This window comes from Luteibacter sp. NPDC104163, assembly GCF_055584245.1.
The window spans coordinates 13781-66335 of the sequence record NZ_JBVJMK010000021.1 but is presented as its reverse complement, the minus strand read 5'-3'; the positions used below and the strand labels follow the sequence as shown (position 1 = coordinate 66335).

52 protein-coding genes and 1 tRNA gene are annotated in these 52555 nt (G+C 66.5%); 26 read left to right on the top strand and 27 right to left on the bottom strand.

The window, feature by feature from the left end; genetic code table 11:
* Nucleotides 1-101 precede the first annotated feature (101 nt).
* Together ACZ6YI_RS19615 and ACZ6YI_RS19610 are read right to left on the bottom strand one after the other, a co-directional pair.
* Nucleotides 102-1475 (bottom strand): FAD/NAD(P)-binding protein, encoded by a 1374-nt coding sequence (locus tag ACZ6YI_RS19615; RefSeq protein WP_465780104.1) that lies wholly within the window; start codon nucleotides 1473-1475, stop codon nucleotides 102-104.
* A 47-nt stretch (nucleotides 1476-1522) separates the two neighbouring features.
* Nucleotides 1523-2101 carry a cysteine dioxygenase gene (locus ACZ6YI_RS19610; RefSeq protein ID WP_440329719.1) on the bottom strand — a complete coding sequence of 193 codons (579 nt, stop codon included), beginning with the start codon at nucleotides 2099-2101 and terminating at the stop codon, nucleotides 1523-1525.
* 159 nt (nucleotides 2102-2260) lie between these two features.
* Here ACZ6YI_RS19610 and ACZ6YI_RS19605 point away from each other — a divergent pair, with 159 nt between their 5' ends.
* A complete protein-coding gene (locus ACZ6YI_RS19605; protein ID WP_440329721.1) occupies nucleotides 2261-2551 on the top strand; it encodes a hypothetical protein in 291 nt (96 codons plus the stop codon).
* Nucleotides 2552-2620: 69 nt separating this feature from the next.
* On the opposite strand, the gene ACZ6YI_RS19600 is transcribed toward ACZ6YI_RS19605, so the two are convergent.
* Together ACZ6YI_RS19600 and ACZ6YI_RS19595 are read right to left on the bottom strand one after the other, a co-directional pair.
* Entirely contained in the window at nucleotides 2621-3280 is a 660-nt protein-coding gene (locus ACZ6YI_RS19600) for an energy transducer TonB (protein ID WP_465780103.1), read from the bottom strand.
* 265 nt (nucleotides 3281-3545) lie between these two features.
* On the bottom strand, nucleotides 3546-4445 hold the full coding sequence (locus tag ACZ6YI_RS19595) for a universal stress protein (RefSeq protein ID WP_465780102.1): 900 nt from the start codon (nucleotides 4443-4445) through the stop codon (nucleotides 3546-3548).
* 41 nt (nucleotides 4446-4486) lie between these two features.
* On the opposite strand from ACZ6YI_RS19595, the gene trhA reads away from it, so the two are divergent.
* The gene (gene trhA, locus ACZ6YI_RS19590) at nucleotides 4487-5152 is read left to right on the top strand and encodes a PAQR family membrane homeostasis protein TrhA (RefSeq protein WP_465780101.1); all 666 of its coding nucleotides are present in this window, start codon (nucleotides 4487-4489) and stop codon (nucleotides 5150-5152) included.
* A gap of 6 nt (nucleotides 5153-5158) precedes the next feature.
* Here the strand turns inward: trhA and ACZ6YI_RS19585 are convergent, their stop codons facing one another.
* The 3 genes from ACZ6YI_RS19585 to ACZ6YI_RS19575 all read right to left on the bottom strand — a co-directional run bounded on the left by ACZ6YI_RS19585 (nucleotide 5159) and on the right by ACZ6YI_RS19575 (nucleotide 8249).
* On the bottom strand, nucleotides 5159-6925 hold the full coding sequence (locus ACZ6YI_RS19585; protein ID WP_465780100.1) for a DUF885 domain-containing protein: 1767 nt from the start codon (nucleotides 6923-6925) through the stop codon (nucleotides 5159-5161).
* Nucleotides 6926-6996: 71 nt separating this feature from the next.
* Nucleotides 6997-7479 (bottom strand): DUF456 domain-containing protein, encoded by a 483-nt coding sequence (locus ACZ6YI_RS19580; protein ID WP_440329728.1) that lies wholly within the window; start codon nucleotides 7477-7479, stop codon nucleotides 6997-6999.
* A complete protein-coding gene (locus ACZ6YI_RS19575; RefSeq protein WP_465780099.1) occupies nucleotides 7479-8249 on the bottom strand; it encodes a DUF3298 and DUF4163 domain-containing protein in 771 nt (256 codons plus the stop codon). The genes ACZ6YI_RS19580 and ACZ6YI_RS19575 overlap by 1 nt, the downstream gene beginning before the upstream one ends.
* A gap of 95 nt (nucleotides 8250-8344) precedes the next feature.
* On the opposite strand from ACZ6YI_RS19575, the gene ACZ6YI_RS19570 reads away from it, so the two are divergent.
* Nucleotides 8345-8995, top strand: coding sequence for an RIO1 family regulatory kinase/ATPase domain-containing protein (locus tag ACZ6YI_RS19570; protein WP_465780106.1), 651 nt, complete (start codon nucleotides 8345-8347; stop codon nucleotides 8993-8995).
* Between the two features lie 66 nt (nucleotides 8996-9061).
* On the opposite strand, the gene ACZ6YI_RS19565 is transcribed toward ACZ6YI_RS19570, so the two are convergent.
* A complete protein-coding gene (locus ACZ6YI_RS19565; RefSeq protein ID WP_465780098.1) occupies nucleotides 9062-9838 on the bottom strand; it encodes a ferredoxin--NADP reductase in 777 nt (258 codons plus the stop codon).
* A gap of 323 nt (nucleotides 9839-10161) precedes the next feature.
* Here ACZ6YI_RS19565 and ACZ6YI_RS19560 point away from each other — a divergent pair, with 323 nt between their 5' ends.
* Nucleotides 10162-10551, top strand: coding sequence for a hypothetical protein (locus ACZ6YI_RS19560; protein WP_465780097.1), 390 nt, complete (start codon nucleotides 10162-10164; stop codon nucleotides 10549-10551).
* Between the two features lie 96 nt (nucleotides 10552-10647).
* On the opposite strand, the gene ACZ6YI_RS19555 is transcribed toward ACZ6YI_RS19560, so the two are convergent.
* On the bottom strand, nucleotides 10648-13674 hold the full coding sequence (locus ACZ6YI_RS19555; RefSeq protein ID WP_465780096.1) for a TonB-dependent receptor: 3027 nt from the start codon (nucleotides 13672-13674) through the stop codon (nucleotides 10648-10650).
* 688 nt (nucleotides 13675-14362) lie between these two features.
* On the opposite strand from ACZ6YI_RS19555, the gene ACZ6YI_RS19550 reads away from it, so the two are divergent.
* Genes ACZ6YI_RS19550 through ACZ6YI_RS19540 form a run of 3 tightly spaced genes read left to right on the top strand, consistent with a single transcriptional unit; the run spans nucleotide 14363 to nucleotide 20506 of the window.
* A complete protein-coding gene (locus tag ACZ6YI_RS19550) occupies nucleotides 14363-16534 on the top strand; it encodes a hybrid sensor histidine kinase/response regulator (RefSeq protein ID WP_465780095.1) in 2172 nt (723 codons plus the stop codon).
* A complete protein-coding gene (locus ACZ6YI_RS19545) occupies nucleotides 16531-17427 on the top strand; it encodes an alpha/beta hydrolase (protein ID WP_465780094.1) in 897 nt (298 codons plus the stop codon). Before ACZ6YI_RS19550 ends, ACZ6YI_RS19545 begins: the two co-directional genes overlap by 4 nt.
* Before the next feature lie 37 nt (nucleotides 17428-17464).
* Nucleotides 17465-20506: a two-component regulator propeller domain-containing protein gene (locus ACZ6YI_RS19540; RefSeq protein WP_465780093.1), complete on the top strand. Its 3042-nt coding sequence runs from the start codon at nucleotides 17465-17467 to the stop codon at nucleotides 20504-20506.
* Here the strand turns inward: ACZ6YI_RS19540 and ACZ6YI_RS19535 are convergent.
* Nucleotides 20484-22268 carry a glycoside hydrolase family 97 protein gene (locus tag ACZ6YI_RS19535; RefSeq protein WP_465780092.1) on the bottom strand — a complete coding sequence of 595 codons (1785 nt, stop codon included), beginning with the start codon at nucleotides 22266-22268 and terminating at the stop codon, nucleotides 20484-20486. The genes ACZ6YI_RS19540 and ACZ6YI_RS19535 overlap by 23 nt on opposite strands.
* 93 nt (nucleotides 22269-22361) lie before the next feature.
* Between ACZ6YI_RS19535 and ACZ6YI_RS19530 the strand changes: the two genes are divergently transcribed.
* On the top strand, nucleotides 22362-23222 hold the full coding sequence (locus ACZ6YI_RS19530; protein ID WP_465780091.1) for a methyltransferase domain-containing protein: 861 nt from the start codon (nucleotides 22362-22364) through the stop codon (nucleotides 23220-23222).
* An 8-nt stretch (nucleotides 23223-23230) separates the two neighbouring features.
* Here ACZ6YI_RS19530 and ACZ6YI_RS19525 read toward each other — a convergent pair whose 3' ends face one another.
* The 3 genes from ACZ6YI_RS19525 to ACZ6YI_RS19515 form a co-directional block, all read right to left on the bottom strand.
* Nucleotides 23231-24145, bottom strand: coding sequence for a hypothetical protein (locus tag ACZ6YI_RS19525; RefSeq protein WP_465780090.1), 915 nt, complete (start codon nucleotides 24143-24145; stop codon nucleotides 23231-23233).
* A gap of 130 nt (nucleotides 24146-24275) precedes the next feature.
* Nucleotides 24276-24845, bottom strand: a complete 570-nt coding sequence (locus tag ACZ6YI_RS19520) for a hypothetical protein (RefSeq protein ID WP_465780089.1) — start codon at nucleotides 24843-24845, stop codon at nucleotides 24276-24278.
* A gap of 164 nt (nucleotides 24846-25009) precedes the next feature.
* Entirely contained in the window at nucleotides 25010-25819 is an 810-nt protein-coding gene (locus ACZ6YI_RS19515) for a ParB N-terminal domain-containing protein (RefSeq protein ID WP_465780088.1), read from the bottom strand.
* A 178-nt stretch (nucleotides 25820-25997) separates the two neighbouring features.
* On the opposite strand from ACZ6YI_RS19515, the gene ACZ6YI_RS19510 reads away from it, so the two are divergent.
* A complete protein-coding gene (locus ACZ6YI_RS19510) occupies nucleotides 25998-26390 on the top strand; it encodes a VOC family protein (protein WP_465780087.1) in 393 nt (130 codons plus the stop codon).
* Nucleotides 26387-26809: a DUF1801 domain-containing protein gene (locus tag ACZ6YI_RS19505; protein WP_465780086.1), complete on the top strand. Its 423-nt coding sequence runs from the start codon at nucleotides 26387-26389 to the stop codon at nucleotides 26807-26809. The genes ACZ6YI_RS19510 and ACZ6YI_RS19505 overlap by 4 nt, the downstream gene beginning before the upstream one ends.
* 15 nt (nucleotides 26810-26824) lie before the next feature.
* On the opposite strand, the gene ACZ6YI_RS19500 is transcribed toward ACZ6YI_RS19505, so the two are convergent.
* Both ACZ6YI_RS19500 and ACZ6YI_RS19495 read right to left on the bottom strand, forming a co-directional pair.
* Nucleotides 26825-27463 (bottom strand): FMN-binding negative transcriptional regulator, encoded by a 639-nt coding sequence (locus ACZ6YI_RS19500; RefSeq protein WP_465780085.1) that lies wholly within the window; start codon nucleotides 27461-27463, stop codon nucleotides 26825-26827.
* Nucleotides 27464-27496: 33 nt separating this feature from the next.
* Entirely contained in the window at nucleotides 27497-28114 is a 618-nt protein-coding gene (locus ACZ6YI_RS19495) for a LysE/ArgO family amino acid transporter (RefSeq protein ID WP_465780084.1), read from the bottom strand.
* A 98-nt stretch (nucleotides 28115-28212) separates the two neighbouring features.
* Here ACZ6YI_RS19495 and ACZ6YI_RS19490 point away from each other — a divergent pair, with 98 nt between their 5' ends.
* Nucleotides 28213-29118 carry a LysR family transcriptional regulator ArgP gene (locus ACZ6YI_RS19490; protein WP_465780083.1) on the top strand — a complete coding sequence of 302 codons (906 nt, stop codon included), beginning with the start codon at nucleotides 28213-28215 and terminating at the stop codon, nucleotides 29116-29118.
* Nucleotides 29119-29148: 30 nt separating this feature from the next.
* On the opposite strand, the gene ACZ6YI_RS19485 is transcribed toward ACZ6YI_RS19490, so the two are convergent.
* Nucleotides 29149-30225, bottom strand: a complete 1077-nt coding sequence (locus tag ACZ6YI_RS19485; protein ID WP_465780082.1) for an alpha/beta fold hydrolase — start codon at nucleotides 30223-30225, stop codon at nucleotides 29149-29151.
* Nucleotides 30226-30314: 89 nt separating this feature from the next.
* The gene (locus ACZ6YI_RS19480) at nucleotides 30315-31343 is read right to left on the bottom strand and encodes a thioredoxin family protein (RefSeq protein WP_465780081.1); all 1029 of its coding nucleotides are present in this window, start codon (nucleotides 31341-31343) and stop codon (nucleotides 30315-30317) included.
* Nucleotides 31344-31493: 150 nt separating this feature from the next.
* On the opposite strand from ACZ6YI_RS19480, the gene ACZ6YI_RS19475 reads away from it, so the two are divergent.
* Nucleotides 31494-31877: a VOC family protein gene (locus ACZ6YI_RS19475; RefSeq protein WP_465780080.1), complete on the top strand. Its 384-nt coding sequence runs from the start codon at nucleotides 31494-31496 to the stop codon at nucleotides 31875-31877.
* A 52-nt stretch (nucleotides 31878-31929) separates the two neighbouring features.
* Here the strand turns inward: ACZ6YI_RS19475 and ACZ6YI_RS19470 are convergent, their stop codons facing one another.
* Together ACZ6YI_RS19470 and ACZ6YI_RS19465 are read right to left on the bottom strand one after the other, a co-directional pair.
* Entirely contained in the window at nucleotides 31930-32916 is a 987-nt protein-coding gene (locus ACZ6YI_RS19470) for a cytochrome D1 domain-containing protein (RefSeq protein WP_465780079.1), read from the bottom strand.
* A gap of 208 nt (nucleotides 32917-33124) precedes the next feature.
* Nucleotides 33125-33820 (bottom strand): class I SAM-dependent methyltransferase, encoded by a 696-nt coding sequence (locus tag ACZ6YI_RS19465; protein WP_465780078.1) that lies wholly within the window; start codon nucleotides 33818-33820, stop codon nucleotides 33125-33127.
* Between the two features lie 156 nt (nucleotides 33821-33976).
* On the opposite strand from ACZ6YI_RS19465, the gene dusA reads away from it, so the two are divergent.
* From dusA to ACZ6YI_RS19445, 4 genes are all read left to right on the top strand, one after another.
* Nucleotides 33977-34957, top strand: a complete 981-nt coding sequence (dusA, locus tag ACZ6YI_RS19460) for a tRNA dihydrouridine(20/20a) synthase DusA (protein WP_465780077.1) — start codon at nucleotides 33977-33979, stop codon at nucleotides 34955-34957.
* Between the two features lie 67 nt (nucleotides 34958-35024).
* Nucleotides 35025-35312 (top strand): PepSY domain-containing protein, encoded by a 288-nt coding sequence (locus ACZ6YI_RS19455; RefSeq protein WP_440325385.1) that lies wholly within the window; start codon nucleotides 35025-35027, stop codon nucleotides 35310-35312.
* Entirely contained in the window at nucleotides 35312-36004 is a 693-nt protein-coding gene (locus tag ACZ6YI_RS19450; protein WP_331644717.1) for a response regulator transcription factor, read from the top strand. Before ACZ6YI_RS19455 ends, ACZ6YI_RS19450 begins: the two co-directional genes overlap by 1 nt.
* A gap of 55 nt (nucleotides 36005-36059) precedes the next feature.
* Entirely contained in the window at nucleotides 36060-37448 is a 1389-nt protein-coding gene (locus ACZ6YI_RS19445; protein WP_465780076.1) for an ATP-binding protein, read from the top strand.
* A gap of 1 nt (nucleotide 37449) precedes the next feature.
* Here ACZ6YI_RS19445 and ACZ6YI_RS19440 read toward each other — a convergent pair whose 3' ends face one another.
* Complete coding sequence (locus ACZ6YI_RS19440; RefSeq protein WP_465780105.1) at nucleotides 37450-38160, bottom strand: M90 family metallopeptidase; 711 nt, start codon at nucleotides 38158-38160, stop codon at nucleotides 37450-37452.
* Between the two features lie 53 nt (nucleotides 38161-38213).
* Complete coding sequence (locus ACZ6YI_RS19435) at nucleotides 38214-38558, bottom strand: hypothetical protein (protein WP_465780075.1); 345 nt, start codon at nucleotides 38556-38558, stop codon at nucleotides 38214-38216.
* A gap of 198 nt (nucleotides 38559-38756) precedes the next feature.
* Here ACZ6YI_RS19435 and ACZ6YI_RS19430 point away from each other — a divergent pair, with 198 nt between their 5' ends.
* The 5 genes from ACZ6YI_RS19430 to ACZ6YI_RS19410 all read left to right on the top strand — a co-directional run bounded on the left by ACZ6YI_RS19430 (nucleotide 38757) and on the right by ACZ6YI_RS19410 (nucleotide 42290).
* On the top strand, nucleotides 38757-39737 hold the full coding sequence (locus tag ACZ6YI_RS19430; protein ID WP_465780074.1) for a biotin--[acetyl-CoA-carboxylase] ligase: 981 nt from the start codon (nucleotides 38757-38759) through the stop codon (nucleotides 39735-39737).
* Nucleotides 39734-40492, top strand: coding sequence for a type III pantothenate kinase (locus ACZ6YI_RS19425; protein WP_465780073.1), 759 nt, complete (start codon nucleotides 39734-39736; stop codon nucleotides 40490-40492). The genes ACZ6YI_RS19430 and ACZ6YI_RS19425 overlap by 4 nt, the downstream gene beginning before the upstream one ends.
* Before the next feature lie 65 nt (nucleotides 40493-40557).
* Nucleotides 40558-41388: an SPOR domain-containing protein gene (locus ACZ6YI_RS19420; protein ID WP_465780072.1), complete on the top strand. Its 831-nt coding sequence runs from the start codon at nucleotides 40558-40560 to the stop codon at nucleotides 41386-41388.
* A 16-nt stretch (nucleotides 41389-41404) separates the two neighbouring features.
* Nucleotides 41405-41480: transfer RNA gene (locus tag ACZ6YI_RS19415), tRNA-Thr, on the top strand.
* Between the two features lie 51 nt (nucleotides 41481-41531).
* The gene (locus tag ACZ6YI_RS19410; protein ID WP_465780071.1) at nucleotides 41532-42290 is read left to right on the top strand and encodes an alpha/beta hydrolase; all 759 of its coding nucleotides are present in this window, start codon (nucleotides 41532-41534) and stop codon (nucleotides 42288-42290) included.
* 160 nt (nucleotides 42291-42450) lie between these two features.
* Here the strand turns inward: ACZ6YI_RS19410 and ACZ6YI_RS19405 are convergent, their stop codons facing one another.
* Both ACZ6YI_RS19405 and ACZ6YI_RS19400 read right to left on the bottom strand, forming a co-directional pair.
* A complete protein-coding gene (locus ACZ6YI_RS19405) occupies nucleotides 42451-43341 on the bottom strand; it encodes a DUF3800 domain-containing protein (protein WP_465780070.1) in 891 nt (296 codons plus the stop codon).
* Nucleotides 43244-43825 (bottom strand): hypothetical protein, encoded by a 582-nt coding sequence (locus ACZ6YI_RS19400; RefSeq protein ID WP_465780107.1) that lies wholly within the window; start codon nucleotides 43823-43825, stop codon nucleotides 43244-43246. The genes ACZ6YI_RS19405 and ACZ6YI_RS19400 overlap by 98 nt, the downstream gene beginning before the upstream one ends.
* Before the next feature lie 181 nt (nucleotides 43826-44006).
* Between ACZ6YI_RS19400 and ACZ6YI_RS19395 the strand changes: the two genes are divergently transcribed.
* From ACZ6YI_RS19395 to ACZ6YI_RS19380, 4 genes are all read left to right on the top strand, one after another.
* The gene (locus ACZ6YI_RS19395) at nucleotides 44007-44399 is read left to right on the top strand and encodes a rhodanese-like domain-containing protein (protein WP_440325343.1); all 393 of its coding nucleotides are present in this window, start codon (nucleotides 44007-44009) and stop codon (nucleotides 44397-44399) included.
* A 10-nt stretch (nucleotides 44400-44409) separates the two neighbouring features.
* Nucleotides 44410-45330 carry an arginase gene (gene rocF, locus ACZ6YI_RS19390; RefSeq protein ID WP_465780069.1) on the top strand — a complete coding sequence of 307 codons (921 nt, stop codon included), beginning with the start codon at nucleotides 44410-44412 and terminating at the stop codon, nucleotides 45328-45330.
* Between the two features lie 69 nt (nucleotides 45331-45399).
* Entirely contained in the window at nucleotides 45400-46767 is a 1368-nt protein-coding gene (locus tag ACZ6YI_RS19385) for a tryptophan--tRNA ligase (RefSeq protein ID WP_465780068.1), read from the top strand.
* Between the two features lie 6 nt (nucleotides 46768-46773).
* Nucleotides 46774-47100 (top strand): hypothetical protein, encoded by a 327-nt coding sequence (locus tag ACZ6YI_RS19380; protein ID WP_440329367.1) that lies wholly within the window; start codon nucleotides 46774-46776, stop codon nucleotides 47098-47100.
* A gap of 136 nt (nucleotides 47101-47236) precedes the next feature.
* Here ACZ6YI_RS19380 and ACZ6YI_RS19375 read toward each other — a convergent pair whose 3' ends face one another.
* From ACZ6YI_RS19375 to pdhA, 4 genes are all read right to left on the bottom strand, one after another.
* Nucleotides 47237-47707 carry a YehS family protein gene (locus ACZ6YI_RS19375; RefSeq protein WP_440329370.1) on the bottom strand — a complete coding sequence of 157 codons (471 nt, stop codon included), beginning with the start codon at nucleotides 47705-47707 and terminating at the stop codon, nucleotides 47237-47239.
* 187 nt (nucleotides 47708-47894) lie between these two features.
* A complete protein-coding gene (locus ACZ6YI_RS19370; protein WP_465780067.1) occupies nucleotides 47895-49280 on the bottom strand; it encodes a dihydrolipoamide acetyltransferase family protein in 1386 nt (461 codons plus the stop codon).
* A gap of 13 nt (nucleotides 49281-49293) precedes the next feature.
* Nucleotides 49294-50274, bottom strand: a complete 981-nt coding sequence (locus tag ACZ6YI_RS19365) for an alpha-ketoacid dehydrogenase subunit beta (RefSeq protein WP_045828010.1) — start codon at nucleotides 50272-50274, stop codon at nucleotides 49294-49296.
* A gap of 12 nt (nucleotides 50275-50286) precedes the next feature.
* Nucleotides 50287-51366 carry a pyruvate dehydrogenase (acetyl-transferring) E1 component subunit alpha gene (pdhA, locus tag ACZ6YI_RS19360; RefSeq protein ID WP_440329374.1) on the bottom strand — a complete coding sequence of 360 codons (1080 nt, stop codon included), beginning with the start codon at nucleotides 51364-51366 and terminating at the stop codon, nucleotides 50287-50289.
* 224 nt (nucleotides 51367-51590) lie between these two features.
* On the opposite strand from pdhA, the gene ACZ6YI_RS19355 reads away from it, so the two are divergent.
* On the top strand, nucleotides 51591-52439 hold the full coding sequence (locus tag ACZ6YI_RS19355) for a tryptophan 2,3-dioxygenase (RefSeq protein WP_465780066.1): 849 nt from the start codon (nucleotides 51591-51593) through the stop codon (nucleotides 52437-52439).
* Nucleotides 52440-52555: the final 116 nt, after the last annotated feature.

Genomic DNA, 52555 nt, shown 5'->3' with positions numbered 1-52555 from the left:
GCCTGCCCCTCTGGGGGGGGGGGGGGTGGGGCGGGGGGGGGGGCGGGGGGGGGCCCCCCCCCCCCCCCCGCGCCCCCCCCCCCGCTCCCACCGGTGGTGCGCTATTTCGCGACCAGCAGGTTCGCGAGTGACTGCGCCTGCTTGCGGATCTCCGGGATCGCCGTGGATTCCCACAGGGTTCCACGCAGCAGGCTGCCGATGGCGAACAGGTTGCCGCGGGGCTTGCCGTTTCCGTCGAGCAGGTGGCCATCGGGTTGGGCGGCGAGGCCCAGACCCAGGCGATCCGGCGTCACCAGGTCGTCGATGACCAGCTGGCGCATGAGCGTGTGGTCCGTGCGCAGCGTGTCGGTATTCAGGCCGACCGTCTGGATAACGATGTCGTAGGTCTCTGTGACCGTTTCATCCGACCCGGTGAGGCGGCGGACGACGTCGAGGTCGCCATCCATGCGCAGTGAGACCGACTGCATGCGGCCGCGCAGGCGCTGGAGTTTGCCGGCGGCTTCCAGTGCGTGCACCTTCTTGTCGACCTGCGGCGGCATGCGGTGGCGCGCACGTTCCCAGGCCCAGCGGGCGTGGCGCAGGAAACGCCCGCGCTCACTGTCCGGCAGTGCCTGCCACAGGCCCTGCGTATGCGGACGCATGCCGTCGACCACGGTGCGCCAGTCATCGGCGTTGGTAGCCGCGTCCCGCAACTGGTGCAGCCAGCCGCGGATGTTCGGGTCGTCAAGCATCTGCTCGGCGAGTTCGTTGCCATCGTCGCCCGGAGCGGAAGCCGCGGCGAGGTGCGGTTCCGGCATATGCCCATGGCGCGACAACGCGGTGAACCGTGCCTGCGGCCAGCGCGCCGAAAGCTCGAGCACGACATCGACGGCGGTCAGGCCGAGGCCGATGACGAGTACCCGCAGCGGGCGGTCGTCGGCTTCCGCGGCGGCAAGGTACGGCCACGGGTCGGTGACGTAACGGCCGCTCGCCAGTGCCGCGTCGTCGACGCCGGCCAGCGGCCGCGGCGGAAGCGAGCCAATCGCAAGCACGGCGGCTTGCGCGTGGGCTTCCTCGTCGCCGTAACCGACGGTGACACCTTCGCTGGAGGGAACGAGCGACTCGGCGGAAAACGGAATGAGGTTGATATCGTGGCCGAGCGCCTTTGCGTTCTTCATGGCAGCGTCGACACGCGACTGCAGGAAGTCGCCGTACAGGCGACGGGGCAGGAAATCGGAACCCTTGACCTCCGGCTTGGAGGCCTGCGCGTATTCGAGGAAGCCACCGGGCTTGCTGACGAACATGCCCATGGACGCGGCGCGCACGTTGAGCAGGTGGCGGTCGGAAGGCGTGCCATAGGCGACGCCGCGACCCGGCTGCGCGCTACCCGCGAACCAGGTCAGGTGCAGTGGCTTGGGCGTCCTGCGTTCGAGGAGCTCGCTAACCAGCGTCGCCGCTGCCGCGCCACCGCCGATGATGGCGACTTTTTGAAACATGTGTTCTGGTCCTTCGCCCGTGGGTTGGGGTGAGGGCCGTGAGACCGTCAGGCCGTCAGGCGTCCCGCGATGATCGATTGCCTCGGTCGTGCGATCCAGTGTCCGGAGGGACCGGGCTGCTCATACGCGAGGTACTGTGCCAGATCACCACCGTACACGTGAAGCGTGAGCGCCGTGTCATGCCGCGACAAATTGCGGCAGCGATGGGCGTGCTCTTCGACGCCTTCGAACCAGGTGGCATCGCCGGGGCCCAGCCAGGTGCGGCCGACGCTACGCAGGGTTTCATCGGTGCCGTCCTTGAGGAACGACTCAACCTCGAGCGCGCCAGCGATCGTGGCTTCCAGGCCCCAGAGGCCACCGTGGTCGTGCACCGGGGTGGCATAGCCGGGCGGCCACGCCATGACCAGCACGCTCACGGCCGGCTTCGTCCGCTCGGCCAGCATCCAGCGCTCGAAGCCGCGCCGGCGCTCGCGCAGGGGGCCAAGGGCGGCCGTGACTTCGTCATGGCGCGCATGCAGGGCGCTGCCCAGCTCCCGGCCCATGGAGGCCAGGTCAGGCACCGCCACGTCCGAATGATCGAACGCGATGTCCCGCAAGGTTTTGATGATGGAAGAACGCTTACCCATGGAACGGGCCGCCCCCGTAAATCGACTGGCGCCAGTGGAGCATGCGACCTGTTAAACATGCGTAACCCCGGTCTTTCACCCCCGCTTTAAACCCTTTGCCGGGAGGCCGCATCGAACCTGTGCACCGCCCACCTGGCGGCCGATGCACGGAGACACACCATGCTTGTCCTGACCTCGCTCGTCGTCCTCTTCGCCGGTTTCTGGCTTGCCTTCGCCCTGGTGGGCGCTATGCTCAAGCTGGTCTTCGGCATCATCGGTGGCGTGTTCCATATCGTCGCCAGCCTGGTGGGTGCCGTGGTCGGCGGCGTGCTCATGCTGGCGATCGCCCCCGTCGTCGTGCTGGCACTGTTGCCGGTGCTGCTGCCGGTAGCGCTCCTTGTCGGCCTCGTCTGGCTGATCGCCCGCGCCAGCCGCAAGCCCGATGTCGTGGTCATGCCCGCCTCGCGTTGATCATCGCCCCTGTGGGAGCGCGCTTGCGCGCGATCGCGCGCAAGCGCGCTCCCACAACAAGGTCCGTCGCTATAACGAATGCAGGTCGAAGGTCACCGGGATTCGCGCCCACGCCTTCACGTGCTGCCCGTTCTGCACCGCCGGCTGGAACCGCCAGCTGCCCAGGACCTGGTTGCGCGCCGCGTCGTCCAGCACCTTGTGGCCACTGCTGCTTTCGACGACCACGTCGAGCGGCTTCCCGGCTTCGTCCACCAACACCCGCAACGTGACGGTCCCCTGCATGCGGCCGCGGATCGCCTGCTGCGGGTATTTCGGCGCGGGCGCCGAGACGTAGGCGAGGTTGGTTTCCACCGGCGCGGCTTCCGCTACGGGAGCGGCTGTCACGGGTGCCTCGACGACCGGCGGTGCCTGGATCGTTCCTTCATCGGACGTGGTGGTGACCGCTTGCGGTGGCGGCGTGACCTCGCGCACCTTGACCGGCGTCCTCGGCACGGCCTTTGGTACGGGCTTCAGCTCGATGTCGGGAACTGGCAGCGGTTTGGGCGGCGTGGGATGGCTGATCAGCGTGATGCTGGGCGGGGTGGGCGTGAACGTGGCGATCTGGGCGGCCATCGGCCGCATGACGGCGATGAGCGCGGCGGCGTTGAGGGCAATCGCCGCGCTCATGGCGGCGATGCGGACGGTATCCGGGTGAATGCCGGACAGGGCCTGCGGACGAGCGAACGACATGAGCGACCTCCTTCGATGTGGGTGAAGGTGCTGCGTAGTAGTTGCGTGTTGTGTGGGCGGGAACACGGCCAGTGGGGACTGGCGGGGATCGTGTTCAGGTCCGGGTCCAGATTAGGCAGGGTCCGAAGGAACTTGCAATAGTTTCATTTGGACGGCTATTTCCGTCAGCGCTGACCGAATGCCGCCGTCTATCGCGGGCAAGCCCGCTCCCACAAGAGCAGGCCAGCGTCTTTTTGTGGGAGCGCGCTTGCGCGCGATCAGCGCCTCAATGCGCGACAAGCATCGGAATATCGGACTGCATGAACAGGTACCGGGTGGTACCACCCAGCACCAGTTCCGAGAGCCGCGAACGCCCCCACGCACCCATCACGATGAGATCCGCGCCGGCGTCATGGGCGGTCTTCAGCAGTTCGGGGCCCGGGGCCGACAAGGCGCCCTCGTCGAGCTTGCGCACGTCGGCCTTCACCCCGTGTGTTTCCAGCCAGCCGCAGATATCCGTGTCGGGCAGGGCGCAGGTACCGATCTCCTCGTCACGGCTGCCGTCAATCACAGTCACCGTGCCGGCCTTGCGCAGCAGCGGCAACGCCGAACGCACAGCGAGTGCCGATTCCCGGCTGCCGCTCCATGCCACGAGCACGTTCTCACCGAGGCTTTCCACGGGCGCGGTATCTGGTACGACCAGCACGCCACGGCTGGCGCCGAACACGGTCCGCGAGACCACGCCGAAGCCGATGGGTGCATCGCCACGCATGGTCGAGGAGCGTTCCATCACCACGAGGTCATAGCCCGCCGACGCGTGCGTAAGGAGGGTGACGGTATCGCCGTTGCCGACGCGCCATTTGCCTTTCAGCCCCTGGGACGCGAGCAGGTCGGCCCAATCGGCGGAAACCGCGCGCGCCTCGGTGGCACGCTGGCGTACCGCGTCGAGTTGCATGGGCACCGCCTCGGGCACGGTGAAGGCCGCGGCGGGCATATCGACCACATGCAGCGCATCGAGCCGGGCACCGATGCGCGAGGCCATGGCCAGGGCGGCGCGGAGGCCGGCACCCTGCAGGGGCAGGCGCGGGACGTTGAGGAGGAGTTCGAGGGTCATGCCCGCATGGAACACCGGCTGGTGGCGCGAGGCAAGTCCCCGTTGCGAACGTTTCGCATCGGGGCGTGGCATGGGGTACCCTCGGAGACCACTTTGTGCACCGCGGAATAACCATGACCCTCGAAAGCGCCCACCCGCGCTACGGCTTTGGCGAAGAGCTGGCGAGCAGCGTGATCCACGGCCTGGGCATCGTCCTGAGCATCGCGGGGCTGGCGGTACTGGTCGCGTTTTCGGCCATGTATGGCGGCGGGACCCGCGCGGTGGTCGCAAGTTCGGTGTTCGGCGCGACGCTGATCCTGCTCTACACCGCCTCCACCCTGTACCACTCGATCCCCGGCGGCGTGGCGAAGCGCGTGTTCCGCACGCTGGATCACATCGCGATCTTCCTGCTGATCGCCGGAACCTATACGCCGTTCACGCTGCTGGCCTTGCCGGGCGCCTGGGGCTGGGGACTATTCGGCACGATCTGGGGCCTGGCCCTGCTGGGCAGCGCCGCGGAGCTCGGCCTGCTCAAGCGGTACCGCAAGGCGGCCGTGGTGATGTACGTGCTGATGGGCTGGGTGGCGATCGTCGCGATCGAACCGCTGCGTGAGAACGTCCAGACGGGCGGACTCGTGTTGCTGTTCGCCGGCGGCGTGGCTTACACCGCCGGCGTCCCGTTCTACGTCGCGCGCCGCCTGCCGTACGGCCACGCGATCTGGCACCTCTTCGTGCTGGCGGGCAGTGTGTTGCACTACCTGGCGATCCTGCTCTACGTCATCCCCGACGCCGGCCGCTAAGGCCGGTCACTTCTTTTTCTGTTGTTCCGGGATGAAGCGGGTGCGTACCGCTTCGGCCAGCAGGTCGGGTGGCAGCAGGCCCTGTGCGATCAGGAAATCATTGAAGGCCTTGCGGTCGAACTTGTCGCCGAGCTGCACCTGGGTTTCCGCGCGCAGCTGCAGGATGCGCGAGTAACCGTAGAAGTACGCGGTCGCCTGGCCCGGTGAGTTGAGCGTGTAGCGATCGAGTTCCTGGCGAGCCATGGGCTCGGAGAGGCCGACGTCATGCACGAGGATGTCGTGGGCGCGCTCGCGCGTGACCAGGCCCAGGTTCAACATCGGATCGAGGAACGCACGCGCGGCACGCAGCAGGCGGAACTGCAGGGCGATGAACTGGCCCGCCGGCGGCTCGTACGGCACCATCTCGGCTTCCGCATAGAGCGCCCAGCCTTCCACGTTCACGCTGTTGAAGGCGAACAGGCTGCGGGTCAGCGATACGCCTTGCTCGACCATGGCGGCGAACTGCAGCTCGTGGCCCGGGCGGCCTTCATGAGCGGTAAGCGTCCATGCGGCGGCTTCGAAGGTGAAGTCGTCATACATCTGCGAGGCGTCGCCGTTCGCCGGGGGATTGCCCGTCGTCAGCACGAACGTGCCGCGCTGCCCGGTGTTGTTGATGAAGGGCGGCGGATCCATGTGCGGCGCCGGCGTACGCGCGTTCTCCGCTTCCGAAGCCAGGCGCATCGCGAGCTCACGCTTGGGCAGTTCAACGATGCGCTGCTTGCGGATCGTGTCTTCGATCTTGCCGATCACCGTGTGGTAAGTCGGCACGACCTGGTCCTTGGCCAGCTGCTTCTTCTTCAGCGCTTTCAGCACATCGCGGTAGTCGCCATCGGGTAGGCCTTCGGCCTTTGCCACGACAGGTGCGAGCTGCTGCAGCGCGTACGAGGTTTCCATGAACTCGAGCTCGGCGCGGTCGATGAGATCACGCGGCGCGATATCCAGGCCGACCTGCTCGAGGTTGTAGGCGTACATCGGCTCGGGCAGGCGGAAATCGGTGCGTGCGCGTGGCACCACGGTCTTCTGCACCCAGGCGTTGTAATCCTTCAATTGCTTGTCGAGCGCGGTCATCGCCGCATCGGTGCCACTGATCTTCTTCTCGGCGAAGAGCTTGCGGATGCCATCGACGTAGCGCTGGGTGTTGCCCAGCTTCTGTTCGACATCGGCCTTGACCGGGCCGAGCAGCTTCTTGTCACCCAGCTTTTCCGTCGTGCGCGCCTTCGCCTCGTCGACCAGCGGCGTGCAACCCTTCGTCAGGCCCACATAGCAGTTCAGGCGCCCCAGTGCGGCCTTGTTCTGCTCGGGCGTGCTCTCCGCGTTCAGCAGCGAGAACTCGCCGCTGAAGATCATCTGCCCGGCGTCGAACCACGGCAGCATGTACTTGTCGTTGAGGTCGATGCCCTTGATGTTGCCATCGATCTGCTTGATGAGGATCTGCAGGTCCTGGTGGACGTTGGGATCCTTTTCCTCGGCCAGGCGCTTCTGCAGTTTCCCGCGCACCTCGACCAGCGCGGCGCGCTGGCGCTTGTCCACGTCGGGGCCGAGGTCGGCCGTCTTCTCGTCGTAGCCCTTCACGCCGATATCGGTGGCCGATTCGGGGCTGAACTTGGCCGTGAGGTCCAGCAGCAGCTGGGCGTCGGCGTTGCTGCGTGCGATCCAGGCCGGCTGGGCCGCTTCGGCATGCAGGCTGCCGACCGCGAACGTGATCGCGGCGGCAAGGGTCAGGCGTCGGAACATGGGCTTCTCCCCGGGTGAGTGTCCGGAGACTAGCCGGGACCCGGTGGGCTCGCCATGTGCCACCGGATGGGTCAGGCGAGCAGCAGCGCCACGCCCGCCATGCCCAGCATGAGGAACGAGATAACCACCTTCGCCAGCATGCCGACGAGCATGCCCACCCACGTGCTGACCCCGACATGGGCCGAGCGGAGGATGCTCTTGCCGGAGCTCAGCTCGCCCACCACGGCGCCCGCGAACGGCCCGATGATGAGACCGGGGATGCCGAAGAACATGCCCACCGTTGTCCCGATCCCCGCACCCCACAGGGCACGTGGCGTGGCCCCGAGCTTCTTTGCCCCGAGCGAGGCGGAAACGAAATCGAGCGCGACGCCGACGGCGCCGACGATGCCGATGGCGATGAGCCAGCCCCAGCCAAGGTGGTGGTACTCATCGACAGCGGCTGCAAGCCAGATGCCGCCAAAGATCATCGGGATGCCGGGGAGCACGGGCAGGATCGCACCGGCGATGCCGCCTACGATCAGCAACGCGGAAAGCAGGTACAGGCCGAACTCCATCAACGGAACGCCTCGCGGTATTCCGGCTTGAGCAGGGCTACAAACGCATCGCTGGGCACGTCCACCGCCTGCGGCCCGGCCACGTAGGCGGCCACCTGGTAGGGCGGGAAGATGAAGGTGAGGCCGTGCACCTTGTCGTCAGGCCCTGTCAGGAGGCTGAAAACGCGGTAGTGGTCCTTGCCCGGTGCCGTGCCTTCCTCGATCAGCCGCGTGTCGGATGCCAGCGGCTCGTCCTGGTCATCGAGCTGGGTGATCAGCTGGCGGCGTGCCTCGGAGGCGAAGACGTGTTCGGCGGCGTCCGGGTCGGCGAACAGCTCGCGGATCCCGACGACCCGGTCGGCTTCCTTGTCGAAGGTGAAGCTGTCGACGATCGGTGCCGGGTGGGCGCCACCGGTGAACGCCTGGCCATCCACCTGCACATTGATGAAGCGGTCGGTACGGGCCGAAATCGCGATATCCAGGTTCAGGTCCCACGGAATCTCACGCGCACGCGAGCGCGCGCCGGGGGCGTCCAGGCTATCGAGGAAGGCGCGCTTCTGCCCATCGACATAGCGATCGATGGCATGGCGCAGCGGGCCCGCTTTCGCCGGCAGGGTCGGGAGCGAAAGCTCCATGGTGTAGAGGCCATCCTGGCTGGAACGGTTATCCTTGTCGGCACTCGCCTGCGGCGGCGGTGGCGTTTGTCCGCCGTTCGTCCGGTCGGCGCCGTCGCGACAGGCGGCGAGCCCGGCGGTGGCGATGACCAGCGACAGGATGTGTCGCACCAGCATTTCGGCATTCTCTCCCTGCGAGGCTCGCATATTAGCGTAGACACCGCATGGCGCAGAGAGCGTCAACGTAACGAAGGAACAGCGTGCAGAACGCGATGACGGAAACCGTCACCCTGCTCAAGGCCGATGAACTCGGCCGCATCGAACGCGTGGAGCGCGATGGCGTCCTGCTGATCCGCCGCGATATCGCGGCCGCTCGCTGGTGGGCGCGCTGGTTCGCCCGGCGTGCGGCGGCGCGCGAGGCGCGCGCGCTGGCCCGGCTGGAGGACGTGGATGGCGTGCCGCGGCTGCTGGCGTGGAATGGCCGCGTGCTCGAGCGCAGCTACATGGCGGGTGAGCCGATGCAGGTAGGGCGGCCACTGGATCCAGCCTATTACCGCGATGCGCTGCGCCTGCTAGCCGTGCTGCACCGCCGCGGCATCGTGCATAACGACCTGGCGAAGGAACCGAACTGGCTGGTGCGCGAAGACGGCACGCCGGGCCTCGTCGATTTCCAGATCGCGTGGACGCGCGGGCGGCGTGGCGCGCTATTCCGCGTGCTGGCGCGGGAGGACCTGCGCCACCTGCTGAAGCACAAGCGCACGTACGCAGCGCATCGCCTGTCGGTGAGGCAGCGCAGCATCCTCGACCAGCCCGCGCCGCACTCCCGCCTGTGGCGGGCGACCGGCAAGCGCCTGTACAAGCTGATCGCCCGGCGGGTGTTTGGGTATTGGGATAACGAGGGGCAGGGCCGAATCCGCAAATAACGGAAACGCCTGTGGGAGCGCGCTTGCGCGCGATCGCGCGCAAGCGCGCTCCCACAAGAGCAGGGCTTACTTCTCTACGAAGGCCCGTTCGATCACGTAATCACCCGGCTCGCGGGTGCGTGGGGAGGCCTGGAAGCCTTCGCCATCGAGCAGGACGCAGATGTCGTCGAGCATCGACGGGCTGCCGCACAGCATCACGCGGTCTTCGGCCGGATTGAGCTGGGGCAGGCCGGTGACGCGGGCCATTTCGCCGTCGGCGATGGCGTCGGTGATGCGGCCACGGTTACGAAATTCCTCACGCGTAACCGTCGGATAGTAGATGAGCTTCTCGCGGACCAGGTCGCCCAGGTACTCGTGGGCCGTCAGTTCCTTCTCGATGTAATCCGAGTAAGCCAGGTCGTTGACGTGGCGGACGCCGTGGGCGAGCACGATCTTGTCGAAGCGCTCGTAGGTCTCCGGGTCGCGGATGATCGACAGGAACGGCGCCAAACCCGTGCCCGTGCCGAGCAGGTAAAGCCGCTTGCCCGGCTTCAGGTCGTTGAGCACCAGGGTACCGGTGGGCTTGCGGCTCACGATGACCGGGTCGCCCGGCTTCAGGTGCTGCAGGCGCGAGGTCAGCGGGCCGTCCTGGACCTTGATGCTGAAGAACTCCAGGTGTTCCTCGTAGTGCGCGCTGGCGATGGAATAGGCGCGCATGAGCGGGCGGCCATCCACTTCCAGGCCGATCATGACGAAGTGACCGCTTTCGAAGCGGAAACCCGGATCGCGCGTGGTGCGGAAGCTGAAAAGCGAATCGTTCCAGTGATGTACGTCGATGACGTGCTCGGTCGCCAGTGCCACCATGGTTTGCGTTGCCTCTGAACAAATAGGGACGAAGCCACCGCGCCCCGCGCGGCAAGCCGTTGATCAGCTGGGGAAGCGACCCGTGGGCCGCGCTGCCTGGCGCGTGGCGCCGCTCCCCGTGGGGTGGGTGCGGGCTCAGGCGTATAAGGATACGGCATCCCGGGGATTCCCGCCGGAGGCGGGCGGGAAGCCCTGTGGGAGCGCGCTTGCGCGCGATGGGCGGCGCCGCGGACCCCATCGCGTGCAAGCGCGCTCCCACAGGGCGTCTTACAGGCGTCTCGGGGTGGTCTAAGATCCACCATTCCCTTCCAAGGATGTCCCCCATGACACGACCCGAATACACCCCGGGCCAGGCCTGGACCTACCGCACCCGCCCAGGCGAGGAGGCCTCGCGGGTCGTCATCCGCAAGAAGGACGTCGAGCCGGAGGACGGGGAGGTTTTCCACATCTCGATCCTTGGCGTGAAGCTGCGCAACCACAAGGTGCCGGGCGGCCTGCAGCCCGCCATGCACCACGCGGCGGTCGCGCGGGCGACGCTGGAGAACAGCCTGCTGGAACCGGACGGGGCTGGCGATGATGACGAGACCTGGCGCGATGGCTACGCGGTCTGGCGCCAGGCGTACGACAACGGCGACGCGGGCGTCTTCGACATCCAGGTGGCCGAGATCCTCGGCTATATCGAAATGGTCGTCGCCGCGTCCGGCGAAGCCTGACAAAAAAAGAGCGCCCTATCCTCCCGGAGCCAGCAGGGGAGGTGCTGGAACCGGGAGGTGGGCGCAAGCGTCACACAGGGATCGGATGAAGCGGTTTTAGAAGTCGTACGAGACCGACAGGCGGGCGTAACGCGGATCCTGCGTAATCAGCGGAGCGCGGTAGTACGGGTGCGGCGTACCGCGCGACTGCCACTCGGTCGGATAACGGAAGATCGCGCGCTGCTGGTTGGTCACGTTGAACACGTTGGCCGAGAACGCCAGGCGGTCGCCGCCCCAGGTCGGACGGTAGGTCAGGCCCAGGTCCCACTGGTAGGTCCACGGCAGGCGGCCCTTGTCACCCGGGGGCGACGGCTGGCCATCGCACCAGTGATAAGCGGAGCCGTAATGCGCCGGGTCGGTCTGGCCCGGGCCGTAGTAGCCGAGGCAGACTTCCGGGGCGCCCGAGGCGATCTGGAAGTTGCTCGACAGCTGCCATTCCGGTGCGAACTGCCAGAAGCCATACGCCTTGAACACATGCGGGTGGTCGTTACCCAGCGGGCCGTTGGCGTAGTTCATGACATAGCTGTTATCCCAGTCCATGCTGCCGGCGGCGCCGTTCTGGCGCGAATCCGTACGCGACTGGCCCTCGGTGTTGCCGTAGGAGCGCGAGTACACGTAATCGAACTTGCCGTACCACGTGCCATCGAACTGGTGCTCGGCGTAAAGCTCCACGCTGTAGTACTTGCGGCGCGTGGCGGGCATGCCCATTTCCTTGCGCGACAGGTCGACAGTGAACGGATTGCCGGCCGGGTCGAGCAGGGTGAACGTGTTGCCGTGGCCACCGTTGACCAGGTAGCAGCTGTTGGTCGAGCCGACCGTGTGGCCTTCAGCGATAGCCTTGTTCGTGACGAGGTCGATATCGCAGAAGTCGTCGATGACCGTGTTGAGCTTGCGGTAGGTCAGCTTCGAACCGTAGGTCCAGTTGTCACCGAAGGTCTTGTCGAAGCCAAGGATGTATTCATCCTGGTTCTCGGCCTTCAGGTTCTTGCCGGCGACGGTGCGCGGGTCAGGCGGGATACCGTACGAGTTGTTACCCGACACGACACCGCTCATCTGGGTCAGGCCGGTCGGCGTGCCGTCGGCGGCGATGCCCGAGTAGGTGAAGAACTGCTGGGTCGCGGTGTAACCGGCGGCCGCACCCGTCGCCGGGTTCAGCGGCAGGCCGAGGTAGTAACGACCCGCGTTGGCGTACAGCTTGAACGAGCCATCACCGTTCACATCCCACGTGGCGCCCAGGCGCGGGGCCCACTGCGGACGGGTCTGCTTGATGAACGGCTGGCTGAACTGGTTGTAGTCGGTGAACTGGTCGTTGCGCAGACCGACCGAGACCAGCCAGCGGTCGCTGACCTGCCACTTGTCTTCGATGTACTGCGCCTTCTGGTCGGAACGCACGTTGACCAGGTTGTAGACGACGTTCTTGCTCACCCAGTAGCCGGACTGGCCGTTCGGGAACAGCGCCGGAGCCGGTACGAAGTTACGCCCCGGGGTGTTGTCGATCGCTTCGTTCGGATCCTTCTGGAAGCCGTAGTTCCAGGCGTAGCCCGGGCCCGGGCTGAAGGTGCCGAAATCGAGGACCTGCGACTTGACGTTGTCGATACCCGCCGAGAGCGTGTGGTCGCCGGCGACGTACTGGACGTCGAAGCGGAGGTTGTTCGACTTGTTGCCACGGCCCGGCGAGCTGATGTCCGCGACCTGGGTGTTCTTGATCGCGCTGCCGCCATTGAGCGCGGGGTTCTGGTTGCCCGAACCGTCGACGCGCGCCAGGGTCGGATCGTAGTTGCCCGCCTGGTCGTAGTTCTTCACCGACATCTTGCCGTACTGGGCGCTGATGGTCAGGTTATCGGTGATGTAGCCGGTGTACTTCGCATTCCAGAAGTCGCCGCCGACCTTGGTGTCGTTGAGCGGACCGATGGTGTTGGTGCGAACCATGTCGACGTAGTTGTAACCGTAGCGCGTGCCGCTGGCCGAGCGCTTGTCGCCGACATCCGTGAACTCAAGGATGTTGTTGTCGTTGATGTTCCAGTCGAGCTTGGCGTACCAGCGCGGATTCTCGTAGGTCTTGGTCTGCGCCGGCGTGCTGTTGTCCACCGGATTGACGTCGCGGGTGCCAGTCTTCTCGAACTCGGTGGCGAGGAAGAAGAACAGCTTGTCCTTGATCAGCGGGCCGCCGGCGTAAGCGCTGACCGTGGTGGTCCACTTATCCGCCTGGCTCTTGGGCTGGTACAGGTCGCCCGCGGGCGCGGAGGCCGGGGTGTTCGTGTAATGGATGTTCGGGCCCGATGCGCGTGCCCAGTTCGGCTCCCACAGGATCTGCGCGCCGAAGTGCCACTCGTTGGTGCCGCGCTTACCGACCTGGTTGATCACACCGCCGTCGGAACGGCCGTACTTGGCGCTGTAACCGCCGGTGTAGATTTCCTGCTGGTCGATCGCACCGTACGGCAGCTGCAGGCCGCCGGCCGCGTTGAGCGGATCGGTGGTGTTGAAGCCGTTGACGTAGTACGCGTTTTCGTTGGACGCCGCGCCGCCGAAGCTGGCAAGCGGACGGCCGGTGTCGCTGGTGAAGCCACCGCCGTTGTTCACGACGCCCGGTGCCAGGCGAGCCACGGCTTCGGCATTGCGGCCGAGCGGCAGCTTGGCGAGCTGTTCGGAGGTGATCACGGTGCGCGAGTCGACGGAGGTCACGTCGATCGGCGGCAGCGCGGTACCCGTGACGGTGACGCCGCTAAGCGAGGTCGCGTCGGCGGACGTGGCGGGGGCGGCCGCGGCGAAGGAGACGTCGGTGCTGGCGTTGACGCGCAGCTGGACGTTCTTGCGCGAATCCACCGGTGCGCCATCGCGCATGAGGGTGACGGTGTAGGTGCCGAGCGGCAGCTGGGTCAGCGAGTAGTGGCCGCGGTCGTCGACGGCGGTCTCGCGGCGGAAGCCCGTGGTGCTCTCGACCACGACGGACTGCTTGCCGTTGGCCGGCACGGAGCCGTTGAGGTTACCGGTGGTCGACTGCGCGTAAGCGGTGCCGACGCCACCCAGACAGGTGGCCATGGCGATGGCCAGGGCGGTCCTGCGATTCAGAAACTGGTACTTCATGCCTTCCCCGAATGGTCAATGCCGAAAACAAACGGCAACACGGGGCCGAAGCCGCGGGTACGTGCCCGCCGCTTTCGTTTGCCGGAGCTATGAAGAGCCCCTCCCCGCGCTCCGTCGCAAATAATCCATTTGCCTCGATCCAAATGAATTGCCCGGCAAGGTGTACAGCAGCCTAGCGGGGATGTCCAGCATCGAAAGGGTGCATGCGCCTGGCCGTTTAGCCGTCCGAATGAAATGCGGCATCGCAGCAGAAAATTAGGTAACTATGGGTATTTGTGCACTTTCATGGCCCGTCGTCCGCGCCATGAAAACGATTACGCGAGCCCCCAGAAAAAGCCGAAAGAATATTTCGAACGAAGCTGCGGAGGACCACCGGATGATTCAAAACGGCACAATTTGGATCGTGCGAAATCTCATTCTTGCTGCGATTGGCCGCTTATGATCCGGGTATAATCAAAAGCTCGCCGCCGGATTCTGCGAAAAACAGGTGCGTCCCAGCATGCCCGGTGAGCCAGGCATGGATACGAAAGGCGTTGGCGAGGGCGATGAGGATAGGGTCGAAACAACACGCAAGGTTCTGCAAGCTGGCGGCGCCTGTTCGAAAGCCTGCGCAACGGGCCACTTGCCAGCCCCGGCGCAGAACATAGACTAGGCGGGTATCGGGGGACGTGGTGGAAGCAGGGCTGGCATGAAGATCGATCGCGGTAGCGGCAAACGTGCCGGACCGGTGATGCTCAGCGAGGTCGCCGCGCGGCTGCGCAATCCGCGCATCGACCGCATCGTGGCGAGCTTCCGCGAGCATCACGTATCGCTCGTGCGTACCGTCCTGCTCGGCTTCATCGTGGTCTGGACCGCGGCATGGCTGCACGGCCCCGTGCCCATGGCGCACGAGTCGCACACGGCTTTCCCCCTGGCCCTGACGCTGTTCGTCGCGAGCACCTTCTGGATGCTGTTCCTCCGGGCTGGCTGGCTGAAGGAGACCGACCGGCTCGACGCGGTGGGGCAGGTCGCGAATTTCGCCATGGCCGCGCTGTTGCTGAAAGCGGGCTTCATGCTTGTCATCACGGTCACGGCCGTGCTCCCGTTCCTCTCCGTCGCCGTCGGCATGCGCTATAGCCGGCGCGCCTTCGCCGCGAGCGTCGTGGCCTCGGTGGCGATCCTGGCCGTGGCCGCGCCCGACGGCTACTGGATCGGCCGGCCCGCGTATGCGCTGTACGCGCTCGCCCTGACCGTCGTGCTGCCGATGACCCTGTATCGCATGATCGATGCGCTGCGCGAGGTCTCCGCCGAAGCGATCGCCTCGCGCGAAGCGCAGCACCGGTTCATCTCGATGATGAGCCATGAGATGCGCACGCCGCTCAGCACGGTCATCCACGCCGCATCGCTCATCGACACCACGCTCCTCAACGATGACCAGCGCCGGCTGGTCGCCCTGCTTTCGACCAGCGCGAACGCGCTGCTCCACCGTGTGAACGCCGTGCTCGACGTCGCGTCGTTCGCCGGCGGCAGCTTCACCCTGCGACAGCACGCCTTCGCCTTCGACGAGGTGCTTGCCACGGTGGGCGCCGTCTGCCGTCCTTCGGCGGCCGAGAAGCGGATCGGCTTCAGCGTCTCGCGCGATGCGTCGGTGGAGGGCGTCTTCATGGGCGACCCGGGCCGTATCGAACAGGTGCTCTCGAACCTGGCCTCGAACGCGCTGAAGTTCACGCCGCCGGGCGGCAGCGTGGATGTCCGCGTGGAGCTCACCGAAGGCGTCGGTGGCCGCGACCCGATCATCACCTGCACCGTGACGGATACGGGCATCGGCATCGCCGATACCGACAAGCAGCGGATCTTCGATCCGTTCCAGCAGGTGAGCGTGGGCGAGAGCCGGCGCCAGGAAGGCGTGGGCCTCGGGCTCTACATCGTGCGCAATGTCTCCGGGCAGATGAACGGCCACCTCGAGGTGAACGACAACCCGATGGGCGGTTCGGTGTTCACCTGGCGCTTCCCCATGCCGCGCGCGGCGCACGGTGCACGGAGCATGGCCGACGTGCCACTGGTGGAACTGCTCGATGCACACCGGACGCGCGTCACGCCGCAGACCTGCCTCGTGGTCGACGACAACGCTTCGAACCGCGAGATCGTCGGCCGTATCCTCGAACGCGCCGGCCACCACTGCGTCTTCAGCGCCAGCGGTGACGAGGCGCTGGCGAGCCTGGAGCGCAGCGCGTTCGATCTGATTTTCATGGACCTGCACATGCCGGGCAGTTCCGGATGGGACGTGTTGGGACGGATCGAGGTCCTGCGACGTACGCAGGCCGTGCCGCCCATCGTGATGCTGAGCGCCGATTCCAGCCAGGATGCGGTGCGCATCGCGTTCAAGGCCGGTGCGCGCGCTTACCTGACCAAGCCGATCGCTGCGCAGCGCCTGCTCGATATCATCGAAGCCATCGCCGCCGAACGCTCGCTGGCGACGGCCGCGAAGGCGTGGCAGCCGGAACTGCCAGGGATCGAACCGCGCGTGGGCCTCACGACACCGCTCGATGAAATGCGCGCCCTGGCGAGCCCGGCGGAATTCGCCAGCTTCCTCGACCTGTGTTCCGAGGCATCCGACGGGCATGTCGATGCGTTGCGCGAGGCGATGCTCGGTGGTGACATCGCGGCGGCATCGGAATCGCTGCATGCGTTGCGCAACGTCCTCGGTAACCTCGGCGTGCCCGGTGCAGGCCGCGTCTGCGATGACCTGGGCGTGCTGATCGACGCGGGCGGCGATATGTATCCGGCTGTGTCCGAACTCGATGCCCTGTGCCGCTCCGTCGGGCATTACGTCACCTTGCAGCGACGCCAGGCGGGCGCGCCGGCGGATTCGGCCGCATGACGTCGCTGGACGCGCTGGCGCAGGATATCGCCCGGCGCGAGTTGGCCACGCCGTGCCTCAAACCCGACAACGAGGCGCGCATCGTGTTTGCCGATGGCGTTCCGCATGAGCGGCAGCCCCTTGCCGTCGTCTACCTGCATGGCTTCACCGCGAGCCAGGCCGAAGGCGATCCCGCGCACCGGGCGCTGGCGTCCGCGTGCGGCGCGCACCTGTACGCCAACCGCCTGCACGACCACGGTACCGACGCACCGATGGCCATGGCCGGTGCTTCGCCGCAGGCGTGGCGTGACGATGCGGATGCCGCGCTCCGGATCGGCCTGGAACTTGGCGAGCGCGTCGTGCTCGTCGCCACCTCCATGGGCGGCTCGCTGGCGCTGGACCTGGCGGCGGCGCACCCGGACAAGGTCGCGGCCCTTATCGCCTGGTCGCCGGGCATCCGCGTATTCGACGAGGAACAACTGCGTGCCGCGACGCTGCTGGAAGGGCCGGTGATCCCGCCCGGCGATCGCAGCGCTTATCAGCGGCAGTACTGGTCGTCGGTGGTGCACTCGGATGCGTACCGCGCGATCGCCCGCCTGTTCGTCGAACGCATGCAGCCGGAGCATCTAGCGAAGGTGGCTTGCCCCGTCCTTGTCGGCGCCTGGGATGGTGGTGCGGGCGACAGCGATACGCTGACCTCGGTCGCGGCCATGCGCGAAGCTTTCACCTGGCTGGGGACGCCGGCCTCCGCGCGGCAATTCATCGCCTACGACCATGCGGCCCATGTGCTGGCCAACCCCAACCGCTCCCCCGCGGCCGGCCGCGTGCTGGCCGACGCGCTGGGCTTCCTTGCCATGCATGGGCTGGGCGCAGCACCCATCGGCCATAGGTCGAAGCGACTCGGCCTCACGTAACCGCTATCGTTGCACCCTGGAAGCGATGGGGTGGGGAGTGCGGTTCAAACAGGCGATCGCCGCGATGCGGGCGGTAACGTTGGCCCTGGTGGCCTGGCTGGCGCTCGCGGGCGCCGCGATGGGCATGGATACCCGCGACCGCAGCATCAGCCAGTTCTACCACACGGCCTGGACCGTGCGCGAAGGCGCGCCAGGCCAGGTGACGGCGCTCGCCCAGACGGCGGACGGCTACCTCTGGCTGGGCACGCAGACGGGCCTGTACCGCTTCGACGGCGTGCACTTCGAACGCTACCGGCCGCGCCGCGGCGGTGATTTCCCCGCGTCCAGCGTCGCCTCGCTCTATGCGGCGCCTGATGGTGGCCTGTGGGTCGGCTTCCGTTACGGCTTTGCCAGCTACATCGAGAACGACGCCGCTGTGCATTACGGCGCGTCATCGGGGCTGCCGACGGCGACGATCTACGCGATCGCCGGCACGCCCGATGGCCGCGTGTGGGGCGCAACCTTCAACGGCCTCGTGGAACTGCGCGGCAACCGCTGGCAGGTGGTGGGCCCGGCGATGGGCCTGCCTGGCATCCGCGCGCGCAACCTCACGGTGGACCGTGAGGGGCGGCTGTGGGTGGCATCCGACGTGGCGCTCGCATGGCTGCCACCGGGTGGCGATCGTTTCGTCGTCGCAACCCGCGATGTCGGCAAGATCAACCGGATCAGCGAGGCGCCGGATGGAACGATCTGGATTGCCGATGTCGACCGGGGCGTATTGCCAGCGTGGCGCGGCACGGGCGATCCCGCCGCCGCGGGACCCATCCTGCGGCTGTCGTCATCGGGCCTGCTGTTCGACAGGGATGGCGCGCTCTGGGTGCCCACGCTGGGCGAGGGCCTGCGCCGCGTGCCGCGCGTCGAGGAGCGCTCGCGCCAACGGATCGATGCGGAGGGCACCGCCGCGGAGCGTTTCGTCGAGCGCGATGGGCTGACCTCTGACTACATCAGCGCGATCATCCAGGATCGCGAGGGCAACCTGTGGGTCGGCGGCAGCCGCGGCCTGGACCGCTTCCGCGCCAGCCGGCTGTTGCCCGCGCCGACACCTTCGGGCGCCACGGATTTCGCCATCGTGCCGGCGGCCTCGCGCGGCATCTGGATCGGGACGAAGAACCGGCCGCTGATGCGCGTGGACGCGGTAGGCGCCACGACGGTGGACTTCCCCGAGGCGATCACCGCCGCCGCGCGCGATGAGCACGCGACCTGGCTGGGCGGCCCCAACGGCGTCTGGACCATGCACGGCGATACGCCCACCCTGTTTGCCACGCTGCCCGTCCAGGATTTCACGGGCGTGCAGGCGATCACGGGTGATGGCCGTGGCGGCGCGTGGGTATCGATCAACCGGCCTGGCGTGTACCACTACACCGGCGGCAGCTGGCACCGCGAAATGCTGCCGGCCGTCGCCAACGATCCCTCGCCGCTGGTGCTCGTCCGCGACCGGGCCAACCGCCTGTGGATGGGCTTCGCCCGGGACACGATCATCGTCCGCGACGAGACCGGCCACGACACCGTGCTGGGGGAGCGCGACGGCCTGGCCGTCGGCAACGTCACGGCGCTGTGCGCGGATGGCGACACCATGTGGGTCGGCGGCGAGCGCGGCATCAACGTCGTGCGGGCGGGCCGCGTTCATCCGCTCCCGTTGCAGATGGACCTGCGCGGTGTCTCGGGCATCGTGCGCGATCGTGCCGGTGACTACTGGGCCAACGCGTCTCAGGGCATCGTCCGCATCCTCGGCGCCGATGTCGCACACGCGCAGCAGGATGACTCCTTCCGCATTCCCGTCGCGCTGTTCGATTCACTCGACGGCCTGCCGGGCACGCCGGCCCAGTTCCGCCCGTTACCGACGGCCGTCGCCGCTGACGATGGCCGGCTGTGGTTCGCGACGACCAGCGGCGTCGTCTCGATCGACCCGGCCGACGTGCCGCGCAATACGCTCCCGCCACCGGTCGCGATCCGCGGCATCGTGACGGATACGGGCTGGTACGAAGCGGACGGACGCATCCGCCTGCCCGCGAAGAGTGCACGCCTGCGCATCGTGTATACGGCGACGAGCCTTTCCATGCCGGAGCGCGTGCACTTCCGCTACCGGCTGGAGGGTATCGACCGGCACTGGCGGGATGCCGGCACCGATCGCGAGGCGGTCTATACCGACCCGCCGCCGGGCCATTACCTGTTCCGGGTGAGTGCGGCGAACGAGGATGGGGTGTGGAACGAGCAGGGCGCCGCCATCGGTATCGACGTCGCGCCCGCGTTCTACCAGACCGCGTGGTTCGCCGTGATCCTGGCGGTAGCTGGCGCCGCGATCGTCTGGATACTCGTGCTGGTGCGGATGCGCCGCGTGGAACGGCAGCTGCGCGAGCGCCTGCACGAACGCCACGCGGAGCGCGAGCGCATCGCACGCGAGCTGCACGATACGCTCCTGCAGAGCATCCAGGGCCTGATGATGCGGTTCCAGGCGGTCGCGAACCGCGTGGCGCCCGATGATCCGTTGCGTGTGTCGATGGAGCGCGCGCTCGACCGGGCGGACCTCGCGCTCGTGGAGGCACGTGACCGCGTGCGTGACCTGCGCGATCACCTCGGTGACACCGTGGCGCTGGATGTCGGCCTGGTGGAGCTGGCGCGCTCCTATGCCGAGGAGCATGCGGTACCGGTGATCGTCGATACCGCCGCCGAGTGGCACGGCATGGATCCGCTGGCGCGCGATGAGCTGTATGGCATCGCCCGCGAAGCCGTGCATAACGCGATCGCCCACGCCGAGGCGAGCCGAATTGACGTGAGCCTGCATCGGGATGGCGGCGACGTGGTGCTTTCGGTCTGCGATGACGGACAAGGCATCGACGCGGACATCCTCGCCTCGGGCCGTCCGGGGCACTGGGGCCTGCGTGGCATGCAAGAGCGCGCCGAAAACATCGGCGGCGTCGCGGAGATCACATCATCGCCCGGCCAGGGCACGCGGGTCGTCGTCCGCGTGCCCCGCGCCCGTCTCTTCCCCGCGCGGGCCTGGTGGCGCCGCTGGCTACCTAGCGGTAACAGCCGTACTTGAACTGGCCCTTGGCGACCGGGCAGAGGATGGCCGCGAAGCCACCGTTGGCCGGTACGTCGAAGCTCAGCGTGCCGTCCGCGGTGACGTTCTGCGACGAGCGGGCGACATCGCCGCGACCGGTCCCATCACGGATGATGTCGGCTCGCCACGGCCCCACGCCCAGCCCCGCGAGCGGCACGCTCAGGCGGCGCGCAGGGCCCGCCGAGATCGCACCGATGAACCAGCGATCGCCGCTACGACGCGCGAAGATCGCCTCTTCGCCGGGGGCGCCGGCGATAAGCTTCGTCTCGTCCCAGGTGGTCGGGATCTGGTCCAGGAACGCGAGCGCATTGGGGCGGCGCTGGTACGCCTCGGGGCTGTCGGCGAGATGCGTCAAGCCGGATTCGAAGACGATCGGCAGCGCCACCTCGTGCGCGATGCTGGCTTCCTGGCGGCCGACGTCGAAGGCGACCGGCGTGTAATCCATGGAGCCGACGACATTGCGTGTGAACGGCTGGATGGTGTTACCGACCGCCGGCGGATCGTTTTCCGCGCCGCGCACGCCTTCCATCGTCATCAGGTGGGGCCAGGTCCGCGCGAGCCCGTGCGGGATCGTGCCACCGTGGAAATCGACCATGAGCTGCAGGCGCGCGGTATCGGCGAGCGTCTCGTCGTACCAGCGGAAGCGTGCCTGGCTGTCCGAACCCATGAAGTCGATCTTGACGCCCTTGACGCCCCAGCCTTTGACACGGGTGAGCCATGCCTCGCGCTTCGCTGCCGTATCGAGCATCGTCCACGGGAACCAGATCAGCACGTCCACGTGTTTCGCGTTGGCGTAGCGGATGAGCTGGGGCACCCACGTTTCGCTCCAGCCTTCATCGAGCAGCACATACGGCATGCGGTTCGCCGCCGCGAAATCGACGAACTGCTTCTGCCGTTCAAAGCTCTTCGGGCTATCGTGGTCGCTGATCCATGACCACGCGACGCTGCCCGGGCGGATCCACGAGGTGTCGGTGATTTTCGATGGGTCCGCAAGGTCATCCACGAGCGTCGATTCGGTGACGGTCGCGAGGTCGCCGGCGATGATGGTGCGCCAGGGCGTGACGCCGGTGCTGTCCACCCGGCTATCGGCCAGGGTGAGGCCGTACGACGGCGAGTTCGCCACGTGGGTGAGGCGGCTGCCGTCGTAGCGGCCGTCCGCATTGGCCTCGGTGATCAGGACGTAGCGCTGGCCGACGAGGAACAGGGAGGGATAGCCGTAGTCCCCGCCGGGGGCGGCGGATGCGGAGGTCTGGATGCGCTCCTTCTCGTTGCTCGGGTCGTAGGGCAGCAACCAGGCGCGGGCATCGGCGGGAAGTGTGTAGCTCGTGGCTTCGCCGGTCACCGTCACCTGGGTCGTGCCCGGCAGCTCGTAGCGGAAGGCGACGCCGTCGCTGGCGACACGCACGACCACATCGAGCTTCTCGCCCTTGTCGTTCTGCAGCGCGAAGCGGTTTTCCGTGAGGTTGGCATGGCGCACGAGGCGCTTGCCGGTAGTCATCCGATAGCTCTCGGTGAGATTGCGCTGGGTGGTGCCGAGCAGGCGAAGGCCGTGGGTCAGGTCGCTGCCCGTGGTGCGCAGGCCGAGCGTGGCGTCGACGAGCACCTGGCCCTGCGGATCGGCGATGTTGAGTACGGGGCGCCCGCCATCGCGAAAGACCATGGTCACCAGCGGCGGCGTAGCGAAAGCGGGCAAGGCGACTACGGCGGCGAGTGCGGCGACAAGGCGGTGCGACGTCTTCATGGGAGCTCCTGGGGCGGGCGTGCCGATCGCCGAGCATTCCACAGCGGTGCACGGCGGCTCAAGCAGGACGTAGCCAGCGTGAGAACCGCGTCAATGCAAAAGCCCACTACCATGGCCGGCATGACCGATGTCCCTTGTGCCTTCCTCGAACTCCTGGAAACCGATGCCACCTGGCGTGACCCGGGGGCGTTCCGCTGGCGCGCGGATGCCATGGATCGCCTCGACCTGCTGTCGCTGGCGATGACGGACGACGCGCAACGGCAACGCGCCGATGCGTTGTTCGATGCGATGGGCGCGGCCGACGAGGCGCTGTTCGCTGCGTTGCGTGCGGCGATCCGCGGCGGGGAAGGGAAGGCGGCGCTCGCGCCGTGGCTCGATATCGGTGAGCCGGTCGGCGCGCATTACGACGCACTGGATGCGTTGGTGGCGGGGATACTGGCCGTCGACGAGCCGGTGCCGGCCGTATCGCGCCTGCCGGCGGACATGGTGTTCTACCAGCCGACGCCTGCGCGGCACATCGTCGATGCGGTGCGCCTCGCGGCGCTCACTCCCGGAGACCATGTTCTGGACCTGGGGTCGGGGCTGGGCCATGTGCCGCTGCTGATGCGGATCCTGAGTGGTGCGACGGTCACCGGCGTGGAGCGTGAGCCTGCCTATGTGGATGGCGCACGCGCTGCGGCATTGACATTGGGGCTGGATGCCGTGCATTTCACATGCGCCGATGCGCGCGAGGTCGACTTCTCGCAGGCGGATGTGTTCTACCTGTTCACGCCGTTCATCGGGGCGGTGTTGCGCGATGTGGTCGCGCGCATAGAGGCGGAAGCACGCAAGCGGCCGCTGCGCGTTCTCGCGCTTGGCCCGTGCACACGCACGTTCGCGCGACAACCCTGGCTGCGCAGCGACGCCGCCGATCCCGAAGCCGCCGACCGCATCATCCTCTTTGCATCGGTTTAGCCGGACCCTCAGCGTTTGGCGGGCGGCAGCTTCGCAATCAATGCCGCCCGGAATACCGTCGCCAGCAGATGGAAGCCTGCCTCGTTGGGGTGCATCTCATCGTTCCACTGGTCGTCACGCGTGAGCTGCCCGCGCAGGTCGACGTAATCGAACATGCCGCCGTACCTGGCGGATGCCTTCAACGGTTCCAGCACGCGCTCCGCGAACCCATCGATCAGGAGCTTCACGAACGCGCGCCACGCCGGGAGGCCGCCGGGGATCACCGGTTCGATGTAAGGCCCGATCCACGGCCCGATGGACTTCTTCAGCAGCGCAGCGGCGCCAAGATTGCCGAGGCCCAGTTTCGCCTCGCTGCCGATCAGCCTTGGGTAGTCGTAGGTATGCGCAAGGATCGGTACGTTCGGCTTCGCTGCGTGGAACGTGTCGAGGAACAACGCATACGCGTTGCGCAGGTCATCGAACCGGCCCGTGGCCACGATGACGTCGAAGGCCTGCTGCGGTGAGAGATTCTTTTGACCGGCCATGGTCTTCTGCAGCCACGTATCGACAAAGTCGTTCCCGCCGGCGCTCAGCAGGACCATATCGAAGTTGAAACGGCCGAACCATCCGACGAGGTCGTCGACGTTATCCCGGGTGAACATAGAGCGGCTGGGGTGCTCACTTTGGGGGATGGCCTGGTCGCCGCTGTGCTCGGCGCGGAAGAACAGCCCACCCTGGCCGAGCAGTGGAACGCCACGCTCGTTGTCCTGCGGTGCAGGCGAAACGATCCAGTCGAGCATGTTCATGTACAGCGGCGTGGAGAACCAGGAATCACCCTCGCAGAGGATGACCGGCACCCGGTCGAGCGCCTTCTGGCTCTTAAGGCCGTTGTAGAGGGCGCGGAACTGGCCGCGCTGCGAAAGGGAAGACGCGGGAACGGGCATGGCGGCAGCTCGCGCGGCGAAGGTGCCCCGATCCTACCCCATGCCCGGTGACAGTCAGCCCCTCGCGGCCCCCTCCCTTGTGGGAGCGCGCTTGCGCGCGATAAGGCCTGCCGTACCGCCCGACCCCTACTTACCTCCCGTGAAACCGCCCCGTAGCCCCACCCACCGAAATACTGACCCCACCGGTCGGATGCTCGCAGCTGCCAAAGGCCTGCGAGAGGCTCACCGCACCGCCCTGGTAGCTCCCGCTGCCGCCGTGGCTGGCGCTGACGACCCCGGTGCTGACGCTGCCGTGCACCTGGGGTTTGTTATATGTGGCGTCATCGCAGCGCGGGCCATCGTCCTCGATATCGGCCCCGGCCATCTGGCCGCTGGTGTCGCCGTAGTAGGTGCCCGGCGGATCCTTCGCCCGCGACGGCGTGACGGCGACGCTCTCCTTGCCGCCGGCGGAAGGTGCCGCCTGGGCCGCCGCGCTGGCCGGGGCCGGGGTCGCGGCTGCGGCCGGATGGCTCATGGAAGCCGTGCCGTTCTTCGAGCCGTTGTCGGCCACCGCGGGGGCCTGCGCCGGTGCCGGCGCCGTGCTGGAAGCCGCAGGCACGTAATTCGGCGAAAGGTTGAGGTTGAGCGGCTTGCCGGCGTCCTGCGCCATGGCGGCGCCAGCAAGCAGGGAAAGGGTGGTGAGGGCGAGGATGGACTTCATGGAACGCTCCGGGGGACCTGCCAAAGAACGCCTAAGGCAGCGTCCGGTGTACCGGGGTTGGAACGCCCGTTAAGGGGGGAGTTCCCTGCGGTGCCGGATCGCGCGCCTTGGCTGGGGTCCGGCCTGGCCGGATCGCGCGCAAGCGCGCTCCCCCATGGCTTACATCATGCCTCTTCGGGGGCCTCGAGGGGCGGTTCACCCAGGCGGGCGCGCAGGGCGTCGATCTGGCGGCGCAGGTTGCGGTTCTCGGCTTCCAGCTCCGCGACCTGCTCGCGCAGGGCCACCACGTCGCCCGACGGCTTCTCGCGCGGCTTGCGCTTCGATTCGCGGACCCGCTTGGCGGCCTCCTTCAGCTCCTGGTCGCCCGCCGTGGCGGCGGCGCGCTGCTCGTCTTCCGGGAGCGAGGCCACGGCGGCACCGGCGCTGATCGACAGGGTGCCCGACTTCACCGCGGCGACCACCTCCGGGGCGGCCTCCTTGCGGATCTTCTCGATCATGCCGACCTGGTTGGCGCTGATGCGCGCCTCGCGGGCGATTTCCTTGCGGCTATCGTTCGGGTTGGGGCGCGGGGCCTTCGGTTTGGCCGGGGCCGAGCCCTCCGCGTCGAAGGGCAGGTCGTTCTCGTCCTTTGCCGGCTCCTCGGTCTCGCGGCGGGCGGCCAGGATCTCGCGCTTGCGCAGCGCCAGCACGCCACGCTGGAAATCCGAGACGCTGCGCCGGCCAAGGTGCTGCTCGATCATCCACAGGTGCACATCGTCCATGGACTGGAAACGCTCGTTCTGCACGGTCTTGAACGGGATATCGTGCTTGCGGCAGATGCCATAGCGGTTGTGCCCATCGACCAGCGTATCGCCCCACAGCACCAGCGCGTCGCGGCAACCCTCGGTCAGCAGGCTGCGCTCCAGGGACTCGTGCTCATCCGGGGTGAGCGGATCGATGTAGGCCTTGAGTTCTTCGTTGACGACGATGTGCATGGGATAGAGGCGCGGTAGCGGACGGGCGGCCGCGCATTCTAGTGCCTGCCGGTCTCACGTGCAGCGACGATGTGGGGGTTGACAGGATCGGCAACTGGCGCCTTGTCCGCGGGCCCCTGCCGTGAACGCCGGCACTCGTGCAAAATGCAGCCGGACCCCGGCTGAGAATACAGTTCAGATGAACATGGAAACCGTCGAGATCAAGGCGTTCGTCCCTGCCCGGGATTTTGAACTTTCCAAGGCCTTCTACACCGATCTTGGGTTCGAGGTGGCCTACTCATCCGAAGACCTCGCTTACCTGAAGGCGGGCGAGTGCGCCTTCCTGCTACAAGCCTTCTACGTGAAGGAACACGCAACTAACTTCATGATGCACATGTTGGTGGAGGACGTGGATGCGTGGTGGCGTCACGTCGAGGATGCAGGCCTGGTCACCAGGTATGGAATTCGCGCCGATCCACCTGCAGACCGTCCCTGGGCGATAAGGGACTTTGTCATCGTCGACCCCTCCGGCGTGCTGTGGCGCATCGGTACTAACATTGGATCGCCCGCCAACCCTAAGGAGACGCCATGAAAGCGACCAGGGAAGCACCGGAGAGCATCGACGCCACGGTGTTGATCGATGCCCGCATTGAAAGCCTGAACGACTGGCGCGGTGAAGCGCTCGCGCGCATGCGAAAGCTCATCCACGAGGCGTTGCCCGATGTGGTCGAGACATGGAAGTGGATGGGTACGCCCGTGTGGGAGCACAACGGCATCATCTGCACCGGTGAGAGCTACAAGGACAAGATCAAGCTGACCTTTGCCAAAGGTGCGTCGTTGTCCGATCCGGCGAAGCTCTTTAATTCCAGCCTGGACGGGAACATGCGCCGCGCGCTGGATATCGGCAAGGACCAGAAGGTCGATGCCGTGAAGTTCAAGGCGCTGGTGAAAGCCGCCGCCGCCCTGAATGCTTCAACGAAGAAGAAAGCCCCTGCCAAGCGTGCGAAATAGCACGGTGGTCAACGATTACTGATCACGCTTGATCGCTGCCCGGCGCATTGCGGCGGCCAGCGCGGGGTTCCCGCTTCCATCGACGCCTTGTACCGCGCCCTCGAAGTCGGCCGGCGTGCGGTTCTGGCTGAGCTTCCGCTTGCCTTCCAGTCGCGTGATCTCGACTTCGATGCCCACGATATGGGCCAGTTCCTCGGCAAGGTAATCGGCCGGGGCATCGCCCATGCGCCATGGCTCCGGCAGCCGGGATTCGTGTTCGCGGGTGAGTCGGGCCACGACGCCGCGCACGTAGGTTTCGTCGTCGATGACGCGGATGCGGCCGTGGACGTGTACCGCCTCGTAGTTCCACGTGGGCACGTGGCGGTGGGTTTCGTGCTTGCTCGGATACCAGTTGGGCGAGACATAGCCGTTCGCGCCGCGGAAGACGACCAGCACCTCATCGCCCGCCGCGACGTCGCGCCAGAGCGAATTCGCGCGCGCCACGTGCGCCACCAGCGTGCCTTTCGCGCCGCGGCTTTCGTCGACAAGGAAGGGCAGGTGGTTCGCGTCCAGGCCGGCGGTGGTGTGCGTGACCAGTGCGCCCAGCGGATGCTCGCGGAGCAGCGCGAACAGCGTGGCGGCGTCGGTTTCGGCGAAGAGGGCGGGTACGTACATGTGACGTTATCGATAGCCGGGAGGGAAAGGCACTCAGTGCAGCGGACGCACCAGCAGCACCACGCAAAGCAGCAGCATGAACAGCGCCACGGCCGCATCCATGATGCGCCACGCCGTCGGATTCCTGAAGACCGGCGTGAGCAGGCGCGCGCCAAAGCCAAGGCTGAGGAACCAGACCACGCTCGCAGCGCAGGCGCCGGCCGCGAAGACCCAGCGCAACGTGTCGGGGTAGCCGGTCGAAAGGCTGCCGAGCAGGATCATGGTGTCGAGATAGACGTGCGGATTGAGGAAGGTGAAGGCGAGGCAGGCAAGGGCCGCCTTGTACCACGCGGGCTGGACGCCGCCGGAGGGGGCTAGCCCGCCACCGCCTCGCCAGGCCCGGCAGGCGGCCATCAGGGCATATACCCCGAGAAAGGCGGCACCGCCGAAGCGCAGGGCCTGGAGCAGCCACGGCACCCGTTCGACGAGAACGCCAATGCCGGCCACGCCGAGCAGGATCAGGAGGATGTCGCTGAGGGCGCAGATGGCCACGACGACACCCACGTGCGAGCGCTGCAGGCCTTGCCGCAATACGAACGCGTTCTGGGCGCCGATGGCCATGATGAGGCCGGCGCTGGCTGCGAAGCCAGCGAGTGCAGTAGTCAGGATCATGGGGATGTCACCGGAGGAAGGCCCCCATGATGTCGCCCCTATGCTGCTTAGACAAACTAAAGAATCTTCAGTCGGATAAGATTTGCTAATCTGGCCACATGGATCTCCTTCATCCCCAGCTGGCCGCATTCGCCGCCGTCATCGAGGAAGGCAGCTTCGAGCATGCCGCCCGGCGCCTTTCGGTGACGCCCTCAGCCATCTCGCAGCGGATCAAGGCGCTCGAAGACCGGCTCGGCCAGGTGCTGGTTGTCCGCCAGGTCCCGTGCAGGCCGACGGCCGCCGGTGAGCGGCTGCTGCTCCGCCTCAGGCCGATGCAGGCGCTCGAGGCGGAAGCCCTGGCGGACTTCCTGCCCGAGGAAGTGCGGCCGGCGCAGTCGCGGCCGGTCGCGATCGCGGTCAACGATGATTCCCTGCACACGTGGGTGATCACGGCGCTGGCCACCCTGCACGCCGGGCATGGTTACTTCTTCGACGTACGCGTGGACGACCAGGATCACACGCTCGACCACCTGCGCGAGGGTGCGGTGCTGGGCGCGATCACCTCGGAGCGCAAACCCCTGCAGGGCTGCAACGTCTTCGCGCTGGGCCGCATGCGCTATCACGCGATCGCATCGCCCGCTTTCGTGCGGAAGCATTTTCCACGCGGCATGGATGCGGCATCGCTTGCCGCCGCGCCGATGATCGTGTTCAACCGCAAGGATGAGCTGCAGGCGCGCTATGTGCGTCGCGTCACCCGGGCGAAGGTCACGCCACCGATCCACTACCTTCCCACGTCCACGGGTTTCGTCGAAGCGGCGGCAAAGGGGCTCGGCTGGTGCCTGGCGCCCGACCTGCTCGCCAGGCCTGCACTGGCCGCCGGCCAGATCGCCACGATCGATGAAGAACGCACGCTCTACGTGCCGCTCTACTGGCAATGCGCAGCGGTGCCTTCGAGCACGCTTCAGCACATCACGCAGGCCTTGCGCAGCGTCGCGGAAACCGCGTTGTCGCCCGAACCGGACTGAGCGGGGCATCCGTGCCCCGCTTCGACGTTGCTACTTTTCGCGCGTCAGCGGCAGCACACGCTCGCGGAGCACCTTGTACTCCGCATCGATCACGTCCTGGTTCGGATCGTGGCCCGCGTGCTCGAGCAGTACCCAGCCTTTCTCCGGCGCCTTGATCTGGTCGTACCAGCGGCGCGCGACGTCCGGCGTGGCGAGCAGGTCCTGCTTCCCTTCGATCAGGAAGACCGGGATAGCGAAGTCGGTGCCGAGGGCGGGGAGGTTCGCGTGGGCGAGCATACCGTCGCCATGCATGCCGACGAAGTTGATGAAGGAATAGTCCTCACCGTTCGTATAGTCCTCCGTGGCCTTCGGCGTCGTGTATTCCGGTGCCGGCTTCCATGTGGATGGAGGCGGTGTCGTGACCTTCGCTTCGTACGCACGGATGACCCGGCGCACCTTGCCGAAGCTGCGCGGATCGGTCCACGGCGGCGTGCCGACCTGCTTCAGGATAGCGAGCGACGGCTGGTCGTTAGCCGCTTCGGCCAGGGCCATGAGCTTCTTGTAGCTCTCGGCCTGGTTCTCCAGCGAGTTCACGACCTGCGAAGTGCCTACGTACGCATAGAACAGGTCCGGCCGGGCCTTCGCCATGTAAACGCCAAGGATCGAGCCCCACGAGCTCCCCCACAGGATCACCTTGCGCTTGCCGTAGCGGTGCGCGAGATATTCGGCGAGCTCGTTGCCGTCCTTTGCCATCCGCTCGATCGTCAGCGTCTCGCCTTCGGCAGGCGGGTTGCGCCCATAGGTCATGCCCGCGCCACGCTGGTCCCACTGCACGACGATGAAATCCTTCGACCACGCACCGTACATCGTGTCCGAGAGCGGGCTCAGGGGATTGCCGGGGCCGCCGCTGATGAACAGGATGACGGGGTTGGCGCAACTGTCGCCCTTGGCGGTGACCCATTGTTCGATGCCGCCAATGCGAACGAAGCCTGCGCTATCGACCTTGCCCGGCTTGCCCTTGCAGGCGGCGTCCAGCGGTACCGCGGCCTGGCTCGTGCCGGCCTTCGCGCTCTCGGCGGCCTGCGCACCGGACGCAAGCGTGCCCAGGGCCAACAGCGTGGCCCCCACCAACGATGCTTTCCTCACCCTTATCCCCCGAAGTGCGGCCACGCGGCCGCCGGGTCAGGAATGTAGCTGATTGCTGGCGCGGCCGTCTCTCAGCCGAAGGTAAAGGAGTACGCCTGCACGCCAGGATCGAGGAATTCGATCTCGAAGACGTGATCCGTGATCGGCGGGGTCTGCCGGATCAGCTGGTACATGCGCGGCTCGTCGACCTTGCCGTTACCGCTCGCGTCGGTATCGACGCCGTGGGCTGCTCCCGGCGGCTTGCCGTCGATCGTGACCCGGAAGCGGACGCTGCCACCACCGGCCGTGGGGCCGAGCACGAGGTGCAGGTCACGCGAATGGAAGCGGTAGACGATCTTGCCGTCGGCGCCTTCGGCCTTCGCCGACTCACGGCCCATGGTCCACTCGCCGGCAAGTGCCCAGTGGTTCAGGCCGAGGCCGTCGGGCACCTTGTAGCCGTGCATGCGGTCCTGCACCACGCCGCCTGGGGACGCGAACTGTTCCGTGCGGGCATAGCCGGTGTAGGTCTCGGGCGAGCGCTCGTCCGCGGTATCGGCGGGCGCTTCCGCGCCTTCACCGACCGGGGCGACGAGCGGTCCGCTCGTGGGCGGGTTGCCTGCTTCCTCAAGCAGGCGGCGGATGACCAGTTCTGACTTGTCGTAGTTGCCTTCGCCAAATTCGACGTGGCGCACCTTGCCCTTCGCATCGATGAAATACAGGGCGGGCCAGTATTCGTTATTGAAGGCGTCCCACACCTGGTGATCGCTGTCGATGGCCACCGGATAGTTCACGTTGTACTCGGCCAGGGCACGGCGCACGTTGCCCGCGTCGCGCTCGAAGGCGAACTCGGGGGAATGCACCCCGATCACCACCAGCCCCTGCTTCTTGTACTTCTCCGCCCAGGCGCGCACGTACGGCACCTGGCGGAGCGAGTTGATGCATGAGTACGTCCAGAAATTGACCACGATGACCTTGCCGCGCAGGTTGGCATCGACGAGGGGCTGGGAATTCAACCAGCCTGTGGCGCCGTCGAAGGGTGGTACGGCACCGGCGTGGGCAGGCACGGCGATGCCTATGGCGGCGAGCAGGGCGAGTTTCGCCAGGGTAGGCAGGCGCTTCATCGCCAGGCTCCGGGAATGCGGGGAAGAGACGCATTACAGCAGGGCCGCCCCCGCATCGATTGCACCTACGTATCGGCTGTGTCGACGGCCCCCGCGTGCAGCCGGTCTTGCGGTACGCTCGCGTTTCCATCGCCCACGGTCGGAGGTCCCATGAAACGCGTCACCGGTATTGGCGGCATTTTCTTCAAGGCCAAGGACGCCCCGGCCTTGCGGGCGTGGTACCAGAAGCACCTTGGGATCGACGTACAGGAGTGGGGCGGCGCCGCCTTCACCTGGACGGACGACAAGGGTGAGCCGACCTGCGGCACCACCATCTGGTCGGTTTCCTCAGGCAAGGATGGCCAGGTGCCCGAGAGCCAGGCATTCACCATCAACTATCGCGTCCATGACGTGCACGCGCTTGTAAAAGCGCTGCGCGACGAGGGGTGCCAGGTCGTTGGTGACGTGGACGAATCGGACTACGGCAAGTTCGCCTGGGTCATGGACCCGGAGGGGAACAAGGTGGAACTCTGGGAACCGCCGGAGGGGCAGTAAAAAAACGGCCGCCCATCGAGGCGGCCGTTTCGCATGCTACGGCGACGGAAGCTTAGTCGACCTGCTGCGTCGCGACGGCCGATGGGCCGTTGCCGACGTTGACGGTCGCGACGACCTTGTTGTTCGCCGGATTGATCACCGAGACCGTGTTCGATCCGGAGTTCGTGACATAGACGCGTGCCAGCGGCAGGCTGACCGCGATCGGGCCCGGTGCGATGCCGACTGGAACCGTCGCGATCACGGTCTTGCTGCCGGCGTCGATGACCGACACCGTGCCATCGGCAAGGTTGGACACGTAGGCGCGCGTACCCAGGAGGCTCGTCGCGACCGCATCGGACGCGTTGCCGGTAGCGATCGTCGAGGTCACGGTGTTGCTCGCGGTGTCGATCACCGAGACGTTGTTCGTGCCCTGGTTCGCGACATAGACGCGCGCGCCGAACGGGCCCACGTCGAGGCTGACCGGCGCCGAACCCACCGGCACGGAGGCTTCAACCTGCTTCGTCTTCGTGTTGATCACCGACACCGTGTTGTCGAAAAAGTTGGCGGTGTAGACGTACTTGCCAGAGATGCCCGCGGCCACGCCGAACGGTACGGTGCCGGTGGGGAGCGAATCGACCACGCTGTAGGTGGCGGTATCGATCACCGACACGGTGCTGTCGTTGGCGTTCGTCACATAGGCCGAGCGGCCATCCACGCTGAAGGTGACGCCGTACGGGAAGGCGCCAACCGGGATCGTGGCGACGACCGCATTGGTGGATGCCTTGATGACCGACACGGTGTTGTCGTTCGAGTTGGTCACGTAGACCTTGCTGCCGTCACGGCTGACGGCGATGCCGAACGGGCTGCTACCAACGGTAACAGTCGCTGTCACGACATTGCGCGTCGTGTCGATCACCGACACGGTATTGTCGTTCTGGTTCGCCACATAGGCGTTCGTATTGATGATGGAGCCGGCGGCAGCGGGGAGGGCTACGCCCGCGAGGAGCAGCGGAAGGGCGCAACGGGCCGCGCCCGTAAGCATCGAATGCCTGGTCGTCATGGGATGTCTCACTGGTAGTGGTTGGGCGCAATCTCACGCCCGCCATGACCTGGCCGGAACCGGTTGATACCGATCTCGTGCTTGCGCAGGGTGAACGTAGCGTCCACCCGTTACCGATAGTTTCCGCCGCGGTTACGCGGGATATTGCAAGGGCGTGGCAGGCCTTCGCTGCCCCGCTGGCAGGCTTGGACCAGGCGCTTGCCCGGAGCTATGGAGCCATGGACCCAGCCGGTGGTGCATAAGCTACCCAGCCGCGAAACGTGAAGCCGGCGAAGAATAGTTCGGTGTCGATAAACCCGGCCTCGCGCATGAGTGCGACATCGGTCTCGGGCGAGAGCAATGGAAGCCGCGCGCTTATCGCTGATGCCGCGTTGCTCGCATCCTTTTCGGGCACGCCGGAAGCGGCAGCGAACGCCGCGTAACGCCGGAGCCAGCGTTCCTTTTCGCCATCGCCCAGCGGGAAGCTGTGATGGGCCACGACCAGGGGCGCGCCCGGCTTCAGGCGCCGACGAAGTTCCTGCAGCGTGTGCAGGCGTTCTTCAGCGGTGAGGAAGTGCAGGGTGAGCAGGCAGGTCGCCCCGTCGAACGGGCCTTCGGGAGCGGTGTCGATATAGCCTTCGCGCAGGTCCACGCGCGAAGCAAGCGGGCCCAGTGTCGTCGTCGCCAACCCGAGCATCTCGGCGGAAGGGTCCACGCCCGTGAACCGCCAGCCCGCGTGAGCTTCCGCGAAGACCTTCAGCTCGAGACCGCCGCCCGCGCCGAGCACGAGGACATGCCCATTGGCCGGAACGGATTCCGCGAGGAGGAGCGAGGCCATCTGCTGCATGCCGTGAAAACCCGGCACCTGCCGCACGGGTCCCTGTGCATATCGGGCTACGGCCTGGGGATCGGAAAAGGTCGACACGGGAGGCTCCGCTTATGGCTTTGTTACATTGTAACGGTTTGCGTGCGCGCTTTTTGCCGGAGCTACGTGTCAGTTTGCGGGCGCAACGCATGTCGGAGACGTAAGGCCATCGCGCGCAAGCGCGCTCCCACAAGCGGTTGTTGCTAAAATGACCCCATGCAACCCATTGACCCCTCTGCCTTTCGCCTCACCGTAGCCCCCATGATGGACTGGACGGACCGGCATTGCCGGTACTTCCACCGTCTGCTGTCGCCGCATGCGCGCCTGTATACCGAGATGGTCACCAGTGCCGCGCTGGTGCGTGGCGGTCAGGTTCGCCTGCTGGAGCACAGCCACGAGGAGCATCCGGTGGCGCTGCAGCTCGGCGGGAGCGATCCGGCCGAGCTGGCCAAGGCTGCGATCCTGGGCGCCCAGGCGGGGTATGACGAGATCAACCTCAACGTCGGCTGCCCCTCCGATCGGGTCCAGTCCGGCAAGTTCGGCGCCTGCCTTATGCGCGAGCCGGAACTGGTGGGGGACTGCGTTCGCGCCATGGCCGGAGTGGTCGACGTGCCGGTCACGGTGAAGTGCCGCATCGGCGTGGACGACCAGGACGAATACGCCGATCTCCAGCACTTCACCCAGGTCATGGTGCAGGCCGGGGTGAAACACCTGGTGGTCCACGCACGCAAGGCCTGGCTCGAGGGGCTGAGCCCGAAGGAAAACCGGGAGATTCCCCCGCTGGACTACGGCCGGGTCTACCGGCTGAAGCAGGAATTCCCGGACCTGACGATCGTGATCAACGGTGGTATCACCACGGTCGAGGCTGTCCAGGAGCACCTGGCCCATGTCGACGGGGTGATGCTGGGCCGCGCGGCCTACCACGACCCGTTCGTCCTGGCGCAGCTGGAGACGGCCCTCTATAGCGCGCCAATGGCCGACAGGGCCGATGTCCTCGAGCGCATGCGTATCTATATCGAGGCCGAACTGGCCCGGGGTACGGCCCTGAAGCACATCACCCGCCACATCCTGGGCCTTTACCAGGGCGAGCCGGGTGCGCGTGGTTTCCGCCGGCAACTGTCGGAGGGTGCCCACCTGCCGGGGGCCGACTGGAGCCTGATCGAGTCCGCCATGGCCCCCCTGCGCCAAGCGGCTTAGTTTCGTTCAGCTTCGGGCGGGGCGGGCATCGGCATGATCGGCCGACTCGCATGACACCGCGCCTGACATGAAAATCACGTTCCGCCCGCTATTTTTCGCCGCCATCTGTGCCGGCGCGCCGTTTGCCGCCCTGGCCCAGCAGTCGATGACGCTGGAGCAGGCGGTAGCCAAGGTGCAGAAAGAAACCGGGGGGAAGGTGCTTTCAGCGGATACCCGCCTTGTCGAGCGCGGGCGAATCACCGAATACCGGGTCAAGGTCCTCACTCTGGACGGGCACGTGAAAGTGGTGCCCCTTCGAACCGAAACCGCCAAACCCCTGGATGCCACCGCCGGGGATACCAAGGAGAGACATTAATGCGAATCCTGCTCGTTGAGGACGAGGCCCCGCTGCGCGAGACCCTCGCCGCGCGCCTGAAGCGCGATGGCTTCGCCGTCGATGCCGCCCAGGATGGCGAAGAAGGTCTTTACCTCGGCCGCGAGGTCCCGTTCGACCTCGCCATCATCGACCTGGGCCTGCCCAAGCTCTCCGGCATGGACCTGGTGAAGGCCCTGCGCGAGCACGGCCAGCGTTACCCGATCCTGATCCTTACCGCGCGCGGCAGCTGGCAGGACAAGGTCGAAGGCCTGAAGCACGGCGCCGACGACTACCTGGTCAAGCCGTTCCACGTCGAGGAGCTGCTGGCGCGCATCAACGCGCTGGTCCGCCGCGCCAGTGGCTGGTCCAAGCCGATCCTCGCCTGCGGCCCGATCAAGCTCGATACCACCGCCCAGACGGTCACCGTCGAAGGCCGCCAGGTGGACCTCACCAGCTACGAGTACAAGGTGCTCGAGTACCTGATGCTCCACGCCGGCGAGCTGGTGTCGAAGGCCGACCTGACCGAACACATCTATCAGCAGGATTTCGATCGCGATTCGAACGTGCTGGAAGTGTTCATCGGCCGCCTGCGTCGCAAGCTGGATCCGGAGAGCGCGCTCAAGCCGATCGAAACCGTGCGCGGCCGCGGCTACCGTTTCGCGATCCCGCGCAACGAAGCGGACGAAGACTAAGATTATCGTGGCGGCGTGGCACGACGCCGCGCCGCCATGTAGGTAACTGCGAAGCATGGAAACCGCTTCATCGACCAAGCGCCGCCCCCTGTCGCTGGCTGCGCGCGCCGCGCTTGCCACGGGCTTTGCGCTGGCAGCCTTTCTTGGCCTGACCGGCCTTGCGCAGAACAAGGCCAACTACGCCTCCGAGCTGTCGGCCATGCACGACCGGCTGCACAACTACGCCATCGCATACATCACCGGTACGGACATCACCCGCGCCGGCAAGGTCACCACGCCCGATAGCCAGCCCAATCCCGATTTCTCGCGGCCGGGCTCGGGGCTCTACGCGATCATCGTGGGCAACGATGGATTCCGCTGGGAATCGTCATCGGCGCTGGGTCGCGATTTCGATTTCGTACGCATGCTTTCGCCCGGCGAGACCGCTTTCGAACCGGTGGAGACGCGCAGCGGCAAGCTCTACGTCTTCAGTTACGGCGTCTCGCTGGACAGCACCGAGAAGCGTAGCGTCCCGCTGACCTTCGCCGTCGCGCAGACCGAGGACCAGTTCGAGCGCCAGGTGGCCACGTACCGCCGCACGCAGTTCCTCTGGCTGGCCATGCTCGGCATGATGCTGATGCTGCTGCAGTTGTTCCTGCTGCGCTGGAGCCTGCTGCCGCTGCGACGCGTGTCGAGCGACCTCGCCCATATCGAGCGTGGTGCCCGCGATCACCTCGATGGCCCGTACCCGGTGGAACTCACCGTGCTGACCCGGCGCCTCAACGCCTTCATCGATAGCGAGCGCGAGCAGCGCACCCGTTACCGCGACACGCTGGCCGACCTGGCACACAGCCTGAAGACGCCGCTCGCGGTCGTTCGCTCGCAACTGGAAACCGACGGCGACGCGCACAACCTGCGTGGCGACATCCTCGACCAGGTGCGCAAGATGGACGAGATCGTGGCCTACCAGCTTTCCCGCGCGGCAACCTCGGGCCGGCGCATCATCGCCGCGGAAGAGCCGATCGCCGGGCATGCCGAAGATCTCGTGCAAAGCCTGGAGAAGGTGTACGCGGCCAAGAACGTGCTTTGCGAATTCGAACTGGAAGATGGCGTGGCTTTCCCGGGCGAGCAGGGCGACCTGCTGGAGCTAATGGGCAACCTGGTCGAGAACGCGTTCAAGTGGGCTTCGCACCGCGTGCTGCTCACCGCGCGGGCGACCCGGCCGGGGCGCAAGGGTGGCAGCGGACTCGAACTGATTGTCGAAGACGACGGCCCCGGTATTCCGGACGAGAAGATCGAGAAGATCCTGCAGCGCGGCGTCCGTGGCGACGAGCGCGTGCAAGGCCACGGCATCGGCCTGTCGATCGTCCAGGACATCATCAAGGCCTACCAGGGCACCCTGCACGTCGATCACTCCGAAGAACTGGGCGGCGCCCGCTTCCGGGTAACCATTCCGCCGGGCTGAGCTACGCGGGCGAGGGGCCGTAGAAGTCGGTCAGCAGCTTCGCCACTTTTGATTCCGCTTCGCGTAGCAGCGCCGGCTGGGAGAAATGCAGTTCGCTGGTCACGGCGAAGAATTCCTCCGGTGCTTCCGCGCCGTACGGATCGATCGCGGTCTCGCGGCCGCGCTCGGTCTGCTTCACCAGGCGATCGAAGGCTTGCTGCATGGTCGCGATCCACTCGCGCCGGTTCATGCCCGGGAGTAGCGGTGGAACGCCATTCGCCGGTGCGGCGAGCATGTCGAGCTTGTGCGCCATCTCGTGGATCACGACGTTGAATCCATCCCACGGCGCTTCGATGTCGAGCTTCACATCGGCCAGTGAGAGCACCATGGGGCCGCGATCCCAGGCTTCGCCGATGAGCGTGTCGTCCTGCTCGGTGACGACACCGCTGTGCGCATCGCGGTGGCTCCGCCGCACGTTGAACTCGCCGGGGTAGACCAGGACATTGGTCCAGCCTTTGAACGCTTTTGGTCCGCGGGGCAGGGCGGGCAGGCTCGCCTGCATGGCGATCACGAGCTGCCAGAAATCGTCCAGCGCCGCGCCACCCAGGGCGTGGAACCGCTTCGTATGCAGGAACAGCGCGGCCAGCTGGCGGAGGTAGTGCAGGCGCGGGGCATCGAGCGCCCGGGCCATGGGTACGCGCGCTACCGCCTCTTTCCAGCGGGCATCATCGATGGGCGGTACGGGCGCACGGAACCGCGCCAGGAACGACGGCCAACCGCGGAAAATCAGAGCATGGACCCCGGGAGCAGCGACTGCCAGCTCGGCGTAGGCGCACGAACGGGGGCCGGGCCCTCGCGGTTCGGGTCGTCATCCGCGACTGGGGAGCTGCTCGACGAGGAACCGCCGCTGGCGCGGCCGGAGCCACCCGGGCGGGTCGACATGACATCGCCGCCGGTGCTGCTGTTCTCGTGGGGCGCACTGCCTTGCGAGCGGCCGCCGCTGCCTTCAAACGACGACGAAGCCGTCCCGCCCATGGAAAACAGGCTGGAAGGATCGATGTCGGAAGCGGCGGCGGTGCCGGTGGCACCGACGAGGCACAGACATCCGAAGATGTAAGGTCTGGCGTTCATCGGTAAACCCCAATGCCCCCGGACAATACGGGGGGACGACCGATCCTCGCAGAAAATTCACGGGGGCGCCAGTGTGGTTCGTCGCCAGGCCACGGGCATGGCCGCGACCCGGGCGAAATCCGCTCGCCTGCCCTAGAATCAGCGGATGTCCCCGTTTCCCCACTCCCGCAGGGGCCGCCTGACGGCCTGACGGTAGCCATGCTCGCACGTGACCTCCTCGAAGCCCTTGCCGGCGGCGATGCCGTGTCCGGCGCCTCCCTGGCCCGCCAGGCGGGCGTGACCCGCGCCGCCGTCTGGAAACAGATGGAATCGCTACGCCTGAAGGGCGTGCCGGTGGAAGCCAAGGTGGGCGGTGGTTACCGCCTGCCCTGGCCGACGCAGCTGCTCGATGGCCCCGCCATCCGGGCCGCCTGTGACCCCGCCGTGCTGCCGGATATCGGCATGCTGGAAGTCCACTGGGAGCTCGATTCCACCTCAAGCGAGCTGGCGCGGCGCAATCCGGTGCTCGACGACCTGGCTTTCGTCCTCGCCGAAACCCAATCGGCGGGACGCGGCCGGCGCGGCCGTACCTGGCTGTCGCCGCCGGGCATGAACCTGTACCTCTCGGTGCTGAAGCGCTTCGACAGCGGCTTTGCGGCGCTGTCCGGCCTGTCGCTCGCGGTCGGCGTGATGCTGCTGCGCGCACTCGACCGGGTCGGCATCCGTACCGCCGGCCTGAAGTGGCCGAACGACGTGCTGGCCGGGAACGCGAAGCTCGCCGGCATCCTGGTCGAACTCTCCGGTGAATATTCGGGCCCGTGCGCCGCAGTGATCGGGGTGGGCCTCAACATTCGCCTGCCCGATACCCTGCACGAGCGTGCCGGGCAGCCGATCACCGACCTCGCGGCGCTCAGCGGCGGCCAGCCGCCGGATCGCAACACCGTGGCCGCGGCCGTCGTCAGCGCACTGGCCGAAGGCTTGCGGCTGTTCGAGCGCCAGGGCTTCGCGGCGTTCGCGAAGGAATACGCGGCCTACGACCTGCTCAACGGGCAGTCGCTGCGCGTTATCGATCCGCGCGGGGAATACATCGCCACGGGCGAAGGCGTCGACGAACGCGGTGCATTGCGTGTTCGTCGCGCCGACGGCGAAGCGGTGACGGTCGATAGCGCCGAGATTTCCGTGCGCAGGAGCGGCGCATGATCCTGCTGCTCGACCTCGGCAATACGCGCTTGAAGTTCGCGCTATATGACGGTGCGGACTTCACCCATCGCGGCGCCTTTGGCTGGGACGCGGATATCGCGCATGAGCTGGCCACGCTCTGGGCCACGTGGCCGCGGCCCGATCGTGTCGTCGGTGCGTCGGTGGTCGATGGTGCGCGCGAAACGGCGGTCGCCGTCGCGGCGGTCAACGCGTTTGCCTGCGAACCCACCTGGGTGCGTACGCCCGCCGAAGCCTGCGGCGTGCGCAATGCGTATGCCGAACCCGGCCGGCTGGGCGTTGATCGCTTCCTCGCCATGGTTCACGCCTGGGACGCGGGCAGGGCACCGTGCGTGCTCGCCAGTGTCGGCACCGCGCTCACGCTCGATGCCCTCGATGCTGACGGCCGCCACCTCGGCGGTTGGATCGCGCCCGGCCCGCTACTCATGCAGCAATCCGTGCTCGGTGCGACCGTCCAGGTTCGTCCGACGCAGGCGGGTGCCGTCCGCGATCTCGCCGACAACACGGCCGATGGGCTTGCCTCCGGTTGCTGGCAGGCCAGTGCGGCCCTGGTCGATCGCTTCGTGCGCCGCGCTGCCCCGCAGCTGGGCGGCGCGCCCCAGGTGACCCTGGGCGGTGGCGACGCCGAACTGCTCGCGCCCCTGCTGGAGCACGCGGTGAGCATCGTGCCCGACGCCGTCCTGCGCGGGCTCGCAGTGTGGGCGAAGACGCACGCCGGGGCAGCGAAAATCCCCTAGAATCCAGTCGCTGCCGGTTCTTACAGGGGAACGCGCGCAGGCCCATTACACGAGCCAAGGCCACCATGCTGCTGCGTTTGCTGTTCGTACTGCTGATCGCCCTCAACATTGCGGTGGCCGCGTGGTTGCTGCTGGGGCAAAGCGGTCCGCACGCCGTGGAGGCCTCGGACAAGGGCGTGCCGGAGTTGAAGCTGCTGACCGAGTTGCCGGTGGCGTCGAGTGTTGGCGCGCCTGCTGGCGCATCGAGCGGGGTGGCTTCCAGTGTGCCGGTCGCGTCCAGCGCGACGGTCGCGGAAAAGGCACCCACCGCCGTGGCGACCATTCCGGTGACTCCCGCCAAGCCCACGCCGACACCGCCCGCACCCGCACAAGAGGTGGCAAAGGCCGCCGCGGAGGCGCCCGCACCGCCCGCCTCGGTGCCGACCAGCGCGAAGCGCAGCTACCGCTGCCTCGCGATCGGCCCGTTTGCGACCCAGGTGGATCTGCGTACCACGCGTACCACGCTGGCCTCGCGCACCGTCCGTAGCCGGCAGCGTCAGGAGCAGACGACCGAATCGCATGGCTGGCGCGTGTTCCTGCCGGCTCAGGACACCCGTGAGCTGGCCCTCGCGCAGGCCCGGCGCCTCGAGGCGAAGGGCATCAAGGATTACTTCGTGGTGACCGTCCAGGGCGAGATGCAGAACTCCGTGGCACTGGGCCTGTTCCACGACCCGGCCAACGCCCGCAAGCGCCGCGACGAAGTCATTGCCGCGGGCTTCCCCGCGCGGATGAGCGAACGCACCGAAACCACCCCCGTCTGGTGGCTCGACGTAGTCGTCCCCGACGACGCCGGCAACGACATCCGCCGCGCGATCCGCGCCCCGGGCGCCACCGCTCGACCCACCGGCTGCTTCTGATAAACTCCCCGCCTTCGCCGGCATAGCTCAGTTGGTAGAGCAACCGCCTTGTAAGCGGTAGGTCCCCAGTTCGAATCCGGGTGCCGGCACCAATGCAACGAAAAGCCTGCCGTGATGCAGGTTTTTTTGTATCCGGGGGATGCATGAAACGCACGGTGCGCTGGCTATTGCTGTTGTCCGCTTTCCTCGTGCTGACCGTTGGCGTCGCAGCCGCGTCCCTTTATGCGATGCAGGACACGCTGCTCTATCCCGGAGCCAGGGCGACGATGCCGCCCGGTGCGCTCAAGGTCGAACGTCCGGATGGCGTCATGCGAGGCTGGGTACTCCATCCTGGGGCCGAGGACGCCCTCGTGGTCTTCGGAGGTAACGGTATGAGCCTATCGGGCTACGCGCCGACCCTGGACGCTTGTTCGAAGCGCGCGATCTACCTCATGCCTTACCGCGGTTACGAAGGCCAGATGGGCCGCCCTCGCGAACGCGAGTTCGTTGCCGATGGCATTGCGCTGGTGGACGAAGTGCGGAAGACACATGCGCACGTTGGCATCCTCGGCATAAGCATCGGCACCGGGGTGGCAACGCAGGTGGCGCTTGCGCGCAAGCCCGACAAGCTGTGGCTGGTAACGCCCTACGACAAGATGACCCGCGTCGCGGACGACAACATGGGTGGTCTCCCGGTGAGCTGGCTGATGCATGATCCTCTTGATAGTGAAGCGGCTGCGCGTCAGTTGAAGGGCGTGCCCGTGATCGTGCTTCAGGCGAACCACGATGAGGTGATTCCAGCGGCTCGCACGGAGGCGTTGATCCATGCACTGCCGCAACCGCCAGTCGAGTGGATACATGTCGATGCTAGCCATAACACGATTCTGTCGGCGGCTGAGATGTGCTCTGCCTTGGGCAAGTGAGCGAGGTGGAGCAGGGCGGGGCTTCGCAAACTCAGTAGTATCTCAAGCACGATTGCGTTGCACGTTCGCCAGTAGGTCGTCGAAGCGGCGTCAGCGCGCCACGACCAACGACGATCGACAAAAAGGTTTGCATTCCTCCAGCGGGACAGATACCTTGAGGTCAAGTTGGACTGGACATTTCCGGTCGGCGCTGGGCCTCACTTCGGTGAGGCCCTTCGCATTTTTGGCCGACGGATTGCTCTGCAAAGCGATCTTCGGCGCTCCCGTGCGTGCTCTGTACGATCTTCGGCTTCAGAACGCTAAACGCGCGGTTAGGCTGGGTCGGGCGCAGCTCGCTCAGTCCGATGGGCCTTGCGGCGATGTCGGCCATCTGGAGGCCGGAGCAGTTCGCCGATTTTGACGTCATGGTTAGCGAAAAGGGTAGCTCGATCCTGAAGTCATTTTCGCCTTCAACGATCCGGCGAAAAACATTTCGAAGTTGGGAGTCTTCGTTCCGGCCGCGACACTCCACGATCACGTGGGTGGTTGAGTCTGCTTGGCCAACTTGACGGAGGTGAAGAAATGCCTGCTGCAGGACAGATCGCAGGCACCGGTCATAGGGGTCCTGCGGCCTGGCGTAATGAGTGATGTATTCCCATTTTTTGATGACACTGTAGACGACTGCGTAGTCAGTTTCAGCCATGATCGCTTCCAGATCTTCCAGGAAAATGGCGCGAGCACCCGATACACGCATGAATTCGTAAGGCGGTAGGCACTTACGGATATCCCGTTCGTGAAGAATGATTTGGTCGTGGCCCCAGAACGACATCTTTAGCGCGCCTATCGCAGGGCATAGTTTTCGCAGGTATTCATCCTTCCGAATGAGTATTCCGCACAGCACGAAGATGGGGTACTCAGTTGTAATGTGCGCGAGTCCGTGATCCCCACTCTCGTCGATGAAGAGAAGATATTCGCTAGCCCCGGGCACGCTTTCGACTCGTCGAATCACGAACCGTTTTGCCTCGTTCCATACAGTTCGATGGTGCGCCTCGGGACTTTTGGATAAGGGCATTGGAACAGCATCGACCGTGATATCCGCACTGATTCGATGAGTTAATGGTCACGAAGCTCCAGCGGTCGCCTGTCTTCCTGAAGAGGAGGGGGAGGACAAGTGACCTCGTCGCGTCGAACGAAAGTTTCTCGACTCCTTCGCGGACGGTCGCGGTTCGGTCAATGTGGGCGCGTACGAAAAGCCGCAGCAGCTTCTCGGTCGGGCAGGGCATGCCTTGCTCTTCCGTTTCCCAGCGCAGCACCGTTCGCTGGTCAGCTTCGAGTCCACGTGCCCACTCCGATTTCGACAGCCCGGTGTGCTTCCTTAAAAATCGAACTTCGGGTCCACAGAGCGCTGATGGCTTCTTTATCAGGGCCATGGCGATGGCTGTGTAAAGCTCTGGAAGGGCGGAAATCGCGATGGCCGGTCCGTACGGTGTATTGGACGTTCTGAAGCCGTCCACGAGCCAGACGTTACTTAGGCCGCAGGTGATGTAGTGATGCATCAGGGATTCGCCGGGGTTGGGATGCCAACGGTTATTGCGCCAGACACATGGACGGCTCAGTAGTGGGCGTCGTCCGTCCGTGTGCGTCAGGTTCCGCCCCTATGAGGGTAGGTGGCCTTCGTCATTTGGTCCCTGCCGCAGTGCAACGTGGCTGTGATCCACCCCGGTGTAAACTTGCGGAATGAGAAATTCCCGCGTTTCGCTGGTGTGCGCCTTGCTCGTCCTGCCGTTTGCGGCCTGGGCGCAGGATGTGTCCCGCGATGCCATGGCGACCCGCATGGCCGGGCATGACGCCCCGGCGCTGCTGGATGTCCGTACCCCGGAGGAATACCGGGAGGGTCATCTGGCAGGCGCCCTGAACGTTCCGGTGGATGAAGTTGCCACCCGCAGCGGCGCCCTCGGCGTGAAGCGTGACCAGGAACTGGTCGTTTACTGCAAGTCGGGCAAGCGCGCCGCGCGTGCCCGCGACACCCTGCAATCCCTGGGCTATACCAACGTGCACCTGCTGGAAGGCAGTGCCGACGCATGGCGCGCCGATGGCCGCCCGCTGGTGAAAGAAAGCCCGAATCACTGAGCCTGACCCCATGAGCCCAACCACCCGTTCGGTCGCCCTCGTAGGCGTCCCCACCGATATCGGCGCCGGCCACCGCGGCAGTTCCATGGGCCCCGAGGCCCTGCGTGTCGCCCGCCTGGCGGAGCGCCTCGAGAGGCGCGGCATGCTGGTCGTGGATCGCGGCAACGTCGCCGGTCCCCTGAACCCGTGGCAGCCGCCCACCAACGGCTACCGCCACCTGCCCGAGGCAGTGGCCTGGAACACGGCCACCCACGAGGCGATCTATGCCGCACTGAACGACGGGCACCTGCCGATCATGCTGGGCGGCGATCACTGCCTGGCGATCGGTTCGATCTCGGCCGTGGCGCGGCATTGCCGCGAGAAGGGCAAAAACCTTCGCATCCTGTGGCTCGATGCCCACGCGGACTTCAACACCAGCAATATCACGCCCTCGGGGAACATCCACGGCATGCCGGTCGCCTGCCTGTGCGGCCACGGGCCCGATGAGCTCACCGGCATCGGTGGCACCGTGCCGGCGATTTCACCGGACATGATCCGCCAGATCGGTATCCGCTCCGTGGATGAGGGCGAAAAGCGCCTGGTCCACGAGGTGGGCATCGACATTTACGATATGCGCTATATCGACGAAATCGGCATCAAGGCCGCCATGGAAGAGGCGCTCGCCGGGGTCGATGAGGACACCCACCTGCACGTGAGCTTCGACGTCGACTTCCTCGACCCGAGCATCGCGCCGGGTGTGGGGACCACCGTGCGCGGGGGCCCGAACTACCGCGAGGCACAGCTGGTGATGGAGATGATCGCCGACACCGGCCGGGTGGGTTCGCTGGACATCGTCGAGTTGAACCCGGCCTTTGATAAGCGGAACCAGACGGCCAAGCTGGCGGTGGAGCTGGTGGAGTCGCTGTTTGGCAAGTCGACCCTGATGCGCTGAGGGGTCGCCCGGGGCCGGGCGCGCGGGCTACACTCGGGCGGTTTCCGTCCGTTTCAAAGCAAGGTCCCCATGCGTACCCGCGTCCTCACCGGCATCACCACCACCGGCACGCCGCACCTCGGCAATTACGCCGGGGCCATCCGTCCCGCCATCGTCGCCAGCAAGGATCCCAACGTGGATGCCTTCTACTTCATGGCCGACTACCACGCGCTGATCAAGGCCGATGACGCCGACCGCGTGGCTGCCTCGCGAATGAAGATCACGGCCACCTGGCTGGCCGGCGGCCTGGACCCGAACACGGCGACGATCTACCGCCAGTCGGATATCCCGGAAGTGCCGGAGCTGATGTGGCTGCTGACCTGCGTCACGGCGAAGGGGCTGCTTAACCGCGCGCATGCCTACAAGGCGGCCGTGGACAAGAACGTGGCCGAGCAGGAAGACGCCGATGCCGGCGTCACCGCGGGCCTGTACATGTACCCGGTGCTCATGGCGGCCGATATCCTGGCCTTCAACGCGAACAAGGTGCCGGTCGGCCGCGACCAGATCCAGCACATCGAGATGGCGCGCGATATCGCGCAGCGCTTCAACCACATCTATGGCCGTGATTACTTCGTGCTGCCGGAAGTGCAGATCGAGGAGCAGGTCGCGACCTTGCCGGGCCTCGATGGCCGCAAGATGTCGAAGAGCTACGACAACACCATTCCGCTGTTCGAAGGCGGCTCGAAGGCGCTGCGCGAGACGATCATGAAGATCGTGACCGATTCGCGGGCTCCCGGCGAACCGAAGGACACCGACGATTCCGCCCTGTTCACCATCTTCAAGGCGTTCGCCACCCCGCATGAGAGCGCGGCTTTCGCCGATGCGCTGCATGGCGGTATCGGCTGGGGCGAGGCGAAGCAGGTGCTGTTCGAGCGGATCGAAGCCGACGTGGCGCCCATGCGTGAGCGTTACGACTCGCTGATGGCGCGCCCTGACGACATGGAAGACATCCTGCTCGCCGGCGCCGCCAAGGCCCGTGCGATCGCCGTGCCGTTGCTGGAGCAACTGCGCGACGCGGTCGGCCTGCGCACGTTCCGTCCGGCGGCCAAGGTGGAGCCGGTGGCAGCGAAGCCCGCAGCGAAGGCGAAGCCACCACGCTTCGCCAGTTTCCGCGAGGCCGATGGCAGCTTCCGTTTCCGCCTGTTCGGCGCGGATGGCGAAGAGCTGCTGCTCTCGGTGGCCCACGCCGACCCGAAGGCTGCCGGTGCCGCGCGCCAGATGCTCTCGACGCTGGGCGGTGCCGCGGCGATCATCGAATCGCAGGGCGACCACGTGGTGCTGCTCGTCAACGGCGAGCTGGCCGCCAGCGGCCAGCCGTATCCCGATGAGGTGGCCCGTGCCGCCGCCATGCTCCGATTGCGCGCCGCCCTCGACGCGCTGGCTGCCGACCAGGACTAAACGCCCATGCGCTACCTCGCACTGATGTTGCTCGCTCCGTGGCTCATCGTGCTTGGGTGGGCCTATTGGCATTACCCGAAGACGTTGCCGCGCTCCGCCGCGCGGCGCGCCTTCGATGCACTGGCCCTCGTAGGCTCGGTGATCCTTTCGATCCAGGCGGCGCTCATGGCGTACGACGCGGTCGAACTTCCCGCGGCTGATGAGTTTGGCCCGAAGAGTGGGGCGATCTGGCAGCAGGTCGTGCCGGCGCTATACGGCTACGGTGCCTTCGTCGCCGTGCTCGCGGTTGCCCTGGTCATCCGCCACCTGATCTGGAAACGCCGCTCGATCTGATTCCAGGCGCACGCTGTGGAAGCGTGCTGTGGGAGCGTGCTGTGGGAGCGTGCTTGCACGCGATGGGTGCTCGCGGCACCCCCATCGCGCGCAAGCGCGCTCCCACAAAAGCCTGTACGGCCTGAGCGCGCGGGAATTACTTGCTGCCGCGCAGGCGCAGGGTCAGGCCCTTGAGGAAGTTGCGCAGGAACTGGTCGCCGCAGACGCGGAAGTTGCTGTGCTTGGGCTGGCGGAAGAGGGCGTTGACCTCGCCCTTGGAGACGCGGAAACCCGCATCGCCCATGATCGCGAGGATGTCGTCTTCCTTCAGTTCGAAGGCGACGCGCAGCTTCTTCAGCACGGTGTTGTTGTTGATCCGGGCTTCGACCGGGCGGGCCGGCTGGCTTTCGTCACGGCCGCGGCGGTGGACGATCAGGCCATCGAGGAAGTGCGCCATGGCCAGGTCGGGCATGGCGACGAAGCCGGGATCTTCCTCGTCCTTCTTCAGCCAGGCCTCGACGTCTTCACGGGTGGCCTTGAAGCCGGTGAGCGCGAGGATATCGACGACGTGGACGTCGCCCAGGTCGAGCATGTAGCGGATGCTACGGAGGGTGTCGTTGTTGAGCATGGCAGCAAGGATACCGCCAATCGCCAAGATCTACTGTAGGAGCCCACCCTGTGGGCGACATCTTTTGCGATAACGCCGCAGGCCATGCGGGTTCTCCGCGAACGGCGTCGCCCACAGGGTGGGCTCCTACGAAAAACGCCGCCCGGTCAGGGGCGGCGTTTTTCGATTTCACACTGTCGGCCAGGGCTTAGTTCGGCAGGCCCAGGTCGTCGATCAGCGCCTTCAGGAAGCGCGCTGCCTCACCGCCGGTGGCGGCGCGGTGGTCGAAGGTGAGCGACAGCGGCATGCGGCGGTGCACTTCGATACCGCCCATGACGGCGACCACGTCGTGGCTGAGCTTGCCGGCGCCGATGATGGCGACGGTCGGCGGCACGACGACCGGGGTGGCGTAACGGCCCGCAAACATGCCGAAGTTGCTCAGGCTGATGGTGTAGCCCGAGAGCTCCGAGGCCGGGATGCTGCGGTCTTCGACCGACGTACGCAGGCGCTTGATCGCGGCACGGATGCCCGCGCCGTCGAGCACGTCGGCGTTACGCAGGGCCGGCACGAACAGGCCGTCGTCCGTATCCACGGCGATGCCGATATCCACGTGCGGGTGCAGCGTGCGGGTCAGGTCCTTGCCGTTGAACCAGGCGTTCAGGGCCGGCACCGTTTTGCACGCCACGACGATCGCGCGGATCAGGCGGGCAGTGATGTCCTGCTTGCCGATCCAGGCGTGCAGGTCGGCGTCGTCCACCAGCGTGGTCGGGACGACCTGGGCGTGGGCATCGGCCATGACGCGCGCCATGTTGCGGCGGACGCCCTTCAGCTGCTCCGGCTGGCCCATCGCTTCCTTGCCCGGGGGCGCGGTGCGGACGGCCTTGCCAGCCAGCGACACCGGCGTACGGGTCGGGGCGGGGCCCGGCTCCGGCAACGTCGGGGCGAGGTGCTGGGCGGCGGCCGGACGCGCCGGGGCGGAACCCACCGCGGCGCTGCCGTTGGCGGCGGCGTTCTTCACGTCGGCCATGGTGATGACGCCACCGGCGCCGGTCGGCTGCACGCGGGTGAGGTCCACCTTGAGCTTCTTGGCGGCGGCGCGCACGGCCGGCACGGCCTTGACGCCACCGGCGCTGGAGACCTGCTCGGTGTGCACGGCGTTGCCGCTGACCATGGCGCCGACGACGGTGCCTTCGTCTTCGCGGTCGCCACCGGCCTTCGGCGGATCGATCTCGCCGCCGTCATCCGAAGCGACGACCTTCGACGGATCGTCCGTGGCCGGCGAACCGACGCCCTTCTTCGGGCCGTGGTGGTGGCCGGTGGACTCGGCTTCGGCGCGCTGGCGAGCGTTCGGGTCGATCTCGAAATCGGCGAGCGAGGCGCCGGTTTCGATGATGTCACCGACGGCGCCGTGCAGCTTCTTCACGGTGCCGGAGTAGGGCGACGGCACGTCAACGACGGCCTTCGCGGTTTCCATCGACACCAGCGGGGCGTCGAGCTTGATCGTGTCGCCTTCCTTGACGTGCCATTCGACGACGGTCGCGTCGGGCAGGCCTTCGCCGAGGTCCGGCAGGAAAAAGGTCTTGATATCGGCCATGTCTAGGGGTTCCTCAGGAGGCGGCCAGCGTGCGCTGGGCGGCTTCGACGATGCGTTCGACGCTGGGCAGGTACTTCATTTCCAGGCGGAACAGCGGGATGTGCGTATCGAAGCCGGTGACGCGCTCGACCGGCGCGAGCAGGCTGTACAGGCATTCTTCCGACAGGCGCGCGGCGATTTCCGCACCGAAACCGGCGGTCTTCGGCGCTTCGTGCACGATGACGCAACGGCCGGTCTTGGTGACCGATTCGGCGATCGTGTCGAAATCGAGCGGGGTCAGCGTGGCGACGTCGATGACCTCGGCGCTGATGCCCTGCTGGGCGAGTTCGTCGGCGGCTTCAAGGCATTCCTTGACCTGCGCACCCCATGTGACCAGGGTGACGTCGGTGCCGTCGCGCAGGACGAAGCAGACGTCGAGCGGCAGCGCCTCGCCATCATCGGGCACTTCTTCCTTGTACTGGCGGTAGATGCGCTTCGGCTCGAAGAAGATCACCGGATCCGGATCGCGGATGGCGGCGAGCAACAGGCCGTAGGCACGCGCCGGCGACGACGGCATGACCACGCGCAGGCCCGGGATGTTGGTGAACAGGTGCTCGTTGGCCTCGGAGTGATGCTCCGGTGCACGGATGCCGCCGCCCCACGGAGCGCGCCACACGGCCGGCACGGTCATGCGGCCGCGGGTGCGGTTGCGCATGCGCGCGGCGTGGCAGGCGATGTGCTCCATCATCGGGTAGATGAAGCCTTCGAACTGGGCTTCGGCGACAGGCTTCATGCCCTGCACGGCCAGGCCGATGGTCAGGCCGGCGATGGTGCCTTCGTCCAGCGGCGTGTCGATGACGCGCTCTTCGCCGAACTGCTCCTGCAGGCCCTGGGTGGCGCGGAACACGCCGCCGTTGACGCCGACGTCTTCGCCGAGCACGACGACGCTGTCGTCATTGCGCATTTCGTAGGCGAGCGCCTGGGTCACCGCTTCGATAAGAGTGATTTGTGCCATGGGAAAGGCTCCTTACGACTTGCGATCGAGGGAAGCGGCGAGCTCGCGCTGCGCTTCGAGGTCGGCCGGGACTTCGGCGTACAGGTAGTCGAACATTGCCGTCGCCGGCTGGTTCTTCGTCTCCAGGTACGCGTTCACCTCGTTGTCCATCCAGTCGTCGCACTCGGCCTTCCAGGCCTCTTCCTTCGCGTCGTCCCACTTGCCCTTGGCTTCGAGCCACTTGCGCAGGCGCGGCACCGGGTCACGTTCCCAGGCGTCCTTCACTTCCTGCTCGCCACGGTAGCGGCGGGCATCGTCGGCGGTGGTGTGGTCGCCGAGGCGGTAGGTCACCGCTTCGATCACCGTGCCGCCCTGGCCGGAACGGGCGCGCTCGAGCGCGTCTTCCATGGCCTTGCGCACGGCGATGATGTCGTTGCCATCCACCTGGATGCAGAACAGGCCGGCCGCGATGCCCTTCTGGGCCAGCGTGCCGGAGCCGCTCTGGATGCGGCGCGGGACCGAGATGGCCCACTGGTTGTTCACGATGACGGCGACCAGCGGCAGCTGCTGCGCGCCGGCGACGTTGATCGCGCCGTAGAAGTCGCCCTTCGACGAGCCACCATCACCGATGGTGCACACGGCGACGCGCGGCTCCTTGCGGATCTTGAAGGCCAGCGCCGAACCGGCCGCGTGCAGGCACTGGGTGCCGATGGGCACGCACCAGGCGAAATCGTGCGCCGGGGCATCCTTGAAGTCGTTACCGCGCTCGTCGCCACCCCAGTAGGTGTAGACCTCGCGCGGCTTCACGCCGCGGTACAGCTGGGCGCCGTACTCGCGGTAGGACACGGCCAGCGAGTCCTCACGGCGCATGGCGCTGCCGATGCCCACGTGCGCGGCCTCATGGCCCAGGCACGAGGCGTAGGTGCCGAGCTTGCCGGTACGCTGCAGCGCGATCGACTTGGCATCGAATACGCGGGTGGAGACCATGAGCTTGTAGAGCTCGACCATGTGGTCGAGATCCTTGGCGAAAGCAGGCAACTCCTTGCCGGTTTCCTTGCCATCCTGGTCAAGGTACTGCAGGTATTCAATTTCAAACTTGGCGGCGATGGACACGACTCGCTCCCAGGGGAAGGTTAGAAACGACACGCACGATTGGGGAAGCGGACGGGCCCATCCAGCGGGGCGCGAACGGCTTATCAGGTCTTGCGAGCCGGACTAGATATCAGGGGTATTATGGCCCGGCAAGGCACGCCGCAGCATGACAAGGCCGCCGCTTAGCCCCGAAATGGCTTCGTGGCGCCGTTCGTGCGCTGTCCACCCCATATGTGAAGACGCCCATGGCCCACCCCCAGCGCGACCTCGAACCTGGCATCCGCACCGATCTGGAAGGGCGGGTGACCTACGGCTCGTACCTCCGGCTGGACCAGGTGCTCACCGCCCAGCACCCGCTGAGCGAGCCCGAGCACCACGACGAGATGCTTTTCATCATCCAGCACCAGACCTCCGAGCTGTGGCTGAAACTGATGATCCACGAGCTCGACGCCGCGCTGGCGCGCCTGCGGGCGGATGACCTTGGCGGAACCCAGAAAGTGCTTGCCCGGGTCAAGCAGATCCAGCGGCAGCTTTACGAGCAGTGGGGCGTGCTGGAGACGCTGACGCCGGCCGAGTACCTGCAGTTCCGCGACGTGCTGGGGCCATCGTCCGGTTTCCAGTCGCTGCAATACCGGATGGTGGAGTTCCTGTTGGGCAATAAGCATGGCGACATGCTGAAGGTGTTCGAACACGACCCCGCCGGCCATGCGCGGCTGAAAGCCGTTTACGAGGCGCCGGGGCTTTACGACGAGTACCTGCGCTTCCTGTCGCGGCGCGGCCACCCGGTGCCGGTGGCGCTGCTCGAGCGCGATTTCACCCAGCCCTGGCACAGCCAGCCGGCGTTGCTGCCCATCCTCAAGCGTATTTATGAAGATACGGGCGCGTACTGGTCTGAGTATCATCTCAGCGAGCTGTTGGTGGATATCGAAGAGAACTTCCAGCTCTGGCGCTTCCGCCACATGAAAACCGTGGAGCGCATCATTGGCTTCAAGCCCGGCACCGGCGGTTCGTCCGGCGTCGCCTTCCTGCGCAAGGCGCTGGAACAGAGCTTTTTCCCGGAGCTGATCGAGGTCCGTACCCTGCTGGGTACCTAATCCTTCACCTGCCGACCACCTGATCCGTGGGAGCGGGGGGGGGGGGGGGGGGGGGGGGGGGGCCGCCCCCCCACCCGCCCCCCCCCCCCCCCCCCCCAAAAAAAAAAGGGGCGATT

Coding starts and splice junctions, on each gene's coding strand:
- ACZ6YI_RS19615 (WP_465780104.1), bottom strand. CDS start 1,475: ATGTTTCAAAAAGTCGCCATCATCGGCGGTGGCGCGGCAGCGGCGACG.
- ACZ6YI_RS19610 (WP_440329719.1), bottom strand. CDS start 2,101: ATGGGTAAGCGTTCTTCCATCATCAAAACCTTGCGGGACATCGCGTTC.
- ACZ6YI_RS19605 (WP_440329721.1), top strand. CDS start 2,261: ATGCTTGTCCTGACCTCGCTCGTCGTCCTCTTCGCCGGTTTCTGGCTT.
- ACZ6YI_RS19600 (WP_465780103.1), bottom strand. CDS start 3,280: ATGTCGTTCGCTCGTCCGCAGGCCCTGTCCGGCATTCACCCGGATACC.
- ACZ6YI_RS19595 (WP_465780102.1), bottom strand. CDS start 4,445: ATGCCACGCCCCGATGCGAAACGTTCGCAACGGGGACTTGCCTCGCGC.
- trhA (WP_465780101.1), top strand. CDS start 4,487: ATGACCCTCGAAAGCGCCCACCCGCGCTACGGCTTTGGCGAAGAGCTG.
- ACZ6YI_RS19585 (WP_465780100.1), bottom strand. CDS start 6,925: ATGTTCCGACGCCTGACCCTTGCCGCCGCGATCACGTTCGCGGTCGGC.
- ACZ6YI_RS19580 (WP_440329728.1), bottom strand. CDS start 7,479: ATGGAGTTCGGCCTGTACCTGCTTTCCGCGTTGCTGATCGTAGGCGGC.
- ACZ6YI_RS19575 (WP_465780099.1), bottom strand. CDS start 8,249: ATGCTGGTGCGACACATCCTGTCGCTGGTCATCGCCACCGCCGGGCTC.
- ACZ6YI_RS19570 (WP_465780106.1), top strand. CDS start 8,345: ATGACGGAAACCGTCACCCTGCTCAAGGCCGATGAACTCGGCCGCATC.
- ACZ6YI_RS19565 (WP_465780098.1), bottom strand. CDS start 9,838: ATGGTGGCACTGGCGACCGAGCACGTCATCGACGTACATCACTGGAAC.
- ACZ6YI_RS19560 (WP_465780097.1), top strand. CDS start 10,162: ATGACACGACCCGAATACACCCCGGGCCAGGCCTGGACCTACCGCACC.
- ACZ6YI_RS19555 (WP_465780096.1), bottom strand. CDS start 13,674: ATGAAGTACCAGTTTCTGAATCGCAGGACCGCCCTGGCCATCGCCATG.
- ACZ6YI_RS19550 (WP_465780095.1), top strand. CDS start 14,363: ATGAAGATCGATCGCGGTAGCGGCAAACGTGCCGGACCGGTGATGCTC.
- ACZ6YI_RS19545 (WP_465780094.1), top strand. CDS start 16,531: ATGACGTCGCTGGACGCGCTGGCGCAGGATATCGCCCGGCGCGAGTTG.
- ACZ6YI_RS19535 (WP_465780092.1), bottom strand. CDS start 22,268: ATGAAGACGTCGCACCGCCTTGTCGCCGCACTCGCCGCCGTAGTCGCC.
- ACZ6YI_RS19530 (WP_465780091.1), top strand. CDS start 22,362: ATGCAAAAGCCCACTACCATGGCCGGCATGACCGATGTCCCTTGTGCC.
- ACZ6YI_RS19525 (WP_465780090.1), bottom strand. CDS start 24,145: ATGCCCGTTCCCGCGTCTTCCCTTTCGCAGCGCGGCCAGTTCCGCGCC.
- ACZ6YI_RS19520 (WP_465780089.1), bottom strand. CDS start 24,845: ATGAAGTCCATCCTCGCCCTCACCACCCTTTCCCTGCTTGCTGGCGCC.
- ACZ6YI_RS19515 (WP_465780088.1), bottom strand. CDS start 25,819: ATGCACATCGTCGTCAACGAAGAACTCAAGGCCTACATCGATCCGCTC.
- ACZ6YI_RS19510 (WP_465780087.1), top strand. CDS start 25,998: ATGAACATGGAAACCGTCGAGATCAAGGCGTTCGTCCCTGCCCGGGAT.
- ACZ6YI_RS19505 (WP_465780086.1), top strand. CDS start 26,387: ATGAAAGCGACCAGGGAAGCACCGGAGAGCATCGACGCCACGGTGTTG.
- ACZ6YI_RS19500 (WP_465780085.1), bottom strand. CDS start 27,463: ATGTACGTACCCGCCCTCTTCGCCGAAACCGACGCCGCCACGCTGTTC.
- ACZ6YI_RS19495 (WP_465780084.1), bottom strand. CDS start 28,114: ATGATCCTGACTACTGCACTCGCTGGCTTCGCAGCCAGCGCCGGCCTC.
- ACZ6YI_RS19490 (WP_465780083.1), top strand. CDS start 28,213: ATGGATCTCCTTCATCCCCAGCTGGCCGCATTCGCCGCCGTCATCGAG.
- ACZ6YI_RS19480 (WP_465780081.1), bottom strand. CDS start 31,343: ATGAAGCGCCTGCCTACCCTGGCGAAACTCGCCCTGCTCGCCGCCATA.
- ACZ6YI_RS19475 (WP_465780080.1), top strand. CDS start 31,494: ATGAAACGCGTCACCGGTATTGGCGGCATTTTCTTCAAGGCCAAGGAC.
- ACZ6YI_RS19470 (WP_465780079.1), bottom strand. CDS start 32,916: ATGACGACCAGGCATTCGATGCTTACGGGCGCGGCCCGTTGCGCCCTT.
- dusA (WP_465780077.1), top strand. CDS start 33,977: ATGCAACCCATTGACCCCTCTGCCTTTCGCCTCACCGTAGCCCCCATG.
- ACZ6YI_RS19455 (WP_440325385.1), top strand. CDS start 35,025: ATGAAAATCACGTTCCGCCCGCTATTTTTCGCCGCCATCTGTGCCGGC.
- ACZ6YI_RS19450 (WP_331644717.1), top strand. CDS start 35,312: ATGCGAATCCTGCTCGTTGAGGACGAGGCCCCGCTGCGCGAGACCCTC.
- ACZ6YI_RS19445 (WP_465780076.1), top strand. CDS start 36,060: ATGGAAACCGCTTCATCGACCAAGCGCCGCCCCCTGTCGCTGGCTGCG.
- ACZ6YI_RS19435 (WP_465780075.1), bottom strand. CDS start 38,558: ATGAACGCCAGACCTTACATCTTCGGATGTCTGTGCCTCGTCGGTGCC.
- ACZ6YI_RS19430 (WP_465780074.1), top strand. CDS start 38,757: ATGCTCGCACGTGACCTCCTCGAAGCCCTTGCCGGCGGCGATGCCGTG.
- ACZ6YI_RS19425 (WP_465780073.1), top strand. CDS start 39,734: ATGATCCTGCTGCTCGACCTCGGCAATACGCGCTTGAAGTTCGCGCTA.
- ACZ6YI_RS19420 (WP_465780072.1), top strand. CDS start 40,558: ATGCTGCTGCGTTTGCTGTTCGTACTGCTGATCGCCCTCAACATTGCG.
- ACZ6YI_RS19410 (WP_465780071.1), top strand. CDS start 41,532: ATGAAACGCACGGTGCGCTGGCTATTGCTGTTGTCCGCTTTCCTCGTG.
- ACZ6YI_RS19405 (WP_465780070.1), bottom strand. CDS start 43,341: ATGCCCTTATCCAAAAGTCCCGAGGCGCACCATCGAACTGTATGGAAC.
- ACZ6YI_RS19400 (WP_465780107.1), bottom strand. CDS start 43,825: ATGCATCACTACATCACCTGCGGCCTAAGTAACGTCTGGCTCGTGGAC.
- ACZ6YI_RS19395 (WP_440325343.1), top strand. CDS start 44,007: ATGAGAAATTCCCGCGTTTCGCTGGTGTGCGCCTTGCTCGTCCTGCCG.
- rocF (WP_465780069.1), top strand. CDS start 44,410: ATGAGCCCAACCACCCGTTCGGTCGCCCTCGTAGGCGTCCCCACCGAT.
- ACZ6YI_RS19385 (WP_465780068.1), top strand. CDS start 45,400: ATGCGTACCCGCGTCCTCACCGGCATCACCACCACCGGCACGCCGCAC.
- ACZ6YI_RS19380 (WP_440329367.1), top strand. CDS start 46,774: ATGCGCTACCTCGCACTGATGTTGCTCGCTCCGTGGCTCATCGTGCTT.
- ACZ6YI_RS19375 (WP_440329370.1), bottom strand. CDS start 47,707: ATGCTCAACAACGACACCCTCCGTAGCATCCGCTACATGCTCGACCTG.
- ACZ6YI_RS19370 (WP_465780067.1), bottom strand. CDS start 49,280: ATGGCCGATATCAAGACCTTTTTCCTGCCGGACCTCGGCGAAGGCCTG.
- ACZ6YI_RS19365 (WP_045828010.1), bottom strand. CDS start 50,274: ATGGCACAAATCACTCTTATCGAAGCGGTGACCCAGGCGCTCGCCTAC.
- ACZ6YI_RS19355 (WP_465780066.1), top strand. CDS start 51,591: ATGGCCCACCCCCAGCGCGACCTCGAACCTGGCATCCGCACCGATCTG.